Genomic DNA, 55145 nt, shown 5'->3' with positions numbered 1-55145 from the left:
CTGCGCAGCTTCGTGCTCATGGTCGTCCTCGTGGTGATCACGATGGTGATCGGCATGCTCGTCGCCCTGTTGATGATGCGCGTCGGCAAGGCCCTGCGGCTCCTGGTGTCGGTGGGCCTGCTGCTGGCCTGGGCGATGCCGTCGCTGGCCGCGACCACCGTGTGGGGCTGGATCTTCGACACGCAGTACGGCGTGGTGAACAACCTGCTCACGGCGATCACCGGTGACCGGTGGTTCGGCTACTCCTGGCTGCTCAACCCGTTGTCGTTCTTCACGATCCTCACCTGCATCGTCGTGTGGGGCGCGGTGCCGTTCGTCGCGTTCACGCTGTACGCGGGCCTGACGCAGGTCCCGGAGGAGGTCATGGAGGCGGCGCAGCTCGACGGCGCGAGCGCGTTCCAGCGCTTCCGGCTCATCCAGGTGCCCTACGTGCGCAGCATCATCACGGTGCTCGTGGTCCTGTCGATGATCTGGGACCTGAAGCTGTTCACCCAGGTGTTCGTGCTGCAGGACATCGGCGGCGACCGCGAGCTGACCAACACCATCGGCGTCTACATCTACCAGATGGGCATGGCCCAGGGGCACTACGGCCTGGCGAGCGCCATCGGCGTCGTCTTCGTCGCCGTCATGCTGGCCATCGCCTATCCCTACGTGCGGCGCACGCTGCGGGAGGACGAGCAGTGATCAAGATCCGCAAGCGCCTGGCCGACACCGGGTACGGCGTCATCGCCGTGATCGTCTTCGCCCTGTCGGCGTTCCCCGTGTACTGGATGGTCAGTACGTCGTTCCTGCCGAACAACCGGATCCGCGGCGAGAACCTGGCGTTCTTCCCGACGCCGGACGTGTTCACCCTGGACAACTACCGCTCGGCGATGTTCGGCCAGGTGCGGGCCCCCTTCTCGCCGGCCGTGGCGAACTCCGTCGGTGTCACGTTCCTGACCCTCGTCATCACCCTGGTCGTGGGCTTCGTCGCGGCGCTGGCCCTCACCCGGTTCCAGTTCAAGGGCCGCCGGACGTTCATCGTGCTGATCCTCGTCGTCCAGATGATCCCGGGAGAGGCGATGATCATCTCGATGTTCCGGATCATCGACGGCTGGCAGCTCCTGAACACGATCATCGGCCTGACCATCGTCTACGCCGCCGGTGTGCTGCCGTTCACCGTCTGGACGCTGCGCGGATTCGTGAACGGTGTACCCAAGGAGCTGGAGGAGGCTGCGATGATCGACGGGTGCTCCCGGGTGGGCGCGTTCTGGCGGGTCACGTTCCCGCTGCTCGCACCCGGCCTGGTGGCCACCGGCGTGTTCGCCTTCATCCAGGCGTGGAACGAGTTCGTCATGGCGCTGGTGATCATGCAGCGGCCCGACTCGATGACCCTTCCGCTCTGGCTGCGGACGTTCGTGCAGGCCACGCAGGCCACCAACTGGGGTGCGGTGATGGCCGCGTCGGTGCTCATCGCCATCCCCGCGGTGATCTTCTTCCTGATCGTGCAGGGCCGGATGACCGGCGGGCTGGTCTCCGGCGCGGTGAAGGGCTGATGGGCGGTAGGCGGAAGTCCGGAAGCGGCAGTTCCACGAGTAGGTCGAGCAAGCGAAAGGTCGGGATGGGAAAGGTCGGCAAGCGGGAGGGTGGTGCCCGGTCGGTGACCGGGCGCGCGTCCGAGTACACGGTCGGCCTCGACATCGGCGGCACCAAGATCCTCGGTGCGCTCCTCGATCCGGCGGGCGAGGTGGTCGCCACGGTGCGCCGGTCCACGGTGCACGGCGCCGAGGGCCTGGTCGCCGGCGCGGCGCAGGCGGTGCGGGACGTGGTGGAGTCCGGCGGGGTGGAGCTCGCGTCGGTGGTCGGCGTCGGGCTGGGTATCCCCGGCATCGTGGACCACGTGTCCGGCACCGTGAAGCACGCGGTCAACCTGGGGGTGCACGACGACGAGCTGCCGCTCGCCGACCTGCTCTCCCTGGCCCTGGGCGGGGTGCCGGTGGTGGTCGAGAACGACCTCAACGTGGCCGCCGTCGGCGCCGCGCACGTGCTGGAGCGCTCGGAGGGCCAGGACGGCGGGGCGCCGGAGCACGAGGACCTCGCGTTCCTCGCGCTGGGCACAGGACTCGCGTCCGGCCTGGTGCTGGACGGCGAGCTGCGCCGGGGCGCGAGCGGCGCGGCCGGCGAGATCGGGCACATCCCGGTGGACCCGCACGGACCGGAGTGCCCGTGCGGCCAGCGCGGCTGCCTGGAGCGGTTCGCGTCGGGCAAGGCGCTGGAGGCGGCCTGGCCGTCACGGTACGGCAAGCCCGCCCCGGTGGAGCTGTTCGAGGCGGCACGCGCCGGCGACGAGGAGGCGATCGCGGTCAAGGACCGGTTCGCGTCCGCGACGGCGTCCGCCGTGCGTCTGCTGGTCCTGGCCACCGACGTGCGGCACGTCGTGCTCGGCGGCGGCGTGGCGCTGCTCGGCACCGAGCTGCTGGACGCGGTGCAGGACGCGCTGCGCGAGCAGGCCAAGGTGTCGTCGTTCCTCGGGTCGCTCAAGCTCGCGGATCGGGTCAGGCTGGCGCCGACGCACGTTCCGGTCGCGGCGGTGGGCGCCGCGGTGCTGGGGAGGAGGAGCTGATGGAGGTCGTGATCGCGCCGGCGGCGGAGCTGGCGAGGCTGGCGGCGGACGCCGTGGAAGGTCTGCTGCGGGGCAACCCGGAGGCGGTGCTGGGGCTGGCCACGGGGTCGTCGCCGCTGGCGGTGTACGACGAGCTGGCCACCCGGCACAAGGAGGGGCTCTCGTTCGCGCGGGCCCGGGCCTTCATGCTCGACGAGTACGTCGGTCTGAGCGCCGACCACCCCGAGCGGTACCGCAACGTGATCGAGAAGGAGATCGCGTCACGGGTCGACTTCGTCCCTGGTGCGGTGCAGGGTCCCGACGGCCTCGCGGACGACCTGCCCGCGGCGTGCGCCGCCTACGAGCAGGCGATCACGGATGCCGGGGGAGTGGACCTGCAGATCCTGGGGATCGGCACGGACGGGCACATCGCGTTCAACGAGCCGGGTTCCTCGCTCGCCTCCCGCACCCGGATCAAGACCCTGACGAAGCAGACCCGGGAGGACAACGCCCGGTTCTTCGGCGGGTCGGTCGACCTGGTGCCGCGGCACTGCCTGACGCAGGGGCTGGCCACGATCATGGCGGCGCGGCACCTGGTGCTGCTGGCCACGGGGCGGGCCAAGGCCGAGGCGGTGCACCAGCTCGTGGAAGGCCCGGTCTCGGCGATGTGGCCCGCGACGATCATGCAGCTGCACCCGCACGCGACCGTGCTGGTCGACGACGCGGCGGCCTCACGCCTGCAGCTCGGCGACTACTACCGGCAGACCTACGCGGACAAGCCCGACTGGCAGGGCCTGTAGCCACGTGCCGGACGCTCAGGGTGACCTGAGCGCCCGACACGTCAGAGGTAGTTGCCCGCGACCGGCGCGGGCTTCCACCGGCCCGACGTCGCCACGTCGGCGACCCGGCTCGTCGTGAGGCCGTCGGGGCCGTGCTCCAGGATCGAGCGGCGGGCCACCTCGCGCAGGTCGGCGCCCGTGGCCCCGTCCAGGTAGGACGCGACCAGGTCCACGTCGACGGGGGCGTCCGGCGGCAGGAAGAGCCGCAGGATCTCGGTGCGTCCCGCCCGGTCCGGCGGCGGCACCTCGATGATCGTGTCGAACCGCCCCGGGCGCTTCACGGCCGGGTCCAGCGCGTCGGGGTCGTTCGTGGTGGCGAGGGTCAGCACGTCGTCCGAGCTGCGGGTCCCGTCCAGGGCGTCGAGGAACTCGGCGAACGAGGTGTCGCCGCGCGAACCCTTGGAGGCGACCGAGTCGATCTCCTCCAGCACCACGAGGCACGGACCGAGGCCACGGATCTCCTCGTACAGCTCGGTCATCCAGGTGCGCAGCACCTCGGCCGTGACGAGCACGACCGTGAGCGGCCCGGCGAGCTCCGAGGTGATGACCCGCGTGAGCTTCGTCTTGCCGACGCCCGGCCGGCCCGCCAGCAGCAGGCCGCGCGAGGTCGTGTGTCCCAGGGCTCGCAGCGCCTCGCGGCGCGTGGTCACGCTGGAGCAGAACAGGTCCACCTCGCGCCACAGCTCGGCGGGCAGCACCACGTCGTCGCGCACCTGGACGGTGTGCCGGACCGGGGTCAGCTCGACGGTGCCGTTCCCGGACCGCGCCGACAGCACGCCGCCCCGGTACGGGTGGTCCGCCTCCAGCGTGCGGGTCAGGTCCGCGAGCACGCGCTCGGCGAGCGCCAGCCCGCCCGGCGGCGTGAAGGCGGTGATCGTGGGTGTCCCATAGCGGTAGGCCACCTCGACGGCGACGGCCGTGTCGTAGGCGGACCCGGCCGGGAACAGCACCGTGGCGACGGCGGGCACGCTCACCGAGGTGCCGTCGCCGAGGTCGAGCGCCGCACGCTGCGGTGCCCCGCCGGGGCCGAACACGGCGACGTCGTCGGGGTGCCGGTCCACCCACCGCTGGAGCGCGTAGGCGTGCAGCCGCTGCAGGGTGCGCGACATGTCGCGGGAGACGTTGACGAGCGTGCTCTCGTCGACGTCCCACCGGAGGGCCAGCCACTCGCTCGACGAGCGGGGCTCCTTGGGGCGCTCCGGGACGGGGCGGCCGAGCATCGCGGCGACGGCGGCGACGGCGCGACGGGCGGCCTCGTCGTGGTCGCCGAAGTCGGGCCAGACGGGTTCGGGCGCGCCGCGGGGGATCGCGTAGGTCTCGGGCAGGGTGAGGCTCCTCTCAGGGCGGGGATGTGACATGCGGACAGTTATATCCGTCGTCACCGACACGACCGCAAGGAATTCCGCGCACCGGTTGTCCGGAACGGTGGTCGCGGGGGCGTGCCGACGGCGTCGGTGTCGGTGGTCCCGCGTAGACTTGTCGGTATGACCGAACCACTCTCCAACCCGCAGGACGAGCCCGTGACACAGGGCGGTACGAGCGTCCTCGAGCGCGAGGAGACCCGGGAGGAGACGGAGCCGGGAGACCACGAGCGTTTTGCGCACTATGTGCGCAAGGAGAAGATCATGCAGTCCGCCATGAGCGGCAAGCCCGTGATCGCGCTCTGTGGCAAGGTCTGGGTCCCGGGTCGTGATCCGGGCAAGTTCCCGGTGTGTCCCCGGTGCAAGGAGATCTACGACGGTCTCCGCGATCCGCAGGACGGCGGCGAGGGCGACTCCACCAAGTGACGAGCCAGCCGCAGCAGCTGCCCCACACACCGTCGTCTGCGGCCGCTTCGTCGCTCAGCCCTGCCTTTCCACGCCGTGCCCCCTGGGGTACGGCGTCGAGTCTGCGCGCCTGGCAGGCGGAGGCCCTGGAGCAGTACCGCGTGACGAACCCGCGGGACTTCCTGGCCGTCGCCACCCCGGGCGCGGGCAAGACGACGTTCGCGCTCCGTATCGCCACCGAGCTCCTCGAGCAGGGCATCGTCCGGCGGGTCACCGTCGTGGCCCCCACCGAGCACCTGAAGACCCAGTGGGCCGACGCCGCCGCACGCGTCGGCATCCGCATCGACCCGGCCTTCAAGAACTCGCAGGGCCGGCACGGCTCGCACTACGACGGCGTCGCGCTCACCTACGCGCAGGTGGCGGCCAAGCCGGCGCTGCACCGTGCCCGCACGGAGGCGGCGCGCACCCTCGTGATCCTCGACGAGGTGCACCACGGCGGTGACGCCCTCAGCTGGGGTGACGCCGTCCGCGAGGCGTTCGAGGGCGCCGAGCGCCGCCTGGCGCTCACCGGCACCCCGTTCCGCAGCGACACGTCCGCCATCCCGTTCGTCCAGTACGAGGCCGACCGCGAGGGCATCCGCCGCTCCAAGGCCGACTACACCTACGGCTACGGCGAGGCGCTGCGCGACCACGTCGTCCGGCCCGTGCTCTTCCTGTCCTACGCCGGCGACATGCGCTGGCGCACCAAGATGGGCGACGAGGTCAGCGCCCGCCTCGGCGAGGCCATGACCAAGGACATGACCGGGCAGGCGTGGCGCACCGCGCTGGACCCCGAGGGGCAGTGGATCCCGTCGGTGCTCGCGGCGGCGGACAAGCGCCTCACCGAGGTGCGCCGCACGGTGCCCGACGCCGGAGGCCTGGTCATCGCGACCGACCAGGACAACGCGCGCGCGTACGCCACGCACCTGCAGGAGATCACCGGCAAGCGCCCCGTCGTGGTCCTCTCGGACGACGAGGGTGCCTCCGGGCGCATCGAGGAGTACGCGCAGGGCGAGGACCGCTGGATGGTGGCGGTGCGCATGGTGTCGGAGGGCGTGGACGTGCCACGCCTCGCGGTCGGTGTGTACGCCACCAGCGCCTCGACGCCGCTGTTCTTCGCCCAGGCGATCGGCCGGTTCGTGCGCGCCCGCAAGCGCGGCGAGACGGCGTCGATCTTCCTGCCGAGCGTCGCGCCCCTGCTGAACCTGGCGAACTCGATGGAGCAGGAGCGCGACCACGCGCTCGACCGGCCGCGCACGGCCGAGGAGCAGGGCATCGAGTACGACCCGGAGGCCGCGCTGATCGCGGAGGCCAACAAGGAGGAGAAGGCGTCGAGCGAGCTGCTGGGCTCGTTCCAGGCGCTGGAGGCCCAGGCCTCGTTCGACCGCGTCCTGTTCGACGGCGGCGAGTTCGGCACGAGTGCCGACCTCGGCTCCGCGGAGGAGCAGGACTTCCTCGGCCTGCCCGGGCTCCTGGAGCCCGACCAGGTGGCGACGCTGCTGCGGCAGCGCCAGGCCGACCACCTCAAGGCGCGCGGCGGTGCCCCCACCGCGCGCGAGGTGGAGAACGAACGGTCCGAGCAGGAGCACCGTCGCGCGGGCGAGCTGCGCAAGGAGCTGTCCAAGCTCGTCTCCGCGTGGGCCAAGCGCAGCGGGCAGCCGCACGGCGTGGTCCACACCGAGCTGCGCCGCAAGTGCGGCGGGCCCGAGGTACCCCTGGCGACCGCCGACCAGCTCGAGGCACGCGTGGCCCAGGTCCGGCGCTGGTTCGTCGGTCAGAAGTAGGACGGGAGCGAGAAGATCCGCATGGTGAGACAAGAGGCCGTCCTGGCCGTATTCGCCCGGCCCAGGCCAGTTCTCTGGCCTACCGTGAGTGCATGACCGACGAGCTTCGGAGCATCGGCGCTCCGCTCACAGACTCGTGGCCTGCGCTCGACAACGGTGTCGGTGAACCGCGGCCGCTTCCCGCAGCACCCCTTCCGGCGGTCCGCCCGTCGGTCGCCCTGCTGACCGACCGCTACGAGCTCACCATGCTCCAGGCGGCGCTCGCCGACGGCACCGCCCACCGGCACTGCGTGTTCGAGGTGTTCACGCGGCGCCTGCCCGCGGGCCGGCGCTACGGCGTCCTGGCGGGCACCGGTCGTGTCCTGGAAGCGCTGCCACACTTCGTCTTCGAGGACGCCGAGCTGGCCTACCTCGAGCAGAACGGCGTGGTGGACCGCCGGACGCTCGACTACCTCGCGAACTACCGCTTCACCGGGACCATCCAGGGCTACGTCGAGGGCGAGGTGTTCTTCCCCGGCTCGCCCGTGCTGCAGGTCGAGGGGTCGTTCGCCGAGGCCGTGCTGCTGGAGACCCTGATCCTGTCGATCCTGAACTACGACTCGGCGGTGGCTTCGGCGGCCTCCCGCATGACGAGCGCGGCCGGGAGCCGGCCCGTCCTGGAGATGGGTTCCCGCCGGGCGAGCGAGCAGGCCGCCGTGGCGGCGGCCCGGGCCGCCGTCATCGGTGGTTTCGCCGGCACGTCTAACCTCGAGGCCGGGATGAGGTACGGGCTCGACACCATCGGTACGGCGGCGCACGCCTTCACGCTGCTGCACGACAACGAGCGGGAGGCCTTCGCGTCGCAGGTCGCCTCGCTGGGCCCGGGCACCACGCTGCTGGTCGACACCTACGACGTGAAGCAGGGCGTGGCGACCGCCGTCGAGGTGGCGGGGACCGGGCTGGGCGCGGTGCGGCTCGACTCGGGCGACCTCGGGGGACTGGCGGGGGAGGTCCGCCGTCAGCTCGACTCGCTCGGCGCGCGGGACACCAAGATCGTGGTCACCTCCGACCTCGACGAGTACGCGATCGCGTCGCTGGCCGCGGCCCCGGTGGACGTGTACGGCGTCGGCACGTCGCTGGTGACGGGGTCGGGTGCGCCGACCTGCGGCATGGTCTACAAGCTGGTGGCACGCGCCGACGCGTCGGGCGTGCTGCAGCCGGTGGCCAAGGCGTCGGCCAACAAGGCGTCGGTGGGTGGGCGCAAGGCCGCAGCGCGGCGCTACGGCCGCGACGGGTACGCCGTCGAGGAGATCATGGTGACCGGTCCGGACACCGCGGTGGCGGAGTGGACGCCCCAGAGCGACGACCTCCGGCCGCTGCTCGCCCCGCTGGTCGTGGACGGCGCCGTCGACTCGCGCTGGGTGGGTCCGTACGGCGTCGCGAACGCGGCGATCAACCACGGCATGGTGCGCGCCGAGCTGCCGCGCGGCGCCCGCCGGCTGTCCAAGGGCGACCCGGCGATCCCGACCGTGGACCTCCGGCTCGACGACCTTCGCGACTGAGGTCACAGCCCGGCGACAACTTGGTGGGAATCTCTGACAGGGGTGTCCAGTCCAGGGACGAAACAGCCTAGAGTGAGACCTGTGACAACTTCCCCGCTGCCGCTGCTCGTGCCCCTGGGGTCAGCCGGGACGGCCGTCGAGGAGGACACCGAGGAGGCGCTCGCCTCCGGGATCGCCGACCCGTGGGTGACGATCGTCTGGAACGACCCGGTGAACCTGATGTCCTACGTGACGTACGTGTTCGAGAGCTACTTCGGGTACCCACGCGCCAAGGCGGAGCGGCTCATGACGCAGGTGCACAAGAACGGTCGCGCAGTCGTGTCCAGTGGTGGGCGCGAGCGCATGGAGGTGGATGTGCAAGCGATGCACGGGTACGGGTTGTGGGCGACGCTGCAGGAGTCGGGCGCGCGGGGAGCCGCATGACACCGTTCCGCGCCATGCGGCGGGGTTACGAGGCTCGGTTCGAACCGGTGGAGCGCGTCGTCCTCGCCAAGGTGGCCCGTGACGTCTCCGCGATGCTTCGCGAGGAGGCGGGCCTGGACCTGTTCGCCGACGGCGACGACCCGGGGCCGTCGTCCCACCACGCGCCGGGCAAGGGGCAGGCCTGGGCCAACGGCCTCCTCGCGCCGGACGAGCTGACCGACGCCGACCTGGCCCGGCTCACGGGGGTGACCGGCGTGGGGCGCGTGCCCACGGACCCCGCGGCGCAGCGGCTCCTGCCGGACGCGAGCAAGGACGACGCGGACATCGCCGACGAGTTCCGCCGGCTCACGCAGAACGACGTGGCCCAGGCCAAGGTGGACCGGCTCGAGGCGTTCGCCGCGCTGCTCGACCTGCCGTCGGGCGAGGACGCCCCCGAGCCGCTGGGTCGGCACGGCGCGCCGCCGCCGGTGCGCGTGCCCCGCGAGGACGCCGAGCAGTTCGCCGGGGCGCTCACGGACGTGCGGCTGGTGATCGCCGAGCGGCTCGGCCTGAAGACCGACGACCAGGTCATGCAGCTCACCGACGAGATCATGTGGGACCGGCAGGCCGGCCGCGAGATCCCCGTGGCCACCGACGGGCGGGCCGCCCGCCGGTTCTGGTCCGGGGTGTTCGTCGCGGCGGGCTACGCCCAGGAGACCCTCATGGACGTGATGCTCGCGGAGCTGCGCGGACGGCGGCCGCTGGCCTAGCGGCCGCGCGCCCGGTCAGAGCTCGTAGACGGTGCCCGGCTTCGCGATCTCCACCGGGCCCGCGTAGGAGCGGCGGGCCTCGGCCAGGGAGTCCTCCGGGTCGTTCCACACGGGCAGGTGCGTGAGCAGCAGCCGGCGGGCGCCGGCCTCGGTCGCGACCTGCCCGGCGCGGTGCCCCGTGAGATGGATCCCGCGCTCCACGGCGTCGTCGCGCCCCTCCAGGAACGCCGCCTCGCTGAGCAGCAGGTCGGCGTCGCGCGCGAGCTCGACCACGGAGGTGCAGGCGTCGGTGTCGCCCGTGTACGCGAGCGTCGTCGTGCCGCCGGACGCCGACGGGCCGGTGACCCGCACGCCGTACGTCTCGACCGGGTGGTAGACGCGGTACGGCTCGATGGTGAGCGGCCCGACCTCCACCAGCTTGTGCTCGGCCCACGACCGGAAGTCGAAGTCGTTCTCCATGGACTCGCCGTCGCTCAGCCCGTAGGACAGGGCGACGTGTCGCTCCGCGGTCGACGGCCCGTAGACGGGCAGCGGCTTGTCCCGGCGCCCGGCCCGCAGCGACCCGTGCTCGGGGTGGTAGCGCAGGTAGACGTAGAGCCCCGCGAGGTCCGCGCAGTGGTCGGGGTGCAGGTGCGAGATCGACACCGCGTCGAGCGCGTGGGGGTCGACGTGCTGCTGCAGGGCGCCGAACGCGCCGTTGCCGAGGTCGAGCAGGACGTTCCAGTCGCGCGCCTCGTGGCCGGCCGCGGCCGACTCCGCCGCGGTGACCTGCACCAGGTACGACGACGCGGGCGTCGCGGGGCCGGGGAACGAGCCGGAGACCCCCAGGGGGATAAGGCGCATCAGACGGCCTCCACGAGGGACACCTCGGGGCCGAGGAACCGGCTGGCGAGCTGCCCGAAGGGCGCCGGGTCGCCGGTGGTCAGGAACCGGTGCACCGGGGCGCCGGCGTCGGGCGAGCGCTCCAGGTCGTGCGCCACGAGGGTGCGGTACACGTCCTTGGCGGTCTCGTCGGCGCTGGAGACCAGCGTGACATCCTCGCCCATGACGTAGGAGATGGCGCCCGCGAGCAGCGGGTAGTGCGTGCAGCCCAGCACGAGCGTGTCGACGCCGGCCGCCTTGACCGGGTCGAGGTACTCGTGCGCGAACTTCTGCACCTCCGGGCCCGACGTGCGGCCCTCCTCGACGAAGCGCACGAACTCGGGGCAGGCCTGGCTCGTGATCGTCAGTCCGGGGGTCACGTGGAAGGCGTCGTCGTACGCGCGCGACTGCACCGTGGTGCGCGTGCCGATGACGCCGATCCGGCCCGTCCGGGTGGCGGTCACCGCGGCCCGGGCCGCGGGCAGGATGACCTCGACCACGGGGATGCCGTGGCGCTGCTCGTACCGCTCACGCGCGTCGCGCATCATGGCCGACGACGCCGTGTTGCATGCGATGACCAGCATCTTCACGCCGTCCGCCACGAGCCGGTCCATGGCGTCCAGCGCCATGGCGCGCACGGCGGCGATCGGCTTGGGGCCGTACGGGCTGTTGGCCGTGTCGCCGAGGTAGCGGACCTGCTCGTTGGGTAGCTGGTCGAGGATGGCGCGCGCGACCGTGAGGCCGCCGAGGCCGGAGTCGAAGATCCCGATGGGCGCGTCGTTCACGGGGTGAAGCCTAGCGACGACATCGTGTCGGAACCGTTACCGGCGCCACGCCCAGTGCGTGACGCGCGACACGTTCCGGCAGGTCAGCGGGTTGCTTTCCGCACGGCGAAATGATCGCCGCCCGCACCACCTAGGCTGGGCGCATGACCTCCAGCACCGACCAGATCGTGCGCGCCGACGGGCGCGCCACCGACCAGCTCCGCCCCGTGAAGATCACCCGGGGATGGCTCGACGAGGCCGAGGGTTCGGTGCTCGTGGAGTTCGGGCGCACGCGCGTGCTGTGCGTCGCCTCGTTCACCGAGGGTGTGCCGCGCTGGCGCAAGGGCTCGGGCGAGGGCTGGGTCACCGCCGAGTACGCGATGCTGCCGCGCGCCACCAACGAGCGCAGCCAGCGCGAGTCCGTGAAGGGCAAGATCGGCGGGCGCACGCACGAGATCTCGCGCCTGATCGGCCGCTCGCTGCGCGCCGTCGTCGACATGAGCGCGCTGGGGGAGAACTCCATCGTGCTGGACTGCGACGTGCTCCAGGCCGACGGCGGCACCCGCACCGCCGCGATCACCGGCGCGTACGTGGCCCTCGCCGACGCCATCGCGTGGGGCCGCCGGCACGGGCACATCAAGGGCGGCAAGCAGGTTCTCGCAGACTCGGTCGCCGCCGTCTCGGTGGGCATCATCGACGGCACCCCGATGCTCGACCTGCCCTACGTCGAGGACGTGCGCGCCGAGACGGACATGAACGTGGTGGTCACGGGCGGCGGCAAGTTCATCGAGGTGCAGGGCACCGCGGAGCACGCGCCGTTCGACCGCGCCGAGCTGGACGCGCTGCTCGACCTCGCGGTGGGCGGCACGGCCGAGCTCGCCAGGATCCAGCAGGACGCCCTCGCGCGGGAGCTCGCGTGACCGCCCGGATCGTCCTCGCCACGCACAACGCCAAGAAGGCCGTCGAGCTGCGTGCGATCCTCGCCGCGGCCGGCCTCGACCTGCCCGACGGCGAGCTGGTCACCTCGGGCGAGGTCGGCGCGCCGGAACCCGTGGAGGACGGTGTGACGTTCGCCGAGAACGCCCTCATCAAGGCGCGCGCCGTGTGCGCGGCGACCGGCCTGCCCGCCGTCGCCGACGACTCGGGCCTGGCCGTGGACGTGCTGGGCGGGGCGCCCGGCATCTTCTCGGCCCGCTGGGCCGGCAAGCACGGCGACGACCTCGCCAACCTGGAGCTGCTGCTCGGCCAGCTCGGCGACGTGCGCACCGAGCACCGCCAGGCCGGCTTCGTGTGCGCGGCCGCGCTGGTCACGCCCGACGGGCGCGAGGAGGTGCGGCTCGGCGAGATGCGCGGCGTGCTCGCCACGGCGCCGCGGGGGAGCAACGGGTTCGGCTACGACCCGATCCTGGTCGTGGACGAGGTACGGACCGCCGCGGAGCTGTCCGCGGACGAGAAGAACGCGATCTCCCACCGCGGCAAGGCGTTCCGCGCGCTGGCGCCGGTGGTCGTCGAGGTGCTGGGCGCCTAGCTCGCCGCCGCGCGGGCCTGGCCGCGGCGGATCCCCGCCACCAGGCCGCGCCAGCCGAGCATCGTGATCGCCAGGAAGATCGCGGTGACCAGGGCGAACGACCACGCCAGCCCGCCGCCGGCGAGGCCGCGCAGCGCCAGGCCGCCGAGCACGGTGACGGCCCAGATGATCACGCCGGTGGGCCAGACGCGGGCCGGGTCGCGCCAGGCGCGGCTCACGGCCCAGCCGATGGCGGCGGCCAGCGCGAAGGGCCACACCACGCGGCCCAGGGCGGCGACCAGCGACCCGTCGTGCGACGCGATGCCGACGACCGTGAAGACGAGGACGGCGACGGCGTCGGCCACGAGGGCGGGCCAGAACGGCGAGGTGCGGGAGGCGGGGGCAGTGGTGCTCACGGGTCGAGGGTAGTCCGCCGGCGACGCCGCCCGTGTTCGGTACCCCGAACCCTGTCAGCCGGGTGTCCCGGAGAAAATTTACATCCCGGACATACGCGCCTCTTGCGGCCGAATCACCCAGGCCGCAGGATCACACGGCCGCCACCCCGGCGGCGAGCGTGATCAAGGAGGCAGCATGCGTAGCAACCTCTCCCGCACCCTGCTCGGTGGTCTGGCCGCCCTGGCACTCGGCGGCAGCGTGGCCGTCGCGTTCGGTGCACCGTCGCAGGCCAGCGAGGCCACCGGCGACATCGCGGTACACAGTGCGGCGACCACCCGGGCGGCCCAGGACAGGGTGACCGACTACTGGACCCCGCAGCGGATGCGCGACGCCGTGCCCGCGGACGTGCTGGTGGCAGGCAAGGACAAGTCCTCGGCCGGCGACGCCGTGGCGGTGGGCAGCCCGACCGTCGTCCCGCAGGCCGCCGCCAAGCCGGCTCCGTCCGCGGCGTTCGTGGGCGGCTACTACTCGGGTGGCGGTGAGGTGGTCGACACCACCGGCAAGGTGTTCTTCACGCTCGGCGGCGTGAACTACGTCTGCTCGGGCAGCGCCGTGAGCTCCGGGAACAAGGACGTCGTGCTCACCGCCGGCCACTGCGTCAACGAGGGCCCCGGGGCGTTCGCCACGAACTGGGCGTTCGTCCCCGCCTATGACGACGGCGCCCGGCCCTACGGGACGTTCACCGCACGCCAGCTCACCACCACCACGCAGTGGCAGAACAGCGGCGACTTCGACTACGACGTCGCGTTCGCGGTGCTCAACACGCTCAACGGCGCCCATCTGACCGATGTCGTGGGCGGCCAGGCCATCGGCTTCAACCAGGCCCGCGGCCAGTACATGTACTCGTTCGGGTACCCGGCGGCCAACCCGTACGACGGCTCGGACATCGCGTGGTGCCACGGCACCGTCGTGCAGGACACGTTCGGCGGCAGCTCCGACCAGGGTCTGGACTGCAACCTGACCGGTGGCTCGTCCGGCGGCCCCTGGTTCGTCAGCTACTCCGAGTCCACCGGCGTGGGCGTGCTCAACTCGGTGAACTCGTTCAAGTACCGGGGCGGCAGCATGCGCAACTACATGTTCGGCCCGTACCTGGGCGACGTCGCACAGACGCTGTACAGCTCGGCCGCGTCGCTCTGACGCGTCGCGCCCTTCCAGGGCCCGCGGCTCCTCACCCCGGTGCCGCGGGCCCGCTCGACTTCGGGCCCCGGCGGGGTCCCCGTAGGCTGGGCGGATGCACCTCGTCGCCCAGGACCTCGGTTTCGCCTACCCCGGGCGGCCCGTCATGGACGGGGTGTCCTTCTCGGTGTCGCCGGGAACGCGGCTCGGCGTCGTCGGCGAGAACGGCTCGGGCAAGTCCACCCTGCTGCACCTGCTGGCAGGCGACCTGCTGCCCAGGTCGGGCGAGGTACGCCGGCAGGGCAGCGTCGCGCTGGTCGAGCAGGAGCTGCACCCTGCCCCGGGGCAGACCATCGGCGACCTGGTCGCCGGGACGCTCGACGGCCTGCGCACCGCCGCCGCCGAGCTGGAGGCCGCGGCGGCGGCGTTCGACCACGGCTCCGGCGACCTGGCGGTGCTGGAACGCACGCTCTCCCTCGCGGAGCACCTCGCGGTCTGGGACGCCGACCGCCGCGTCGAGGTGGCCCTCACGCGTCTGGGCGCCCCGCGCGACCCCGGCCGCCGGCTCGACCAGCTCAGCGTGGGGGAGCGGTTCCGGGTCCGGCTGGCGTGCCGCCTCGCCGAGCGCGCCGACCTGCTGCTGCTCGACGAACCCACCAACCACCTGGACGACTCCGCCATCGAGTTCCTCACCGGCGAGCTCGTCGCCTGGCGCGGCGGCGTCGTGCTGGTCACCCACGACCGCGAGCTGCTCGACGACGTCGCCACCGCCATCCTCGACCTCGACCCGTCCTGGGACGGCAGGCCCGTGCTCTACGGGCAGCCGGGTTATCTGGCCTACCGGTTCGCCAAGAACCAGGCGCTGCACCGGTGGCGGCAGCGCTACCGGGCCGAGCGCAAGCGGGCGGAGGCCCTGGCCGAGCGGCTCGACGAGTCCTACGAGGGCCTCTCCGACGAGTGGCGCCCCGGCAAGGGCTCCCAGAAGCACCGCCGCGCCACCCGCGCCCGCATCCACGTCAAGGCCGCCGACCGGCTGGTCCAGAAGCTGGAGGCCGAGGCCATCGAGGTGCCGGCCCCGCCCGTCGAGCTGGGCTTCCCCGACCTGCCCGCGATGTCGCCGGGCTGGGATCCCGGCAGCCCGGTCGTGGAGGTCCGCTCCCCGCGCGTCGGGGACGACGACGGCGCCCGGCTCGACCTGCCCGGTACGCGGGTCGCGATCCCGCCGTCGGGCAGGCTGCTCGTGGTGGGGCCCAACGGGACCGGCAAGTCGACGCTGCTCGCGGCGCTCGCCGGCACGCTCGAGCTGGACCGGGGGAGCCGCACGGTCGCGCCGGGCGCCCGCATGGGCGTCGTGGGCCAGGAGAGCCCGCCCATCACCGGGAAGGCGCGCCTGCGGACCGGGTTCGAGACGTACGCCGACGAGGCGCTGCGGCTGCTCGCCTCGAACGAGCTGGACCCCGACCACGTGGTGCCGGTCGCGGGCCTCGGGCTGCTCAGCGAGGAGGACCTGGACCGGCCGCTGGCCGAGCTGTCCGCGGGCCAGCGCCGCCGGTTCGAGCTGGCGCGGGCGCTGCTGCACGCACCGCACCTGCTGCTCCTCGACGAGCCGACGAACCACCTGTCGATCGACCTCGTCGACGAGCTGACCCGGGCCCTCCAGGTCACGCCCTGCGCCGTGGTCGTGGCGACGCACGACCGGCGCATGCGGGCCGACCTGGAGGACTGGCCGGTCCTGGACCTGTCCTAGCCCTACGGCAGCCGGCCCACGTGGGCCATCGCCTGCTTGATCAGCATGCCCTGGCCGTTCATCATCTCGGCCTGGACGTCGTCGGCGCAGGCCTCCTCCGGCGTGAGCCAGGCGAGGTCGAGCGCGTTCTGCTGCGGGCGGCAGTCGCCGGTGACGGGCACCACGTACGCGAGCGAGACGGCGTGCTGGCGCGGGTCGTGGAACGCGGTGATCCCCGGCGTGGGGAAGTACTCGGCGACGGTGAACGGCTGCGGCGACGGCGGCACCTGCGGCAGCGCGACGGGTCCGAGGTCCTTCTCGATGTGCCGCAGGAGGGCGTCCCGGAGGCGCTCGTGGTACATGACGCGCCCGGAGACCAGGGCGCGCGTCATCGCACCTTGCGGGTTCACCCGGAGCAGCAGCCCGACGGCGACCACGTCACCCGAGTCGTCGACCCGGACCGGCACGGCGTCGACGTACACGAGGGGGAGCTGCGCGCGTACGACGGCGAGGTCCTCGTCGGTCATCCAGCCCGACACCGGGGCGGGCTCGCGGTAGAAATCGTCGGCTGGGTAGTCGGCAGTGTCCGTCACGGGTCCGTTCTACCAGTTCGGGCGTTGCGGTGCCTGACCCCGCGCCGCCCGATCGGTGCCGGGATGTGACACGGATCGCCCCGCCGCCGCTCCTGGAATAGCAGAGGGCAGGGCTGTGCTTCACCTGGTAGACGCCCAACGAAAGGAAGCGTGACATGGCAACTGTCGACATCACCGACGCCACGTTCGAGAAGACCGTCAGCGACAACGGGATCGTCCTCGTGGACTTCTGGGCCACCTGGTGCCCGCCGTGCAAGATGTTCGGACCCGTCTTCGAGGCCTCCTCGGACAAGAACGACGACATCGTGCACGCCAAGATCGACACCGACGCGAACCCGGGTATCTCGGCCGCGGCGCAGGTGACGTCCATCCCCACGCTCATGGCGTTCCGTGACGGCGTGCTCGTGTTCCGCCAGGCGGGCGCGCTGCCGGCCAAGGGCCTCGCCGAGGTCGTCGAGGCCGTGCGCGGGCTCGACATGGACGTGGTGCGCAAGGACATCGCCGCGCAGCAGCAGAACTGACGGGGCGGGCGGGCCGGGGCGGCCCGCCCGCGGTGCGGCTACCGGCCGAGCGCCGTCTCGACGGCCCCGACGAGGTCGGCGGGGCTCCGGGTCTCCAGCCTCTCGCCGTCCAGGAAGAACGTCGGGGTGCCGCTGACGCCGAGCGCGCGGCCCTCGTCGAAGTCGTACTGGACGCGTTCCGACGTCGCCGGGTCGGCCACGGCGGCGTCGTACCGGTCCAGGTCGAGGCCGAGGTCCCGGGCGAAGCCCCGGAAGACCTCGGCCTGGGACTGCTGGACCTCGCCCCACTCGGCCTGCGACTCGTACATCCGCTGGTACATGGGCTCCAGCGCGCCCTGCGCGGCGGCGGCCTCGACCGCGACGGCGGCGTTGGCCGAGTTGGCGTGCGCGGGGATCGGGAAGTACCGGAGCACCACGGTCAGCTCCTCGCCGTACTGCTCCTTGAGCTGCTCGACGGTGGGGTAGTAGGCGCGGCACACCTCGCACTCGAAGTCGAGGAACTCGACGAGCACCGCCTGCTCGTCGTCGGCCTGGTGCAGCACGTGGCTGTTCTCGCGCACGACCTGGGCGTCCCCGGCCGGGGCGTCGGGACGGGAGCTCAGGATGAACCCGACCAGCAGCGCGATCAGGCCGAGCACCCCGGCCAGGAGGACGAGCTGCAGCACGAGTCGGGGCGTGAGCCGGCGGGCGGCGGCCGGACGCCTGGCGGTGGGGCTCTGGGTGGCCGGGCTCTTGGAGGTGGGTCGCGGAGACGTCGATCGCTGGGTGCTGGAGCGGTTGGGGGCAGGGCGCTTCGTGGTCACGGGTGGTCCTTCACGGGTAGGCGGGGCGCGGCGGCGGCCGGGTCGGGCCCGGCGGCCGGTGGTGGGCGGACGGCGGCGTCCGCCGGACGCCCGGCCTACGTGCGGCTGATGCCCCAGAGCAGCGGGTCGTGCCCGAGTGCGTGCGCCAGCGTGTGGGCACGTGCCGCGCGGTTCCCCGCGGTGATCGGCGCCGGCGCCGTGACCCGGTAGGACGGCGGGCAGACGGCCGGTTCGGTCCCGGCGCCGAGCGGTGCGCGCAGGCTCAGCAGACCCAGCGCCTCGGCGCCGTGCCGTGACCCGTGGGCCGGGCAGTCGTCCGCGGCCGGGACGACGCGGTCCCGGGCGGCGCCTTCTGATGCGTCGTGGTCCGGGACGTCGACGTGGTGCTGCACCACGGCCGCCGCCGGGGCCGCGCTCGCCGTGGTCACGCCCAGGGTGGTGACGCCCAGCAGCCCGGCCAGCGCGAGCAGCAGCACCACGAGCGCGGACCGCGGGGCGGTCGCGCTCGATCCTGGCCGGGGCGAGAGGGTCATGTCGGGGCGATCGTAGACGAACCGCCCGGCCTTCGGGGGCCGAAGGCGGCAGTGCGCCGAGGGTGCGCGAGGCGGGACTCGAACCCGCACGTCCGAGGACACCAGGACCTAAACCTGGCGCGGCTGCCAATTACGCCACTCGCGCGCGGCGCTCAGTCTACGGCCAGGTGAGCGTGCAGGTCAGCGGAACGCGGCGATCCCCGTGAGGTGTCGCCCCAGCACGAGCGTGTGGACCTCGTCCGTGCCCTCGTAGGTACGCACCGACTCCAGGTTGCTGGCGTGGCGCATCGGGGAGTGGTCGAGCGTGACACCGTTGCCGCCCAGGATCGTGCGGGCGGTGCGGCAGACCTCGATGGCGATGCGGGCGTTGTTCAGCTTGCCCGCCGAGATCATGTGCCCCTCCAGCCGCCCGGAGTCCTTGAGCCGCCCCAGGCGCAGGGCCATGAGCTGTGCCTTGGTGATCTCCAGGGCCATGTCGACGAGCTTGGCCTGCGTGAGCTGGAACCCCGCGATCGGCGTGCCGAACTGCTCCCGGCCCTGCGCGTAGGCCAGCGCCGCCTCGAACGCGTCCCGGGCCGCGCCCACCGCGCCCCAGACGATCCCGTAGCGGGCCTCGTCGAGGCACGCGAACGGCCCGGCCAGGCCGGGGTGCTCGGGCAGCAGGGCGTCCGCGGGCAGCCGCACGCCGTCCAGCGTGACGTCGCACTGCACGGACGCCCGCATCGACAGCTTGGGCTCGATGGGGACGGCGGTGAAGCCGGGGGTCGACGTCGGCACCACGAACCCGCGCACGCGGTCGCGCTCGCTCCCGTCGTCCTGCGGCTCGCGGACCTTGGCCCAGATGATCGCGACGTCCGCGAACGAGGCCATGCCGATCCAGCGCTTGGCGCCGTCCAGGACCCACTCGCCGCAGGCATCGCCGCCCTCCGAACCGGGCTCGAAGCGGGCACGCGTGGTCATGCTCGCCGGGTCGGAGCCGGCTCCCGGCTCGGTGAGCCCGAAGCAGCCCACGACCTCACCCGTCGCCATGCGCGGCAGCCACTGCTGCTTCTGGGCCTCGGACCCGTGCTTGTGGATGGCGGACATCGCCAGCGACCCCTGCACCGAGACGAACGTGCGGATGCCGGAGTCGCCGGCCTCCAGCTCCTGCGCCGCCAGGCCGTACTCGACGGCGGACCGCCCGGCGCAGCCGTAGCCGTCCAGATGCATGCCGAGCACGCCGAGCTCGCCCAGCTCGGGGACCAGCTCGCGCGGGAAGTGGGCGTCGGCGAACCAGCCGGCGATGTTCGGGCGCACCCGGCGGTCCACGAACTCCCGCACGCGGGCGCGCGTCGCGAGCTCGGCGTCGGTCAGCTCGGCCTCGATGTCGAGCAGGTCGGCGGGGGAGCTCATCGGTCAGTCGAGCCCGAGGACCTTGCGGATGCGGGCCACGTGGCCCGTCGCCTTGACGTTGTAGAACGACTCGGCGACCGTCAGGTCCGGGTTCACCACGACGGTGGAGCGGATCACGCCCACATACGTCTTGCCGTAGTTCTGCTTCTCGCCCCAGGCGCCGTACGCCTCCAGCGTCGCGTGGTCCTCGTCGGACGCGAGCGGGAACGTCAGCGTCTCGTCCTGCGCGAACTTGGCCAGCTTGGCGACCTTGTCGGGGGAGATGCCGACGACGGCGTAGCCCGCGCCCAGGAGTGACGCCTCCGAGTCGCGGAAGTCGCACGCCTCCTTGGTGCACCCCGGCGTCGCGGCGGCCGGGTAGAAGTACACGATGACGCCCTTGTCGGTGCTCTGCGCCAGGTCGGCGAGACGGACGGAGGCGCCGTCGGCGGTCGGGAGGGTGAAGTCGGGAGCTTTGTCCCCGGGCTCGAGGCGAGTCGTCATGCCCGTAACGGTAGTCGCCTTCGCGGGTCCTCGTGCCCCGTGCGCCCGGGGCCTGTGGACAACCCGGATCGGCAGTCGCGTAGCGTTGTCCTGTGAGCACCTCCGCCGTGACCGACTCCGTGACGAAGCCCGGAAACCTCCCGATCCGCATGCTGCACGACCGGCTCCTGGTCGAGCCCGAGACGGACTCCGCGGAACGGCAGTCGACGGCCGGCCTGGTGATCCCGGCGACCGCCGTCGGCCCCAAGCGGCTCGCCTGGGCGACGGTCGTGGCCAAGGGCGAGCACGTGCGTCAGGTCGACGTCGGCGACCGGGTGCTGTTCGACCCGGAGGACCGCGCCGAGGTGGACCTGGCCGGCACGGACTACGTGCTCCTGCGCGAGCGGGACGTGCACGGCGTGGCCGAGAGCGACGAGGCGGACGGCTCGACGGGGCTCTACCTGTAGGTCAGGCGGACGCTTCTGCGGTCTGCAGGGCCTCCAGACGCTTGATCATGCGGCGCACGAGCAGCAGCGGGATGGCGCCGAAGACGCCGAACGACATGTCGATGAGGCTCCAGCCCCACGGGATGTCCCGCACCGGTCCGGCGATCAGGGCCAGCGGGATGATCCCTGCGCACGCGATCAACCCGAAGTCGATGACCCAGACGTTGCGTACCGGATCGCGGAACGGGCCCCAGAACGCGACGGCGATGACGAGGTGCGCGAATGCGAGCCAGTCTGTGCCGTACGCGATGAAGGGGTAGTCCCGGGCCGTGGCGTCCAGCCCCTCGCGCACGCGGGCGAACCAGTCGACGAGACCCGGCAGCCAGCTGTCGACACCCCACGCGACGAGAAGCTCGTGGCCCCAGCGGACCTCCGTCGTCAACGGAAACGCCGTGACGCCGCTCAGCACCAGGCCGATGATGAACACGATCAGCCAGGCTCGTACGCTCCGCAGAAGTACTGCCTGTTCGGGCCGCGCCGCGGCCTCTGCCAGGGAACTCGCACCGGTACCAGTGACGGTCATGGTGCCGGAGCGTAGCGGCGGTCGGTCCTGCCCGGCTGTCGTGCAGTTCACAGGGCGGGCCAGCTCGTTCGGTTACCGGTGACGCCCCTGGTCCTGGTAGTGTTTCTCTCCGTTGCGCGCCATTAGCTCAATAGGCAGAGCAGCTGACTCTTAATCAGCGGGTTCGGGGTTCGAGTCCCTGATGGCGCACCAGCACGACGGCTGTACGGCCCTCTCCCGCCCTCCGGCGGAGGGGCGCATCATGGTCGTTCGTGAGGCGGAATCAATCGGTGCGCCGAGGGCCCCAGGTCCTGGTAATCTTCCCGTCGCAGGCGCCATTAGCTCAATTGGCAGAGCAGCTGACTCTTAATCAGCGGGTTCTAGGTTCAAGTCCTAGATGGCGCACAACAGGACGAAGGCCCCCACCACGGTGGGGGCCTTCGTCGTTCGGGGAACCAGGGCGGTCAGAGCAGGTCCACGGGGAACAGCTCCGTGCGCGCCACGACCCGGTCCCGCTCCTCCGTCAGCGCCGTGCGGCGGGGGTCCGCGAGGTACCCGTCGAGCTCCCGCTGCCCGGCGAACCGGTAGAGCTGAACCTCGTGCGGCCGGCCGTCCGCGCCGTCGGACGCCGCGCGCTGCAGCACCGTGCCGCCGTGCTCCGGGACCAGCGCCAGCACCTTGTCCTCGTAGGCCGTGAGGCCCGCCCCCTGGCCGGGACGCGCCCACAGCAGGCAGCAGAGCCGGATCTCGTCGTGGTGGTTCGCCATGACCTGAGCCTAGAACGCCTCCCGGTACCCACTATTTGTCCGCTTGTTGCCTGCTGCACCTGTTCCGTTCACCCGGCCCGTCCAGGTTTGTCCTCCGGGCGTGCTCGGAGCCGTCCATCTCTCACGGACCACAGGGAGGACGGCCATGCGGCCAGTCACCAGGAAACAGCGGGGCCGGCAGCAGGCCGGCCTCGTCGCGGCGGTCACGGCGGCCACGCTCGCCATGACGGGCTGGGCAGCGACGTCGTCGTCCGCCGCCCCCGCGGACACCGCTCGTCCCGACACCGGCACGACGGCGTCGGCCCCGCACCAGCCGGAGGCCTCGGCGACCGGCGCCCCGATCCTCACTCCCGACGACGGCGAGTTCCTCGAGGGCACGGTGCCCGTCGCGGCCGAGCCGGTCGCGCCCGGGGACGACGTCACGCGCCTGACCGTCGACGGCAAGGACGTCCCGGGCGCCACGGAGACCCTCGGCACGTCGGTGCTGGGCTACACGGTCGGCACCAACTCGACCGAGGCGCGCTACAAGAACTACGTGTCGGTCAACGGCTCGGAGCCGATCCACCTGCCCGACGCCGTGAGCGAGCGCGTCGAGCTGGAGGTCCCCGACGAGTACCTCGTGACCGGCGAGAACACGGTCGAGGTGGTCGTGGGCACGATCAGCTCCGACTGCGGCATCAACCACGACGACTTCGTGCTGTCGGACTTCACGCTGGAGCCCCTCGGCGAGCTCGCCGACGGCGAGGAGAACGAGTACACCTACTCGTTCGGCGACGGCACCTGCGGCAGCAACACCAGCCTGCTGCTGCGCGCCGAGCTCTCGTTCTTCGTCCAGGGCGACCCGCAGGGCACCACGGGCCTGAGCGCGGACCTCGACACCACGACGCTGACCAACGGCGCGCACACGATCGAGGCTCGCACCGCCTCGGGCGACTCGACGAAGCACCGGGTCCGCGTGAACAACGCGCCCGCCGGCGCGCCGCGCCTCACGCCGGTCGACGGCACCCTCAGCCGCGGCACCGTCACCGTCACGGGCGCCCGCCCGGCCGACGGCGAGGGCGCCACGGCCCAGCTCACGGTCGACGGCGACGCGGTGGAGACCACCGAGACGCTCGGCGCGGGCGACGCGGCCTTCTCGTTCAACGTGGGCTCGAACGCCGTCGACGGCGGGGCCGCGAACCTGCTGGTCGTCAACGGCATCGAGACGCCGATGGGCGGCTCGTACGCGAGCCAGCGCGCCGACATCGCGATCCCCAACGAGTGGCTGCGCCCCGGCGACAACACGGTCAAGGTGGTCACGGGCACCTTCGCGGGTGACTGCAACCGTGACGACTTCACGATCTCGAACCTGGCGCTGACGCCCGCGGCGGGCACCGCCGCCGGCGTCGGGCTCAAGCCGTCCTACGCGATGGGCGACGGCACCTGCGGCTCCAGCGGGACGGCGCTGCGCGAGGTCACGCTGACCTTCACGGTCGACGCCCCCGCGCGCGGCCTGCGTGCCGACGTCGACACCACCACCCTGCCGGACGGTGAGCACGAGCTCGCGGCGACGTCGACCACGGGGGAGACCGCCATCCGCGCGCTCTTCACCGACAACTCCGGCCCGGCGCTGGTGTCCGCGACCCCCGCGGACGGCGACCGCCTCACCTCCGCGGCGCCGCTCGCGGTCGCCGTCGAGGACGCCTCCGGCGTGGTCGAGGGCCCGGACGTCACGCTCGACGGCGCGGAGATCGCCGTGGGCGACCCGGTGGGCCCCGGCCTGACCGCCGGTGCGCACACGCTCGTCGTGTCCGCGACGGACGGCCTCGGCAACGAGGTCACGCACGAGATCGGCTTCGTGAGCGCCGGGATCCCGGACGTGCCGGCGGACGTCGCGCCGGCGTCGGGCACCGAGGGTGTGGGGCGCAGCGCCACGTTGAGGGCGACGGTGGCCGCGCCCGACGGCGGCGACGTCACCGCGCGCTTCTCCGCCGCGGAGATCCTCACGCCGAACAAGGCCTGGCAGGGCAGCACGGGCGCCGTGCCGACCACGCTGGACGTGCGCGGCCAGAAGAAGCTGAGCACCAAGGCGCTGGAGCCGGGCGACGGCAGGTCGGTCACGTCCCCGGCGTCGGGCGACGTGACCTACCAGCGGTTCGACGTGCCGGTCCGCGGCCGCGTCGAGGCGCCGGTGCTGCGCTGGGAGGGCACCGCCGACCCGGCGCGCCTGGTCAGCCTGCGGGCCTGGAACCCGGACACCGACGCATGGGACGTCGTCGCCTCCGCGCGCGGCGCGGTCGAGGGCGGCACCGTGCTGGAGGGCACCGTGTCCCGCGACTACGTGGACCGCGGCACCGTGCACGCCATGGTCACCGGCGAGGACCCCTTCGCCGACGACATCGATGCCGGCGACAAGGACCGGTTCGACGACCCGGACGACTACGACTTCTCGATGGTCCACTACACGGACACCCAGTACCTGACCGAGGGCGCCGTGGAGCAGGAGACGGCCGAGGAGCGTGCCGTCTGGGCGCAGGGCTACAACGGCGTCATGGACTGGATCGTCGACAACGCCGACGAGCGCAAGATCGCCTACGTGGCGCACACCGGCGACATCGTCGAGAACAACATCCGGGCGTTCCCGCCCGAGATGGAGGACCAGGTCATCGGCGAGTTCGAGTTCGCGTCGCAGGCTCAGGCCCGGATCGACGCCGCGGGCATCCCGAACGGCGTGGTCGCGGGCAACCACGACAACCAGTCCGGCACCGACCCGACGCTGTACGACGAGTACTTCGGCCCGGACCGGTACGAGGCGCTGTCCGAGGACTGGGAGGACGCGTCCTACGGCGGTGTCATGGAGCCCGGCTCGAACGAGAACCACTACGACCTGTTCTCGGCCGGCGGCCTGGACTTCGTGGTGGTGGGCCTGTCCTACGGCGTGACGCGGGACGAGGCCGAGTGGGCCGCCTCGGTCTTCGACCGGTACTCGGACCGCAACGGCATCCTGCTCACGCACGACTACCTGGAGCCGTCCGCGTCGCCCGACGGTCGCGGCGCCAACTTCGGCGGGTCCGACGGGCCGCTGCTGTACAACCTGCTCGTCAAGGACAACCCGAACGTGTTCATGGTGCTCGCCGGGCACCGGCACGGCGTGGGCACCAACGTGCGCCCGCCCGTGGTCGGGGACATCGGCGGCGGCGTGGTCGAGCTGCTCGCGGACTACCAGTTCTACACGGTGTCCGCCGGACAGCTCGGGCTCGCCGAGATCGGCGGCTACGACCCCACCGACCAGCTCCAGTTCGGCGCGTCGTTCTTCCGCATGCTGCAGTTCGACGTCGACCGCGGCGAGGTCTCCATCGACACCTACTCGCCGCTGCTGGGCGAGTTCGGCGCCACGGAGTACGACACCGAGCACCGCTACAACGGGCTCGAGGACAACATGGTGCTGCCGGTCGACCTGACCTCCCGCACCACGTCGTTCAGCACCGACTCGGTGGTGCTCTACGACCCGGTCGACGAGATCGGCCGGGACACGGTGGCCTCCGGCGAGGTCGCCTCCGTCCGGTGGTCGGGCCTCAAGCCGGACCGCACGTACGCCTGGTTCGTCACCGCCCGCACCCCCGGGGGCGGCACGACGACGGCGTCGCCGGCGTACTTCACCACGGCGCGGCGTTGAGGTTCGGTCCTCTCCGCGGACGCTCCGTGGCCCTGGCGGGGCTGCTCGCAGTGCTGAGCAGCCCCGCCGTGGGGCAGGTCGCCTCGGCGCACGACGCCACCAGCGACGTCTACGCCGAGGTGACCACGGCGCCGTCGGCCTCCGGTCCGGAGGGCGGCGGCCCGGACGTCGTTGCGGTGCTCGACCTCGAGTACGACCTGCTCATGAAGTCCGCCTGGCTGCGGGCCGAGGCGTACGAGGCCACCGGCCGGCATGACCAGCTCGCCCAGCTCGACGAGCACGAGGCCGAGGTGGACGGGTACGTCACCGACCGCTTCGCGGTCACCTACGACGGCGAGCCGTGCGCGCCCTCGCTCTCCGCCGCCGACATCGTCGAGCGGGGGGAGCGGGCCTATGCCTCGCTCACGTACTCCTTCGCCTGCGCGGGCGAGCCCGGGGGCGTGCACGAGGTCTCCAGCGCCCTGTTCCCGGACGCCGAGTCCTTCGTGCACTCCACCGAGACGATCATCCGGTACGCGCTCGACGACGAGGACGGCTCGGCGGTGCTCACCACGTCGTCGCCCACCCTGACGACGGGGGAGCACCGCCTGCTGAAGCAGGTCGGGGAGTTCTTCGTGCTGGGCGGCGAGCACCTGCTGTTCGGCATCGACCACGTGCTGTTCCTGCTGGCGCTGCTGATCGGGGCGCGGCGGCTGCGCGACGTCGTCCTGACGGCCACGGCGTTCACCGTGGCGCACTCCGTGACGTTCCTGCTCGCGGCGCTCGGCGTGGTGTCGGTGCCGGCGATCGTGGTGGAGCCGGTGATCGCGGCGTCGATCGCTGTCGTGGCGGTGGTGGACCTGGTGCTGATCCGGCGCGGTGGGGTGACGCTCGGGGGCGGGGCGTCGGCCGGTTCCGGCACGGCGCGGGACGCCCTGCGCTGGCACGCCCCGGCCGGGACCAGGGACGAGCGCGGTGCGTGGGACCGCTGGCGGCTGCCCGTGGTGTTCGTGTTCGGGCTGGTGCACGGCGTCGGGTTCGCCGGAGCCCTCGGCATCGAGGCCGCCTGGTCGTGGACCCTGCTGCTGTCGCTCCTGTCGTTCAACGTGGGCATCGAGGCGGTGCAGCTCGGCATCATCGCGGTGGTGTTCCCGCTGCTGGTGCTGCTGCGGGTGCGCGCCCCGCGCACGGCCCGCCGGGTGCTGCCGGCGGGCTGCGCGGCGATCGCGGCGGTGGCGCTGTGGTGGGTGGTGGAGCGGCTGGCGGGCTGACTAGTCCTGCGCCGACCAGAACGTCTCCAGCTCCGCGTCCAGCGCCGGGGCCACCTGCATGGGCAGGGAGTGCGTGGTGTCCGGCCAGATCTTGACCTGCGCGTCCGGGATCAGCTTGGCCTGCTCGGCCGCCGCCTCGCCCCCGGCCAGCGACGAGTCGCTCGCGATCGCCACGTAGACGGGCATGGCCAGCCCCCTCAGGTCGGCGTCGCTCAGCACGGAGGGGCTGGGCAGCGCTGACGAGCTGTAGCTCTTGGAGCCGACGGCGATCATCCGCGCCAGCGGGTCGTCGGGGTCCACCTCGTCGTCGGACACGCCGCCGATCCGGTTCAGCGCGGACTCGCGCCACGAGTCCGGGAAGAACGGCAGCGAGACCGGGATGGTCGTGAGGATGACGGAGAGCGGCATCATGCCGAGCGTCATGACGGGCTCCAGCAGGGTGAGGCTGGCCAGCCGGTCCGGGTGGCGCACCGCCACGGCCGCGGCCAGCCCGCCGCCTTGGGAGTGCCCCACGAGGTGGACCCGGTCGAGGTCCAGACCGGCCATCGCCTCGTCCACCCAGCGCGCGGAGTCGCCCATGTCGCGCAGCGGGACCGCCTGCTCGGACAGGCCCGTGTCGCCGAGGGTGTCGAAGGCGTAGACGGTCCGGTGCTCGACGAGGTCGGGCAGGTTGTCGCCCCACATCGGGGCCGCGGCGGACCGGCCGGGCAGCAGGACGACGGGGGTGGCGTCGGGGTGCTCGGCGTGCACCCACGCGTAGGCGCGGACCGTGCCGAAGCTCGTCTCGACGTCGTGCGTCGCCGTGGGCTCGGGCAGGCGGCCGAGCGCCTCGGCGTACGCGTCCTCGTAGGCCCGGCGGTCCTCGGGCGTGCGGAAGTGGCCGACGCCGGGACCGCCCGCCGCGACGAGCAGCGCCAGCCCGCCGGTCGAGACGATCGCGACGACGGCCAGCAGGACGGTCGGCCAGCGGCGGCGTTTCGGGCCGGTGGTTGGGGTGCGCATCGGAGGTCCTCTCGGGGCCGGGCGGTTTTACAATACGATCGCATCGTAACAGGTAACGATGCGATCGCATTGCTATCCTGGTCGCATGCCGAGAGTCGTGGACCATGAGGAGCGCCGCTGGGAGATCGTCTTCGCGCTCTGGCTGGTCATCGCCCGGCACGGGATCGAGGGCGTCAGCCTGCGCCACGTCGCCGCGGAGGCCGGCGTCTCGATGGGGCGCATCCAGCACTACTTCGGCACCAAGGACGCCCTCGTCCTGGCCGGCTGCACCGCCCTGGTCGACCGCGCCTACGGCGGGTACCAGGAGACCGCAGACGCCGCTCCGCGGGACCGGCTGCGATACGTCATGAGCCAGCAGATCCCGCGCGACGACGCCGGCCGGATCGGCGTCACCGTCTGGTACGCCTACGTGGCGAAGTCGATCAACGACGCCGCCGTCCGCCAGGTGCTGGCCGAGGCGCGGCGAGGGGCCGAGGACGAGTGTGCGCGGCTGATCCGTGCCGACCGCGACACCAGCGCGGAGGGCGCGCTGACGCAGGCCCGGCGCCTGCTGGCGCTCGCCGACGGGCTCACGCTGCGGGTGCTGGTCCGGGACCTGGAGCCGGGCGAGGCGGTGGCGATGCTGGAGGCCGAGGTCGGCCGCGCCTGACGGCGCCGGCGGGAGCCGGCGGGAGCCGGCCGTCGCGGGCCGCACCGACCGGGCGGGCGACGTCAGTCCGTGCGGTCCGGACTGCCGAACAGGTCGCCGAAGGCCTCGTCGGCCTGCCGCGCGACCTCCACGTCCCGCGCCAGCCGGGCCCCACGGTCCACGGGCCCGTCCCAGGCGCGGGGGTCCCGGGCCGGGCCGTCGAGGAGCCCGCGCCGGATCCAGCCGAGGACGAGCTGCGGCCCGGAGGTACCGCTCCGGGCCGCCATGGTGGTGAGCTGGTCGCCGTCGGCGTCGGACAGGTCGACGACGACCCGCCGTCCGTCGAGCTCGACGCGCGAGCAGGAGCCGCGGGTGGTCATGGGACCCAGCCTGCCGCGCACCGCCGTCGTCGTGCACCGCGAGGCGCGAATCCGTGCGGATACGCAACGCCCGCCCGCGACCTCGTACGCTTTTCCCGTGAGTCAGCCCGCATCCGCCCAGCCCGACACCGCGCGTCAGGACACCGAGACCCCGCTCGACCTCTCGGGGTTCCGGACCAAGCCGGTGTCGTTCGTGCGCCGGTCCGGCCGGCTCACGGACAAGCAGAAGCGCCTGTGGGCCGAGCGCCGCACCGCCTACGTCTTCGACGTGCCCCGGGCGATCGCGCGCACCTCCGTGCACCCGGAGTACGTGCTCGACGCCGCGGCGCTCTTCGGACGCACCGCCCCGCTCGTGGTCGAGATCGGCTCGGGGCTGGGCGACGCCGTCGTCGGGGCGGCCTCGACCGATCCCGGGCGCGACTACCTCGCCGTCGAGGTCTACCAGCCCGGGCTCGTGCACACGATCGCGCGCGCCGAGCGGGCCGGGGCGGCCCTGGGGCGGGACGGGCTGCCGAACCTGCGGCTCGTGCAGGCCAACGCGGCCGAGCTGCTGGAGACCACGGTCGCGGCCGGCTCGGTGGACGAGCTCTGGGTGTTCTTCCCCGACCCGTGGCACAAGGCGCGCCACCACAAGCGCCGCCTGGTCACCGCGGAGTTCGCGGCGCTCGCGGCGCGCGTGCTGCGGCCCGGCGGCACGCTCCGCCTCGCGACCGACTGGGCCGAGTACGCCGAGCAGATGGTCGAGGTGCTGGAGGCCGACGAGAACCTCGTCAACGCGCACGGACCGGGTGCCCTGGCGCCGCGGTTCGAGCGCCGCGTGCTGACCGGGTTCGAGCGCAAGGCGCACGACGCCGGGCGGGACGTCGCCGACCTGGAGTACGTGCGCCGCTGACGTCGCGCTGACCAGGTGCTTCCCCGAGACCGTCGGTGAATACCGTTCGAATGTAACGACTTGGTCAAGTCGGGAAACGCGCCGTCTGAACCGTTTGCCCCCGGCGTGTGAGGTACGGCACATTGGGCCGGGTGCGAGATGCGCACACCGGGCCGCGGCAGAGCGCGCGCCCCCATGAGCCAATGGAGGCGTCATGAGTGACGTACGGGCAGCAGGGCCTGCCGAAACCGATTACCAACGTGTCGAGCGATCGGACGAGTTCCAGAGCCTGCGCAGGGCCTTCCGGAACTTCGTCTTCCCGATGACGGCGCTGTTCCTCGTCTGGTACCTCCTGTACGCCCTCATGAGCACGTACGCGCACGAGTTCATGAGCATCCGCGTGGCCGGCACCATCACGGTCGGGCTGATCTTCGGGCTGCTGCAGTTCGTCTCGACGTTCGTGATCACCACGCTCTACGCGCGGTGGGCCAACAACAAGTTCGACGCCCGGGCGCAGGCCCTGCGTGAGGAGATCGAGGGGGGCGAGCTGTGAACGGGACAGTCATGGCGGCTGAGGCCACGAACGTCGGCAACACCTGGGTCAACATCGGCATCTTCGCGGCGTTCGTGGTGGTCACGCTCATCGTCGTCTTCCGCGTCTCGCGGCAGAACAAGAGCGCCGCGGACTTCTACGCCGGCGGCCGCAACTTCACCGGCACCCAGAACGGCACCGCGATCGCGGGCGACTACCTCTCCGCCGCGAGCTTCCTGGGCATCGCGGGCGCCATCGCCGTCAACGGGTACGACGGCTTCCTGTACTCCATCGGCTTCCTCGTGGCGTGGCTCGTCGCGTTGCTGCTGGTCGCCGAGCTGCTGCGCAACACCGGCAAGTTCACGATGGCGGACGTGCTGTCGTTCCGCCTCAAGCAGCGGCCCATCCGCATGGCGGCGGCGCTGTCCACGCTCGCGGTCGTGTTCTTCTACCTGCTGGCGCAGATGGCGGGCGCGGGCGGCCTCGTCGCCCTCCTGCTCGGCATCACCGACAAGACGGGCCAGGGCCTGGTCATCGCCGTCGTGGGCGCGCTGATGATCCTGTACGTGCTGGTAGGCGGCATGAAGGGCACCACCTGGGTGCAGATCATCAAGGCGACGCTGCTCATCCTGGGCGCCGGCGCCATGACCATCTGGGTGCTCGCGCGGTTCGGCTTCAGCCTCTCGGCCGTCATGCAGGAGGCCGTGAACATGGCCGGCGAGAACGGCGAGGCGATCCTCGAACCGGGCCTGCAGTACGGCGCCACGGCGCTGTCGCAGCTCGACTTCCTGTCGCTCGCGCTGGCGCTGGTGCTCGGCACCGCGGGCCTGCCGCACGTGCTCATGCGGTTCTACACGGTGCCGTCGGCCAAGGAGGCCCGCAAGTCCGTGGTCGTGGCGATCTGGCTGATCGGCATCTTCTACCTGTTCACCCTGGTGCTCGGGTACGGCGCGGGCGCCCTCGTGGGCCCCGAGGTGATCCTCGCGGCACCCGGCGGGCAGAACTCGGCGGCACCGCTGCTCGCGTTCGAGCTCGGCGGCGAGATCCTGCTCGGCATCATCGCGGCGGTCGCGTTCGCGACCATCCTCGCGGTCGTGGCCGGTCTGACGATCACGGCGGCGGCGAGCTTCTCCCACGACATCTACGCCTCCATCATCAAGAAGGGGCAGGTCTCGCCCGACGGCGAGGTCCGCGTGGCCCGCTGGACCGTGGTCGTCATCGGCATCATCGCGATCATCGGCGGCATCTTCGCCAACGGGCAGAACATCGCGTTCCTCGTGGCCCTGGCGTTCTGTGTCGCGGCGTCGGCGAACCTGCCGACCATCATCTACTCGCTGTTCTGGAAGCGGTTCAACACGTCCGGTGCGCTGTGGAGCATCTACGGCGGCCTCATCTCGACCGTCGTGCTGATCATCTTCTCCCCGGTGGTCTCGGGGAAGCCCGCGGACCCGGTGACCGGGCTCAGCAAGTCGATGATCAGCGACCCGGCCATCGACTTCCACTGGTTCCCGCTCGACAACCCGGGCATCGTGACCATCCCGCTCGCGTTCGTGCTCGGCATCGTCGGCACCTACCTGAGCAAGGAGCGGTCGCACCCGGAGAAGTACGCCGAGATGGAGGTCCGCTCCCTCACGGGCGCGGGCGCCGAGAAGGCGGTCGCGCACTGATCCGGCGCACCTGAGGCGGCGTCCGGCACGCTGCCCGACGACGGCCGTGGTCACCTCCCCCGGGAGGTGACCACGGCCGTCGTCGTACCGGGACCAGGTGAACCGGGCGCGTCAGGCGCGGCGGCGGCGCACGACGTCGTCGACCGCTGGGGCGAGGTCGGGCCACCGGAAGGCGAAGCCCGCGGCGGCGAGCCGTTCGGGCAGCACCCAGCGGCTCTTGAGCACCAGCTCCGCCTCGTTGCGCAGCACCCACACCGCGGGCTCCAGCAGCCAGCGCGGCGCCGGGATCCCCAGCGGCATCCGGGTCGCCCGGCGCAGCTCGGCCATGAGCGTGCGGTTGTCGACCGGGTGCGGCGCGGCCAGGTTGACCGGCCCGGAGATCTCCTCGTGCTGCTCCAGGAACCGGACGGCCCGCAGCACGTCGTCGACGTGGATCCACGAGAACTTCTGCCGGCCGGCGCTGTGGTGGACCGGCACGGGGCCGCCCGTCGGCCGGTCGCCGATGCCACGGTAGCGATGGTGCTGGAACCACCAGCCATCGAGCTGCGGGCCCCCCACGCCGAACCGCGCCAGCCGCGCGAGCATGTCCGACGCCGGTCCGCCCAGCACGATCGCCATGCGCAGGGCGACCCGTCGGGTCTCCGGCAGGCGCCCCGCGAAGAGCTCGTGCTCCCAGCTGCGCGCCACGTCGACGGAGAATCCGGCGCCGAGCTCGCCGCCGTCCTCGGTCTGCGGGTGGTCCAGCGCGTAGCGGTAGATCGTGGCGGTGCTCGCGTTGAGCCACAACCGAGGGGGACGGGCGGCGGCTGCGACGGCGTCGTGCAGCTGCCGGGTGGTCTCGACCCGGGACCGCAGGATCTCGTCGCGGTTCCGGTCGGTGTAGCGGCAGCCCACGCTCTTGCCCGCGAGGTTGACCAGCAGGTCGGCGCCGTCGACCACGTCCCTGAGGGCGGTCGGCCCGTCGGACCACCGCACGTCGGGGCCGGCGCGGCCGACCCGGACGACGTGGTAACCGCGCGCCGTGAGGTCGTCGACGAGCGCCCGTCCGATGAACCCGGTCCAGCCCGCCACGACGGCCCGTCTCGCCTCGGTCATGCGCCGCAGCGTATCGCCCACCCTCTCCAAGAGGGGGGTGGGTTGGTGGGTCAGGGGGCGATGACCAGCTCGGTGATGTGGTCGCCGTGCAGGGTGTAGCGGTAGCGGAGGTCGACGACGCCGCCCGGGAAGTCCCCCTCCAGGTGTCGCACGGCGGTCCAGTGCGTGTCGTCGTCCTGCCGGACGGCGGTGAGCTCGCTGGTGTAGGTGTACTCGCTCGCGGCCCGCGACAGCCAGGAGCGGATCTCCGCCAGGCCCCGGTAGGTGCGGCCCTCGTCGGTGACCTCCGCGTCGTCGGCGTAGCAGGCCAGCTCGCGCTCGGCGTCGCGGGCCTCGTGTGCTGCGAGGTGCGCGGTAAGGACGGCGGGCAGTGCCCGGCCCTCGGTGATGGACGCGTTCATGGTTCTTCCTTTCGTTGCTGGGTCTGTCGGAGGCGGTCAGCCGACCGTCGGCACGGTCCCGCCGTCGATCGTGTGCTCGGCGCCGGTGATGGCCGCCGCCCGGTCGCCGACGAGGAACGCGACGAGCTCGGCCACCTCCGCGGGCTCGCTCGGCCGCCCGAGCGGGATGCCGCCGAGCGAGTCCATGAGCTGCTCCAGCGCCGCCTCGCGGCTGACGCCCTGTCCGGCGGACAAGCGCTCGACCAGCGCCTCGGCGCTCGACGTGCGGATGAAGCCGGGGGAGACGACGTTGACCCGGACGCCGTGCGGGGCGGCCTCGACGGCGAGCCCCTTGCTGTAGGTCGTGAGGGCAGCCTTGGCCGCCGCGTAGCCGAGCGTGGCGGTGTGCAGCGGCATCCGGCGCTGGATCGAGGAGACGTGCACCACCGCGCCCTTGCCGGCGGCGATCATGCCGGGCAGCAGGGCGCGGTCCAGGCGCACGGCGGCGAGCAGGTTCAGGTTCAGCTCCTCGGTCCAGTGCACGTCCGTCATGGCCGCGAAGCCGCCCGACGGCGAGTGCGAGCCGCCGAGCGTGTGCACCAGGACGTCGACGCCGCCGAGATGCTCCGCGACGTGCTCGGCGACCTGGGCGGCGCCGTCCGGCGTGGTGAGGTCGGACGCCACGAAGCCCTGCGGGCCGGGGTGCGGGTCCGGCGCGGTACGGGCCACGCCCAGCACCGTCGCGCCCGCCGCGCGCAGCCGGGCGGCGACGGCGGCGCCGGTGCCCTTGCTGGCACCGGTCACCAGGGCGCGCCGGCCGTCGAGGCGGTCGCTGAGGGAACCGTTGTTGTCGGGGGTGTGCATGACCCCAGGCTGGAGTCTCCCGCAGGGAGAGGGTCAACCCCCGCCGCGAACGACCGGGGGAGGGTGCACAGTGGTGCCGTGACCCAAGGCCTGACCATCGGCGACTTCGCCGAGCTCACCCACCTGAGCATCCGGACGCTGCGCCGCTATCACGAGTCCGGTCTGCTGGAGCCGGACCGGGTGGACCCCGTCAGCGGCTACCGGTACTACACGGCCGCGCAGATCCCGCAGGCGCAGGTCATCCACCGGCTGCGCGAGCTGGACGTGCCGCTGGCCGAGGTGCGGCAGATTCTCGCCACGCCCGACGCCGACGCGCGGGCCGGGCTGGTCGCCGGCCACCTGCGCCGGCTGGAGGCCGAGCTGGACCGGACCCGGGCCGCCGTCGCGTCGCTCCGCCGGCTGCTGAGCCCGGCGGCGCCGCCGGAGGTCGTGCTGCGGTCCGAACCGGCCCGGACGGTCGCCGCGGTCACCGGCGTCGTCGGGCACGACGAGGTGCTGACCTGGTACGCCGGCGCGATGGCCGAGCTGGACGGGGCCGTGGCCGGGCATGAGCGGCTCGGACCGCCCGGCGGGCAGTACGACAACGCGCTGTTCCGCGACGGCCGCGGATCGGTCCTGGTGTACCGGCCGGTGGCGGACCCGCCGGAGCGCGGGCGGGTACGGCCCGTCGAGCTGCCCGCGGCCGAGCTCGCCGCCGTCGTCCACCACGGGCCGCATGACGACATCGACGTCACGTACGGGCGGCTCGGGGCCTGGGTGGTCGACCACGCCCTCGCCGTCGACGGCCCGGTGCACGAGACGTACCTGGTCACCCCGGCCGACACCCCCGACCGGGCCGCGTGGCGCACGGAGCTGGCCTGGCCGGTCTTCCGCCTCGCCCCGTAGCCGTTGAGTGCTGGGTATTCGCCCTTCTGGCACACGAAAAAGGGCGAATACCCAGCACTCAGCGAGAGGGTTCGAGGCGGATGACGACCGACTTGGACGCCGGGGTGTTGCTCTGGTCCGCCGTGTGGTCCAGGGGGACCAGCACGTTCGTCTCCGGGAAGTACGCGGCGGCGCAGCCGCGCGCCGTCGGGAACGCGATCGCGCGGAAGCCCTCGGCCCGGCGCTCGCCGGTCCCGCCGTCCGGCCCGGGCCACTCGCTGACCAGGTTCACGGTGTCGCCGTCGGCCAGACCGCCGGACGCCAGGTCGTCCGGGTGGACGAACACGACGCGCCGCCCGTTCTTCACGCCGCGGTACCGGTCGTCGAGGCCGTAGACCGTGGTGTTGAACTGGTCGTGGGAGCGGACGGTCTGCAGCAGCAGCCGGCCCTCCGGCACCTGGACGATCTCGAGCTCGTTGACCGTGAAGTTGGCCTTGCCCGTCGTGGTCGGGAACAGCCGGGCGTCGCGCGGCGGGTGGGGCAGCACGAACCCGCCGGGCTCGGCGACGCGGCGGTCGAAGTCCTCGAAGCCCGGGACCACGCGGGAGATCGAGTCGCGGATACGGGAGTAGTCGGCCGCGAACTCCTCCCACGGCGTGGGGTCCTGCGGTCCGAGCACGCGCCGGGCCAGGTCGCAGAGGATGGCGGTCTCGCTGCGCAGGGCGTCCGAGACCGGGGCCAGCCGCCCGCGCGACGTGTGCACCACGCTCATGGAGTCCTCGACGGTGACGACCTGCTCGCGCCCGCCCGTCAGGTCGCGCTCGGTGCGGCCGAGGCAGGGCAGCACCAGCGACCGCCTGCCGGGCAGCACGTGCGAGCGGTTCAGCTTGGTCGACACGTGCACCGTGAGCGGCACCTCGCGCAGCGCGGCCTCGGTGACCGCGCTGTCCGGCGTGGCCGCGGCGAAGTTGCCGCCCACCGCCATGAAGACCTTGAGCTGTCCGTCGCGCAGGGCCCGGACCGTGTCGACGACGTCGTACCCGTGGGCGCGCGGCGGCTCGAAGCCGAACTCCGTGCCCAGCGCGTCCAGGAAGAGCTCGGTGGGGCGCTCCCAGATGCCCATGGTGCGGTCGCCCTGCACGTTGCTGTGCCCGCGCACCGGGCAGGCGCCCGCGCCCGGGCGGCCGACGTTGCCGCGCAGCAGCAGGAAGCTGACCACCTCGCGGATGGTCGCCACGGCCTGCTTGTGCTGGGTCAGGCCCATCGCCCAGCAGACGATGATGCGGTCGGCGGCCTTCACGTCGTCGACGAACGCCTCGATCTCCGCCCAGTCCAGGCCCGTGGCCCGCTCGACGTCGGCCTGGTCGACGGCGCGCCAGGCGGCCGCGGCCTCCGGGAACCCGGAGGTGTGCTGTGCGATGAACTCGTGGTCCAGCACGGGGGCGTGCCCGGCGGTCCGGGCGTCGTCGTCGGCCTCGACCAGCAGGCGGTTCACCGCCTGGAACAGGGCCAGGTCGCCCGCGAGGCGGATCTGGAGGAACCGGTCGGCGAGCTTGGTGCCCTGCCCCACGACGCCGCGCACCCGCTGCGGGTTCTTGAAGGTCTGCAGCCCGGCCTCGGGCAGGGGGTTGATCGCCACGATCCGGGCGCCCCGGTCCTTGGCCTCCTCCAGCGCGGTGAGCATGCGCGGGTGGTTGGTCCCGGGATTCTGGCCGACGACGACGATCAGGTCGGCGTGGTCGGTGATGTCCTCCAGGGACACGCTGCCCTTGCCGATGCCCAGCGTCTCGACCAGGGCGGTGCCGGACGACTCGTGGCACATGTTCGAGCAGTCGGGCAGGTTGTTCGTGCCGAGCTTGCGCGCCAGGAGCTGGTACAGGAACGCGGCCTCGTTGCTGGTGCGGCCGGACGTGTAGAAGGCCGCCTGGTCCGGGGAGTCCAGGCCGCGCAGCTCGCCGGCGACCAGGTCGAGGGCGTCGTCCCAGGACACCGGCCGGTAGTGGTCGGCGCCCTCCTCGCGCAGCATCGGCTCGGTGATCCGGCCGGACTTGCCCAGCCGGTGGTCGGTCCAGGTCGCCATCTCCGAGATCGCGTGCTCGGCGAAGAACGCCGCGTCCGCGCGCTTGCGGGTGGCCTCCTCGGCCACCGCCTTGGCCCCGTTCTCACAGAACTCGGCCAGGTGCGGCTTGCCCGGCTCCGGCCAGGCGCAGCCGGGGCAGTCGAAGCCCCGCTGCTGGTTGATCAGCGGCAGCGTGCGCAGGCCGCGCGCCACCCCGGCCTCCTCGAAGACATGGGCCAGGCCGTGCACCACCCCGGGCACGCCGGCTGCCGCCGTCTTGGGCGGCCCGATGCGCAGGCTCTTCTCGGGGGCGTCGGTGCGGGCTTCGTCGCTCACGTCGGTCACTCTCCTGACCCTACGCCGGAGCGGTCCGGCTGTGGGGGCTGTGGACAAATCGGTCGGTGGAAGTGGTCGGCGGAGGTGCGAGACTGGGCGGTATGGGAGTCGTCACCGACCGACGGCGCGTGGTGCGCGTCCGCGAGGGCGCCCGCGCGGCGCGCCCCGACACGCTCGCCGTCGAGGAACCGCTGATGGTCCGGCTGGTCGGGCCCGGCGACCTCGTCAGCAGGGCGCGGCCGCTCGGCGCGGTTCCGGTGGGCGGTGTCGTCCCCGTGGGCGGGGCCGCGCTGCCGGACGGCGTCCTGCCGGGTGCGCGACCCGCCGGGAGCACGCTCACCGTCACCATGCGGACCCCGGGCGACGACTTCGACCTGGTCGCCGGCTGGCTGGTCTCGGAGGGCGCCGTCACGGCGCGCGAGGACATCGCGGGGATGCGGCTGTGCCCCGACGAGGACAACACCGTCGAGGTGGCGCTCGCGCCCGGCGTCGAGGCCCCGCGACAGCGGGCGTTCGCGACGACGAGCGCGTGCGGGGTGTGCGGGTCGGACACCGTGGTGGAGGTGCGGGCCGCGCTGCGCTGGCCGGTCGCGCGCGACGCCGTCACGGTCGGGGCCGACGTGATCGCCGCCCTGCCCGACCTGCTGCGCGAACGCCAGCGCGCCTTCGACCGGACCGGCGGCCTGCACGCCGCGGGCCTGTTCACCGCCGACGGCGACCCGCTGTACGTGCGCGAGGACGTGGGCCGGCACAACGCCGTCGACAAGGTGGTCGGCGCGGCCCTGCGCGACGGCGCCCTGCCCGCTGCCGGGACGGTGCTCCAGGTCAGCGGGCGGGCGTCGTTCGAGCTGGTGCAGAAGGCCGCGCGGGCCGGGATCCCGGTGCTGTCCGCGATCTCCGCGCCGTCGACCCTCGCCGTGGACCTGGCCGAGGAGTGCGGCCTGACCCTGCTGGGCTTCGTGCGCGGGGACTCGATGAACGTCTACACGCGGGCGGACCGGCTGCGCTGAGGCGTCGCGGCCGGCGCGACCCGGCGGGCGAGGAAGGCCGCCGCGGTGTCCATGGCGCGGGCCGCCGTCGGCTCGGTGGCGTGGTGGTGCTGGAAGACGTGCGCGCTGCCCGGGTAGACCTCCAGCGTCACCTCGACGTCCGCCTCCGCGGCCCGCGCGGCCAGCAGGGTGCTGTCGTCGAGCAGCACCTCGGCGGAGCCGACCTGGAGCAGGAGCGGCGGCAGGCCGCGCAGGTCGGCGAGCACCGAGCTGGCCAGGGGGTTGCGGGCGTCCGCGGCGGCGGGCAGGTAGGTGGCCGCGTACTCCCGGATGTCGGCGGCGTCGAAGATCGGGTCGACGCTCTCCTTGCCGGTGAGGCTCGCGCCGGACAGCGTCAGGTCGAACCAGCCGGAGAAGGTGACGACGGCGGCCGGCAGCGGGAGCCCGGCGTCGCGGGCGGCCAGCACCGTGGCCAGCGCGAGCCCGCCGCCCGCGGAGTCGCCCGCGATCACGACCCGCGCCGGGTCGGTGTCGGCCAGCAGCGCCCGGTAGGCGGCCAGGCCGTCGTCGACCGCCGCGGGGAACGGGTGCTCGGGGGCGAGGCGGTAGTCGGGCGCCACCGCGCGCAGGCCCGCGCGTGCGGCGAGCGCCGCGGCGAGGGGCACGCCCGTGCGGGCGTCGCCGATCACGTACCCGCCGCCGTGCAGGTAGAGCAGCACGCCGGTGTCGCCGTCGGCCTGCGGCACGGCGATGTCCAGGGCCGGGACGCCGCCGAGCGCCCGTTCGGTCACACGGGTGCCGTCCGGCAGCGGGAGCCGGCCGAACGACGTGTAGAAGGTGCGGAGCTCGGTGAGCGAGTTCTGGTCCATGGTTCTCCTCGGTGCGCGAAGATAGATTCCATGGAAGCCAAACAAGATTCCACGGAATCTATTCCTCGGGACGAGGACGGTCTCGACGGCGCGCGTCTGCTCGACGACCTCGTCCGGGTCGAGGTCCGGCTCTACACGCTGCTCGACGCGCGGCTGCGAGCCGCGCACGGGCACGGGCTCGGTAGGTTCGACCTGCTGCGCGCCGTCGACGCGGTCCCGCGCTGCCGGGTGTCCGACGTGGTCCGGCGCCTCGGGATCACCGTCGGCGCGGCCAGCAAGGGGGTGGACCGGCAGGTCCGGGACGGGCTGGTGCGCCGGCAGGCCAACCCCGAGGACGGCCGGTCCTCGTTCCTGGAGCTCACGCCTGCCGGGCGGCGGGTGCTGGACGAGATGCTCCCGACGCTCGACCGCGCCACGGCCGAGGCGCTGCGGGGCACGGGGGTGCCCGACGGCGACCTCGCGCACCTCGCGCGGGTCCTCGCGGCGGTGCGGGGCGGCCTGGAGGCCGGGAGCGCGAGGTGAGGCGGTCGCCGTCGGGCAGGGGGCCTCAGCCCGTGAACAGCGGGATGACGCTCCGGACCGTCTGGAACAGCCCGTAGGCCAGGGGCACGGTCACCACGAGCCAGGTGGCGACCAGCCGCGGCACCTGGTTGGGCGGCTGCTCCGGGTCGCGTTCCTGCGTCTGCTCGACCATGTCAGACCTTCCCTTCGACGAACTCGTCCGCCTGGTGCGGCCGCTCGTGGAACCGGGCCGCGACGGGCCGGACCAGGGCGTTGGCCAGGAAGCCGACCGCGAGCACGGCCACCATGGTGAACAGCGCGGGCCGGTAGTCGGCGGCCACCAGCTCGCCGGGCGTGCCCCGGGCGTCCAGGAACCCGTTGATGATCAGGGGTCCGGCGATGCCCGCGGCCGACCACGCGGTGAGCAGCCGGCCGTGGATGGCGCCCACCTGGAAGGTGCCGAACAGGTCGCGCAGGTAGGCGGGGACGGTGGCGAAGCCGCCGCCGTAGAACGAGAGGATCACGGCGGCCACCAGCACGAAGATCACCGTGGAGGTGTGGCCGACGGTGGCCAGGAGCACGTACAGGATCATCCCGACGCCGAGGTACATGACGTAGACGGGCTTGCGGCCGATGTAGTCCGACGTGGAGGACCACACGAAGCGGCCGGCCATGTTGAACAGGGACAGGAACGCCACGAACCCGGCCGCCGTCGCCGGCGCGACGGACGAGACGCCGTCCACCCGGAAGAAGTCCTGGATCATCGGCGCCGCCTGCTCCAGGATGCCGATACCCGCCGTCACGTTGCAGAACAGGACGGTCCACAGGAACCAGAACTGCGGGGTCTTGATCGCGTTCGCCGCGGAGACGTTCGCGGTCGAGACCATCGGCTTGGCCGCGACCGCGGCGGCGTCGAACCCGGTGGGCGTCCAGCCGGGCGGCGGGACCTTCACCGTGAACACGCCCAGCATCATCACCAGGAAGTACACGATGCCCAGGGTCACGAAGAGCGAGGTGACCGCGCCGCCCGACGCCACGGAGGTGGGGTCGGAGGGGTCGTAGCCGCTGTCGTAGGCGGCCATGAGCTGGCGGGACAGCGGCGAGGCGATGAGCGCGCCGCCGCCGAACCCCATGATCGCCATGCCCGTGGCCAGGCCCGGCCGGTCGGGGAACCACTTGATCAGCGTGGACACCGGCGAGATGTAGCCGATGCCGAGCCCGATGCCGCCGATGAACCCGTACCCGAGGTAGACGAGCCAGAGCTGCGACGTCGCGATCCCGAGCGCCCCGATGAGAAACCCGGAGGCCCAGAAGCAGGCCGAGGCGAACATGGCGGCGCGCGGTCCGGCGCGCTCCACCCAGGTGCCCAGCACGGCGGCCGAGAGGCCGAGCATGACGATGGCGATGGAGAAGATGATGCCGATCGCGGTGAGGCTGGTCTCGAAGTGGGCGACCAGCGCGCTCTTGTAGACGCTGGTGGCGTAGGCCTGGCCGATGCACAGATGGATGGCGAGCGCGGCCGGCGGGATGAGCCACCTGCTGTAGCCGGGCCTTGCCACCGTGTGCTCCCGGTCGAGGAACGACAGTGCCATCAAGCACCTCCTCGTGCTCAGGGGATCAGGTCGCAGTAAGTGCGGTTTCTCCCGTTTGCGTGGGCACGCTACTGGCGCTGGATGCCCGGGTCAATGGTCCGGCTCAGTGCTGCGGGCTGCGCACGGCGGCCAGGAACAGGGGGAGACGGGTCTCGGTGTGGGCGATCCGCAGGAGGTAGGGCCGGTCCACGGTCATCCGGACCGCGGGCTCGCCCGGCATGGCGCCGGTCGCCTCCATCCCGATCTCGGTGACGGCGGCCGCGACCGTGCCCTCCTCGTCCAGGTGCAGGTAGGCCTGCTGCACCACCTGGCTCACCTGGAGCCGCTCGGTGGTGCTGATGCCCGAGAGGTCCGGGGCGTCGTACAGCCCGCCGAGACCGGCCTCGTCCAGCGCCGGGGCCAGGTCGAGCGCCGGCGGTTCGAGCTCCAGGGTGGGCATGGCGAGCTCGACGGGCCGGGGCGCCACGCCGTCCAGGGCGGTGGTGAGGGCGGTCAGCGTCCCGGGCGCGACGTCCGCCGGGTCGGTGCCCTCCGGCGGCAGCAGCACGTCCGCGTGGAACGCCTCGCCGTAGGGGAGGCGGACGGCGACCCAGCCGTCGTGCTCGGCGTACCCCCAGGACTCCGTGCCGTGCAGCATCTCGACGGGTTCCGTGCCGTCGGGGCCGGTGAAGTCCTCGTCCCGGGTGGCGTGCTCCTGGAACGGCGTGTCCCAGCGGGCCGCGAGCAGGACCGCGTTCTGCAGCACCAGGCGCAGCATCGGGTCGGGCTCGATCGCCGACTTCTCGATCAGGCCGCCCGTGTGGTGGTTCACCCAGGCGTCCAGCACCTTCTTGCCCGCGCCGGTGCCCAGGTCGGTGCGCTGCACGCCGGCGTCGAACGCGGACGCGAGCGCGTCCAGGTAGCCCTGCTCCACGACGAGCTGGTCGTCGAGCACGGCCTGGTTCGCGAGGTGCAGCACCGGGCGGTCGGGGAGCTCGTCGTCCTGCGCGACGCCGGGGTCGCCGTCGTGCCTCGCGAGCTCGGCCGTCAGGGCGTTGTAGGCGGCGGTGCGGTCCTCGCCCGAGGCGCCGAGCGCGGCGTCCAGGGCCGTCGCGGTCTCGCCGCGCGCACCCTCGGCGAGCAGCGCCAGCGCGAAGGTGAGGGACGCGGGGGAGACCAGGGCGTTGTCCTTCGGCTCGGCGGTCGCGCGCAGCGCGAGCAGGCCCAGGTCCTCCGTCGCGGCGACGGCGTCGGCGCTCGCGGGGGTGTCGGCGACGGCGACGACGACGCGTGCGGCGTCGGACCGCTCCAGGCCCTCGTCCGCCGCTGGGGCGCACGCGGTCAGCACGCCGCAGGCGGCAAGGGCGAGGATGCCGGCGGCCGCGGTGACCGCCGCGCCGTAGGGGCGGGCGGTGTGCGGGGCGGGTCGGGCGGTCCTGGCGCGACGGTGCACGGCGTCCTCCGGGTCTGGGGCCCGGGTGAGCGGGCGGGTCCTGCTCCGGATATGTCGTGACCCGCCCCGGCCTTGCACCCCGCCCCGTGTCAGACGTACAGGTCACCCGGGCGACCTGTACGTCTGACACGCGCGGGCGGATGCGACAGATGTCAGTGGCGCCGGGCACAATCTGTCCCGACCATCCCGGTGGGTTCGACCCCCTGAAGTGAGGTAGTGGACGTTGGCAAGCATCAACCAGCGCATCGCCGAGGAGCTGGGCGTTCGTGAAGGGCAGGTGACCGCAGCGGTCGACCTGCTCGACGGCGGCGCGACCGTGCCGTTCATCGCCCGCTACCGCAAGGAGGTGACGGGCACCCTCGACGACGCGCAGCTGCGCACCCTCGAGGAGCGGCTGCGGTACCTGCGCGAGCTCGAGGAGCGGCGCGCGGCGATCCTGGCGTCGGTGCAGGAGCAGGGCAAGCTCACGGACGAGCTGCGGGCCCAGATCCTGGCTGCGGAGACCAAGTCGCGTCTGGAGGACATCTACCTCCCGTACAAGCCCAAGCGGCGCACCAAGGCGCAGATCGCGCGCGAGGCCGGCCTGGAGCCGCTCGCCGAGGCGCTGCTGGGCGACCCCTCGCTCGACCCGACGGAGGCCGCCGGCCCGTACGTCGACGCCGACAAGGGCGTGGCCGACCCGGCCGCGGCGCTCGACGGCGCCCGGGCGATCCTCGTGGAGCGCATGGGCGAGGACGCCGACCTGATCGGCACCCTGCGCGAGCGGCTGTGGAAGCGCGGGCGCATGCTGTCCGCCGTCCGGGACGGGGCGCAGGACAAGGGCGCGAAGTTCTCGGACTACTTCGAGTTCGCCGAGGCGCTGTCCAGCCTGCCCTCGCACCGCGTGCTCGCCCTGTTCCGCGGCGAGAAGGAGGACGTGCTGGACCTGACGATCGAGCCCGAGGAGGGCATCGAGGCCGGCGTGCCGACGTCGTACGAGGGCACGATCGCGCACCAGTTCGGCATCGCCAACCAGGGCCGCCCGGCCGACCGCTGGCTGAACGACACGGTCCGCTGGGCGTGGCGCACCAAGATCCTGGTGCACCTCGGCATCGACGTGCGGCTGCGGCTGCGTTCCGAGGCCGAGGACGAGGCCGTGCGCGTCTTCGCCGCCAACCTGCGCGACCTCCTGCTCGCGGCGCCTGCGGGCACGCGGGCCACGATGGGCCTCGACCCGGGCCTGCGCACGGGCGTCAAGGTCGCCGTCGTGGACGCCACCGGCAAGGTCGTGGAGCACGCGACCATCTACCCGCACCAGCCGGCCAACCGCTGGGACGAGTCGCTCGCCGTGCTGGCCCGGCTGGCCCAGAAGCACGGCGTGGACCTGGTGGCGATCGGCAACGGCACGGCGTCGCGCGAGACCGAGCGGCTCGCCGCCGACCTCATGAAGAAGGTGCCGGAGCTCGGCCTGACCAAGGCGGTCGTGTCCGAGGCCGGCGCGTCCGTGTACTCGGCGTCCGCCTACGCGAGCGCGGAGCTGCCCGACCTCGATGTGTCCATCCGCGGCGCCGTCTCGATCGCGCGCCGCCTGCAGGACCCGCTCGCCGAGCTCGTGAAGATCGACCCCAAGTCGATCGGTGTGGGCCAGTACCAGCACGACATCACCGAGACCAAGCTGTCGCGCTCGCTGGACGCCGTGGTGGAGGACTGCGTGAACGGCGTGGGCGTGGACCTGAACACCGCGTCGGTGCCGCTGCTGTCGCGCGTCTCGGGCATCACCTCGACGCTCGCCGAGAACATCGTGGCCCACCGGGACGCCAACGGCCCGTACGCGTCCCGGGCGGCGCTCAAGAACGTGCCGCGACTGGGCCCCAAGGCGTTCGAGCAGTGCGCGGGCTTCCTCAAGGTCTCGGGCGGCGACGAGCCGCTGGACGCGTCGTCGGTGCACCCCGAGGCGTACCCGCTGGCGCGGCGCATCGTGACGGCGTCGGGCGCGGACGTGCAGGCGCTGATCGGCAACGGCGGCGCCCTGCGCACACTGAAGCCCACCCAGTTCGTGGACGAGACCTTCGGCCTGCCCACGGTGACCGACATCTTCGCCGAGCTGGAGAAGCCCGGCCGCGACCCGCGCCCGGCGTTCACCACGGCCTCGTTCGCGGACGGCGTCGAGACCCTGGGCGACCTGGTGCCCGGCATGGTGCTGGAGGGCCAGGTCACCAACGTCGCCGCGTTCGGCGCGTTCGTGGACATCGGCGTGCACCAGGACGGGCTCGTGCACGTCTCGGCCATGTCCAAGAACTTCGTCAGTGACCCCCGCGAGGTCGTGAAGTCGGGCGACATCGTCAAGGTGAAGGTCATGGACGTCGACCTGCAGCGCAAGCGGGTCTCCCTGACGCTGCGCCTGGACGACGAGGTCGGTGCGGCCCCCGGCGGCCGTACCTCGGGCGGCGCCCGCTCCGGCGGGGCCGGCGGTCAGGGCGACGGCCAGCGCGGTGGCCGTCCGGGCGGCGGCGAGGGCCGGGGCCGGGGCGGTCAGGGCGGACAGGGCCGCGGTCAGGGCGGACAGGGCGGCCGCGGTCGCCCCGCCCCCGCGGACACCGCGATGGCGGATGCCCTCCGCCGCGCAGGCCTGGCCTAACGCCCCGCGCGGGGCCTGAGGAGACGTCGAACGTAGGGTTGGTCGCAGCAAGAAGCGTGATGGGGCGACCAACCCTACGTTCGACTACCAGGTGATGCCTCGTGAGGCCTGGGCGTGGGAGACTGGGTGCCACATCGTCGGCCCCCTTCGGAGACCAAGTACGCCCCGTGAGCAGCAGCGCAGAGAGCACGCCCCGGCGGCGTCGACGGCAGGAGCTGCTGAACCGCTCGATCGCCGTGGCGCGCCGCCTGCTCACCGACGGCGGGCTCGAGAGCGTGACGATGCTGGCCGTCAGCCGGGAGATCGGGATCGCCGGGCCCGGCCTCTACCGGTACTTCCCGAGTCGCGCCGACCTGCTGCGAGCGACGTGCCGGCACGTGCTCGACGAGCTGGTCGCGCACGTCCGCACCGCGGTCGCCCGGCAGCCGGCCGGTGACCGCGCCGCCGAGGTGCAGGCGCTGACGAACGCGATGTTCGCGTGGTGCGTGGCGCACCCCCACGAGTTCGACCTGCTGCTCGGCGCCGGCCTGCGTCTGGTCGAGGAGGGCGCACCGGTCGGCGGGGAGTCCGGCGGCACGTTCTACGAGGTGGCCGCGCTCGCGTTCCCGCCGGTCGTCGCCCAGTGGGCCGACGGCGCCGTCCGGTTCGACGAGCCCGTTCCCCCGCAGCTCGCGGCGGACCTCGGCGCCCGCCGCGACGCGCTGCTCGCGGTGTTCCCGGACGCGCCCCGCGACGTGCCGCTGGGGCTGGTCGCCGCCGTCCGCGTCGCCTGGCAGCGCACCTTCGGCCTGCTGTGCATGACGGCGTACGGGCACGTCACCGAGCCCGACGGGCCGGTCCGGCGCGACTACGTCACCGCCCTGCTCGACGACCTGAACGCCAGGAACCTCGCACTCTTCGGCCTGGGGGTCAGCCCCGCCGCCGTCCTGGAGCCAGTCTTCGAGCCCGCTTCCGAGAGCGGTGCGCCCGAGCCCACCGCGCCCGCCACATCCGGGTCCCGCCCGGCCGACGAGGCCGGCACGGCCACCCCGGGCGCCACGGGTCGTCGGGCACGGCTGCGCCGGGAGCTGGTGGCGGAGGCGCTGCGCTCGGCACGCCGCCTGCTGGACGAGCACGGCCCGGACGGCGTCACGATGCAGGCCGTCGCGAAGGACGTCGGGATCGCGGCGCCCGGGCTGTACCGGTACTTCGACGGCCGCCCGGGCCTGCTGCACGCCACGCACCAGGACGTCGTCGACGAGCTCCTGGCGTACGTGGAGACGGCCCGGGCGCGGCAGCCCGGGGACGACCCGAGCGCGCAGTGCCACGCCGTCGTCGACGCACTGTTCCGCTGGTGCATCGCCCACCGCAACGAGTACGACCTGCTGATGTCGGGACGCCTGCGCATCTCCCTCCCGGGCGAGGACACACCCGGGGAGCCCCGCCACGCGCCGCTGATGGCCCTGGACCGGGTGGGCGCCGTGTTCGCGCCGATCGCCCTGGCGTGGTGGCGGGCGGGCTGCCGCGTGATCCCCGACGACGAGATCCTGCCCGCGCTCGGGCCCCACCTGCGGGCCGCGCGCGAGGCGATGCGCGGGATCCCGGGCTTCCCGCCGGACGTGCCGCTCGGGTTGCTGCACGCGATGAACCTGTGCTCGGCGCGGCTCTGGGGCCTGCTCACGCTGACCGTCTACGGCCACATGGGCGACATCGACGCACCGGCGGCCGCCGCGCACCTGGACGCGCTGGTGCTGGACCTCGTGGTCGACGCCCTCGACGTCTTCGGCCAGAAGCTCTCCGCGGACGTCGTGCTGGTGCGCGACACGCCGGGATCGTCCGACCCCGTCCGATAGACCGGTGGTGCGGGTTCGGTCAGGATGACGACATGAACAACGCACCCGAGACACCTGGCGAGCAAGCGGACGAGACCTACGACGTCATCGTGATCGGTGGCGGTCCCGTGGGCGAGAACGCGGCGGACCGCGCCTCCCGCACCGGCCTGTCCGTCGCCCTGGTCGAGTCCGAGCTCGTGGGCGGTGAGTGCTCGTACTGGGCCTGCATGCCCTCCAAGGTGCTGCTGCGCGCGGGCACCGTGCGCGCCCTGGCGCGCGACACGCCCGGCCTGGCCGACCCGGGGGCGCCCGACGTCGCCGCCGTGCTGGCCCGGCGCAACGAGATCACCTACGACTGGGACGACTCCGGGCAGGTCTCGTGGGTCGAGGGTGCCGGTCTGACGCTCGTGCGCGGGCACGGCCGCCTGGCCGGCGAGCGGCTGGTGGAGGTCACGGTGCCGGCGGCGCCGGCCGGCGCCGGGTCCGGCGACGCGACGGCCGGCGGCTCCGAGGACGACGACGCCGACGTCGGCGGCGGCCTCGCGGAGGCCGAGACGGGTGACGCCCCGGTGACGAGGCTCCTGCGGGCCCGGCACGCGGTGATCGCGGCCACCGGCAGCGTGCCCGTGCTGCCCGACACCCCGGGGCTGGCGGCCGCCTCACCGTGGTCGAGCCGGGAGGCGACGGGCGCCGAGGCGATCCCCGAGTCCCTGGTCGTGATCGGCGGCGGGGTGGTGGGCGTCGAGATGGCGAACGCGTACGCCGACCTCGGCGCGCAGGTGACGCTCCTGGCCCGGGGCGGCCTGCTGTCGAACGCCGAGCCGTTCGCGGGCGAGATGGTCGGCGAGTCGCTGCGTGCGATCGGCGTCGACGTCCGGACCGGCGTGGGGGTCGCCTCGGTCGAGCGGCCGGGCACCGGCAGCGACAACGAGCCCGCGGGCCCGGTGACCGTCACCCTGTCCGACGGCGGGACGATCACCGCCGCGGAGATCCTGGTCGCGACGGGGCGCGTGCCGCGTACGACCGACCTCAACGTGGAGAGCGTGGGCCTGGACACGTCGAGCCTGGGCCGCGGCGGGGCGCTGGTGGTGAACGAGTCGCTCGAGGTGGTCGGCGTGCCCGGCGGCTGGCTGTACGCGTGCGGCGACGTGACGGGGCGGGCGCCGACCACGCACCAGGGCAAGTACCAGGGCCGCGTCGTCGGCGACGTGGTCGCGGCGCGGTACGGCTCGGAGGCCGGCGACCGGTCACCGACCAGCGGCGATCCCGAGCCCGCCGTCGGGCAGGAGGGCAAGCCGTGGTCGCGGTACGCCGCGACCGCCGACCACAGCGCGCGCGTCCAGGTGGTGTTCACCCGGCCGCAGGTGAGCTGGGTCGGGCCGACGGAGCGCGAGGCGCGGGCCGCCGGGATCCCGGTTGAGGCCGTGTCGTACGACCTGTCGTGGGTGTCCGGTGCGAGCGTGGACGGCCCGAACTACACGGGCCGGGCCCAGGTGCTCGTCGACACCCAGCGCCGGGTCCTGGTGGGCGCTACGTTCGTGGGGCCCGACGCCGGCGAGATGCTGCACGCCGCGACGATCGCCGTCGTCGGGGAGGTGCCGCTGGACCGGCTGTGGCACGCGGTGCCCGCGTACCCGACGGTCAGCGAGGTGTGGCTCCGCTTCCTGGAGTCCTACGGCCTCTGAGCCACCTCGGGCTCGGCCCAATCACCTTTGAGGCCCGGATTTCTTCGCTGTGGAGCCGTCCAAAGCGAAGAAACCCGGGCCTCAAAGGTGAGCCGCGGCGGCCCTCGACGGGGCCGGGCAGGTCAGGTCAGGTCAGGACGACGGGGTCAGCGAGCCGTCCGAGCTGAAGACCAGGCCGAGGGTGACCTCGCCCTGCTGCAGCGCCGACTTGGTCAGCGGGCCACCGGCGTCGAGCGAGCGGAACTCCGCGAACTCCAGGCCGTACGTCTCCTCGAGACCCGGCTGGCAGAACGGGCGCTCCGTGCACTCCGGCGGGCCGCCGAGCACGAGGCCGCCGCAGGCTTCGGCGAGCTCGCTGAGCGTGGTGACGCCGTGCTCGTCCGCGAAGGCCTTGGTCACGGCGAACGCGTTCTGGTCCTGCGCGGGGGAGGGCTCGCCGAACACGAGACCCACCTCCTCGCCCAGACCGGTCAGGCCCTCGACGGTCGCGTCGAGGTCGCTGCTCGCGACCGGCTCGGCGTCGGCCCCGTTGACGTCCTTGTTGATGAACTCGGTCAGGGTGCCCACGTACTCGGGGATCACCTGGACCTGCTCGCCGTCCTCCAGTGCGGGGAGGTAGGCCTCACGGTTGCCGATGGTGGTCACCTCGGCGTCGTACCCGGCGGCGTTGAGCACCGTCGCGTAGATGGTGCCGAGCGTGGCGCTCTCGGCGAAGTCGGCGGCGCCGACGACGATCTTGCCGCTGCCGCTCTGCTCGGGGCTGTCGAGGCCGGCGTCGGCCACGAACTCCTCGGCGACCTCCGCGGAGGTGCGGCGGTCGACGTCCACGGCCTTGTTCAGGCCGATGAGCGTGTCGGTGTCGAGCGCTGCCGACACGGAGTCGAGCAGCGGGATCAGCGTGTCGTCGCCCTCCGCCGCCGCCGCGTTGATCGCCGGGATGATGTTGTCGACGGTCTGGAGCTGCTGGTCGTCCTCGAGCACCACCAGCTCGTCGCCCGGGACGGCCTCGCACGCGGCGAGGCTGCTGCCACCGGTCTCGGTACCGCCACCGTCGCCGCCACCGGCGGAGCCTGGTTCGCCACAGGCGGTCAGGAGCGCGAGGGAGACGACGGCGGCCGCGGCGCCGAGCGCGCGGGGCAAGGACACATGCGTACGGGGGAACTTCATCGAATGTCTCCGAACGTGGGTGGCGTACAACTGTTCTACGGCTTCGATCCGTCCCATTCGACCTCGGTCGGCGGTCGATGGCAAGGGATAAACCCCCTCGTGAGAATGTCGTTACATTTGGTCGGGTACCCCGGAGAGTTATTCCCGGAGAGGCCGCCGTGCTACGCGGCGCGGACCCGGAGCGGCGCCGGCGTGGCGAGGCGTTGCCCGACGGCGAGCACGCCGTCGATCGCGAGGCACAGCGCCGCGACCACGATGCCGCCTGCCAGTACCTCGCCGTACCGCTGCGTGCCCATGCCGAGCGCGATGATCTGGCCCAGGCCACCGCCGCCGGCCAGCGCGGCGAGCGGGATCGTGGCGACCACCTGCACGATCGTGACCCGCAGGCCCGCGGAGACCAGCGTCGTGGCCAGCGGCAGCTCGACCTGCAGCAGGATGCGCCCGTTGCTCATGCCCATGCCGCGGGCCGCGTCCTTGGCGTCGGGGTCGGCGCCGCGCACGCCCTCGTAGGTGTTGACCAGCAGCACCGGCACCGCGAAGAAGGCGGCGGCGATGACCGTGGCGGTGTTGCCGAACAGGCCGCCCGCGGCGAGCAGCAGGATGATGCCGAGGGTCGGCAGCGCCCGGGAGGCGTTGGTGAGCCAGACGACGGTGCCCGCGCCCCGGCCGCTGTGGCCCAGCCAGGCACCCGTCGGGATGGCGACGGCGGCGGCGATGGCCACGGCGATCACCGTCATGACCAGGTGCTCGCCCGTGAGCTCGAGGATGCCGCCGGGCTCGGTCCAGGTCAGGGGGTCGTTGAGCCAGACGACGGCCTGCTGGACGACTCCGGTCGGGGCGCTCATGCGGTCCTCCCGCGCAGCCAGGGGGTCAGGGCTCTGCCGACGGCCCACAGGGCGAGGTCGAGCACGAGGGCCAGCAGGATGGTCGCGAGCGTGGCCGTCATGATCTCGGCCCGGTAGAAGTTGTTGCGGAAGCCCTGGAACATGAGCTGGCCGAGCCCGCCGTACCCGACCACGACGCCCACGGTCACCAGCGCGACCGTGGACACCGTGGCCAGCCGGAGGCCGGCGATGATGCTCGGCATCGCGCTGGGCATCGCCACCTGGACCAGCAGGCGCCCCGGCCCGTAGCCCAGGCCGCGCGCGGCGTCGGTGACGGCGGGGTCCACTGTGGCCAGCCCGGCCACGGTGTTGCGCAGGATGATGAGCAGCGCGTAGACCACCAGGCCCACCAGCACGGGCGTGCGGCCGATGCCGAGCAGCGGGGCGAGGATCGCGAACAGCGCCAGGGACGGCACGGTGTACAGGACGGCCGCGGTGCCGAGCACCGGTCCGGACAGCAAGCGGGACCGGGAGATCAGCACGCCGAGCGGGATGGCGATGGCCGCGGAGATCGCGACGGCCTCGATCGTCAGGCCGGCGTGCTCGACGGTGCGCTGCCAGATCACGGGCGCGTTGTCGACCACGTACGACCAGGAGAACCACGGGTTGCCGGGCATGCCGTAAAACCTATCGTGCTCTTCACCCGGTAGGTTCGAGCACATGGCTTCTCGCACCGTCATCGAGCTCGACACCGTCCGCAAGGCGTTCGGGAACGGCACCGTCGCCGTCGAAGGGCTGAGCCTCTCCGTGCACGAGCACGAGGTGCTCGCGCTCGTGGGGCCGTCGGGCTGCGGCAAGTCCACCACGCTGCGCATGGTCAACCGGCTGGTGGAGCCGACGTCGGGCCGCATCCTGCTCGACGGCGAGGACGTCACCACCACCGACCCCGTGGCCCTGCGCCGCCGCATCGGCTACGTGATCCAGAACGTGGGGCTCTTCCCGCACCGCACCGTCGAGGCGAACATCGCCACCGTGCCCGGCCTGCTCGGCTGGGACCGGCGGCGCACCCGGGCGCGCGTGGCCGAGCTCCTGGACCTCGTGGGCCTGCCCGCCGCCACCTATGCGAAGCGCTACCCGCACGAGCTGTCCGGCGGTGAGCGCCAGCGCATCGGCGTGGCCCGGGCGCTCGCGACCGACCCGCCGGTGCTGCTGATGGACGAGCCGTTCGGCGCCGTGGACCCGGAGTTCCGCCGCCACCTGCAGACCGAGTTCCAGCGGATCCAGCGCGAGACCGGCACCACGGTGATCCTCGTGACGCACGACATCGACGAGGCGGCGCGCCTGGGCGACCGGATCGCCGTCCTGTCCCGCGGCGGCAAGCTGGAGCAGGTGGCGAGCCCGCTCGCGGTACTGGCCCACCCGGCCTCGGAGCGGGTGCGCGACTTCATCGGGGACGGTGCGGCCTCGCGCATGCTCTCGCTCGCGGAGGTGCAGCCGGCCGACCTGGAGGGCGCGGACCGGATCGTCGAGCCCGCCCCGGCGCCCGTGCGGCTGGGCGCGCGGCTGACCGACGCGTTCGAGGCGGTGGCGGCGCTGCCGGCGTCGGCCATGGGGCGGGTGCCGGTGGTGGGGGAGTCGGGCGACGTCGTCGGCTCGCTGACCGCGGACGGGATCCTCGGCGCGCTGCGCCGGGCGGCGGACGCGGCGGCGGGGACGCCGTCGGACGCGGCCTGGGGTGAACCGGACGCGGACGTGACCGGCACGACGGCGGACGCCGACGACGCCGCTGTGACCGACGCCGCGTCCTGACCTGCGCCCAGACCGGGACCCCCGGGAACCTGCCCCGATAGTCTCGGGGCGTGACCAACGCACGCGTAGCCCTTGCGACCTGTTCCCAGCTGCCCGACCTCGACAAGGACGACGTGCCGCTGATCGCCGCGCTCGCCGAGCGTGGTGTCACGGCCGAACCCGCCGTGTGGGACAGCCCGGCCGTCGACTGGCAGGCCTACGACCTCGTGCTGGTCCGCTCCACCTGGGACTACTCGCCCCGCCACGACGAGTTCCTCGCGTGGGCGCGCTCGCTGCCCAAGGTGGCCAACGGCGCCGACGTCATCGAGTGGAACACCGACAAGCGGTACCTGCGCGAGCTCGAGGCGGCGGGCGTCCCGGTGATCCCGACGATCTGGCTCGACCCGCAGCGCCACCTGTCCAAGCGCGCCGTGCACACGCGCATGCCTGCGTTCGGCGACTTCGTGGTCAAGCCCGTCGTCAGCGCCGGCGCCCAGAACACGGGCCGCTACCAGCCGGTGTCCGCGCAGTCGCGCGGCAAGGCGATCGCGCACGCCACCCGCCTGCTCGACGACGGCCGCTGGGTCATGATCCAGCCCTACGTCACCTCCGTGGACACCACGGGCGAGACCTGCCTCGTCTTCATCGACGGCGAGCTCACCCACGCCGTCCGGAAGAACGCGCTGCTCACCGGGCCGGCCGAGGACTCGGGCGAGCTGTACGCGCGGGAGGAGATGGCGTCGTTCGAGGCCACGCCCGACCAGATCGAGGTGGCGCGGCGGGCGCTCGACGTGGCGCGGGCGGCCACCGGCGCGGACCTCACCTACGCCCGCGTGGACCTCGTCTCGGGCGACGACGGCGTGCCCATGGTCATCGAGCTGGAGCTCACCGAGCCGTCGCTCTGGATGAGGTACGGCACGGGCGTCGAGGGCAAGCTCGCCGACGCGGTGGTGAAGCTGCTGGGCTGAGCCCGGCGCCGTCGTCGGGCAACGCAAGAGGGCCCCTCGCCTGAGCGAGGGGCCCTCTTGCGCATGGGGTGAGCGACGGGACTTGAACCCGCGGCCCTCGCGACCACAACGCGATGCTCTACCAGCTGAGCTACGCCCACCATGTCCGCCGATCGTGGACCGGCGACCGTCGAAAAGCATACATGGTCAGCGGCCACGAACCGAACTCAAATCTACGGAGCGAGCTGCTTCGTGACGGACGTCTCGGCGACGCTCGCCGCGGCGGCGCGAGCGGTCGCCGTGTCGGGGCCCGGCTGCGCGGGGAACAGGACCTCGCGGTAGTAGCGCAGCTCGTCGATCGACTCCAGGATGTCGGCCAGCGCGCGGTGCCCGCCGTCCTTCTTGGGCGAGGCGAAGTAGACGCGCGGGTACCAGCGGCGCGAGAGCTCCTTGATCGACGACACGTCGATGATCCGGTAGTGCAGGTACTCCACCAGCTCGGGCATGTGCAGGTCGAGGAACGACTTGTCGGTGCCGACGGAGTTGCCGGCCAGCGGAGCCTTGCCCGGCTCGGGCACCCACTCGCGGATGTAGGCCAGGATCTGCTCCTGGGCCTCCTCGAGGGTCAGGCCCTCGTCGAGCTCCTCGAGCAGGCCGGACGTGGTGTGCATGGTGCGGACGAAGTCGTTCATCTGCGCCAGCGCCTCGGCGGGTGGCTTGACGAGGACATCGACACCGGTGCCCAGGACGTTGAGATCGGAGTCGGTGACGATCGCGGCGACCTCGATCAGCGCGTCGGCGCGCAGGTCGAGGCCGGTCATCTCGCAGTCGATCCAGACGATGCGCTCGTTGGGGTTGGGAAGGCTCACCGGCCCAGCCTATTCCGTCCGGCGCGCGGCGGGTGTGCACGGTTGCGGTACGGGGTGGAAGCGGGCGGAGGAGGGTGGTTCGCGGTGGTCCGGGGCCGGCGCTGAGGTCGCGAGGTGGGCTCGCGGCGTCGGCAGTTCGCCTCGCCTGTCGGCAGTTGGCATCGAGATCGGCACAGGCCTGTGCCCGATGAGTCGGACCTCGGGGACACGGATCCGGTCGTTGATGCGAGGCTCGGTGAT

General features: G+C 72.8%; 54 protein-coding genes and 4 tRNA genes (1 of these 58 running past the window's edge). 31 read left to right on the top strand and 27 right to left on the bottom strand.

Annotated elements, in window-relative coordinates; all coding sequences use genetic code 11:
* The 4 genes from AB0I29_RS07660 to nagB form a co-directional block, all read left to right on the top strand.
* Positions 1-684 carry the 3' portion of a sugar ABC transporter permease gene (locus tag AB0I29_RS07660; protein WP_285102900.1) on the top strand. It extends 267 nt beyond the left edge of the window, so 684 of the gene's 951 nt are visible here — the last part of the coding sequence; its start codon lies beyond the left edge, outside the window; its stop codon occupies positions 682-684.
* Entirely contained in the window at positions 681-1535 is an 855-nt protein-coding gene (locus AB0I29_RS07655) for a carbohydrate ABC transporter permease (RefSeq protein ID WP_357479992.1), read from the top strand. The genes AB0I29_RS07660 and AB0I29_RS07655 overlap by 4 nt, the downstream gene beginning before the upstream one ends.
* A 65-nt stretch (positions 1536-1600) precedes the next feature.
* On the top strand, positions 1601-2602 hold the full coding sequence (locus tag AB0I29_RS07650; RefSeq protein ID WP_357479989.1) for an ROK family protein: 1002 nt from the start codon (positions 1601-1603) through the stop codon (positions 2600-2602).
* Entirely contained in the window at positions 2602-3381 is a 780-nt protein-coding gene (nagB, locus tag AB0I29_RS07645) for a glucosamine-6-phosphate deaminase (RefSeq protein WP_357479986.1), read from the top strand. The genes AB0I29_RS07650 and nagB overlap by 1 nt, the downstream gene beginning before the upstream one ends.
* A 41-nt stretch (positions 3382-3422) precedes the next feature.
* Here the strand turns inward: nagB and AB0I29_RS07640 are convergent, their stop codons facing one another.
* Positions 3423-4778, bottom strand: a complete 1356-nt coding sequence (locus AB0I29_RS07640; RefSeq protein WP_357479983.1) for an ATP-binding protein — start codon at positions 4776-4778, stop codon at positions 3423-3425.
* A gap of 126 nt (positions 4779-4904) precedes the next feature.
* Between AB0I29_RS07640 and AB0I29_RS07635 the strand changes: the two genes are divergently transcribed.
* The 5 genes from AB0I29_RS07635 (at position 4905) to AB0I29_RS07615 (ending at position 9722) form a co-directional block, all read left to right on the top strand.
* Positions 4905-5207 carry a DUF3039 domain-containing protein gene (locus AB0I29_RS07635; RefSeq protein WP_285102909.1) on the top strand — a complete coding sequence of 101 codons (303 nt, stop codon included), beginning with the start codon at positions 4905-4907 and terminating at the stop codon, positions 5205-5207.
* Positions 5204-7009 carry a DEAD/DEAH box helicase gene (locus AB0I29_RS07630; protein ID WP_285102911.1) on the top strand — a complete coding sequence of 602 codons (1806 nt, stop codon included), beginning with the start codon at positions 5204-5206 and terminating at the stop codon, positions 7007-7009. Before AB0I29_RS07635 ends, AB0I29_RS07630 begins: the two co-directional genes overlap by 4 nt.
* A 92-nt stretch (positions 7010-7101) precedes the next feature.
* Positions 7102-8550: a nicotinate phosphoribosyltransferase gene (locus AB0I29_RS07625; RefSeq protein ID WP_285102913.1), complete on the top strand. Its 1449-nt coding sequence runs from the start codon at positions 7102-7104 to the stop codon at positions 8548-8550.
* Between the two features lie 171 nt (positions 8551-8721).
* Complete coding sequence (gene clpS, locus AB0I29_RS07620; protein WP_285103167.1) at positions 8722-8973, top strand: ATP-dependent Clp protease adapter ClpS; 252 nt, start codon at positions 8722-8724, stop codon at positions 8971-8973.
* The gene (locus AB0I29_RS07615; protein WP_285102914.1) at positions 8970-9722 is read left to right on the top strand and encodes a DUF2017 family protein; all 753 of its coding nucleotides are present in this window, start codon (positions 8970-8972) and stop codon (positions 9720-9722) included. Before clpS ends, AB0I29_RS07615 begins: the two co-directional genes overlap by 4 nt.
* A 15-nt stretch (positions 9723-9737) precedes the next feature.
* Here the strand turns inward: AB0I29_RS07615 and AB0I29_RS07610 are convergent, their stop codons facing one another.
* Positions 9738-10565 carry an MBL fold metallo-hydrolase gene (locus AB0I29_RS07610; protein ID WP_285102915.1) on the bottom strand — a complete coding sequence of 276 codons (828 nt, stop codon included), beginning with the start codon at positions 10563-10565 and terminating at the stop codon, positions 9738-9740.
* Entirely contained in the window at positions 10565-11368 is an 804-nt protein-coding gene (murI, locus tag AB0I29_RS07605; RefSeq protein WP_285102916.1) for a glutamate racemase, read from the bottom strand. Before murI ends, AB0I29_RS07610 begins: the two co-directional genes overlap by 1 nt.
* 143 nt (positions 11369-11511) lie before the next feature.
* Here murI and rph point away from each other — a divergent pair, with 143 nt between their 5' ends.
* Complete coding sequence (rph, locus tag AB0I29_RS07600; protein WP_357479976.1) at positions 11512-12267, top strand: ribonuclease PH; 756 nt, start codon at positions 11512-11514, stop codon at positions 12265-12267.
* Positions 12264-12875 carry an RdgB/HAM1 family non-canonical purine NTP pyrophosphatase gene (gene rdgB, locus AB0I29_RS07595; protein WP_357479973.1) on the top strand — a complete coding sequence of 204 codons (612 nt, stop codon included), beginning with the start codon at positions 12264-12266 and terminating at the stop codon, positions 12873-12875. The genes rph and rdgB overlap by 4 nt, the downstream gene beginning before the upstream one ends.
* Here the strand turns inward: rdgB and AB0I29_RS07590 are convergent.
* Positions 12872-13270 (bottom strand): DUF3054 domain-containing protein, encoded by a 399-nt coding sequence (locus AB0I29_RS07590; protein ID WP_285102921.1) that lies wholly within the window; start codon positions 13268-13270, stop codon positions 12872-12874. The genes rdgB and AB0I29_RS07590 overlap by 4 nt on opposite strands.
* A gap of 175 nt (positions 13271-13445) precedes the next feature.
* On the opposite strand from AB0I29_RS07590, the gene AB0I29_RS07585 reads away from it, so the two are divergent.
* Together AB0I29_RS07585 and AB0I29_RS07580 are read left to right on the top strand one after the other, a co-directional pair.
* Positions 13446-14447, top strand: coding sequence for a trypsin-like peptidase domain-containing protein (locus tag AB0I29_RS07585; protein WP_357479969.1), 1002 nt, complete (start codon positions 13446-13448; stop codon positions 14445-14447).
* A gap of 94 nt (positions 14448-14541) precedes the next feature.
* Positions 14542-16173, top strand: a complete 1632-nt coding sequence (locus AB0I29_RS07580; RefSeq protein ID WP_357479966.1) for an ATP-binding cassette domain-containing protein — start codon at positions 14542-14544, stop codon at positions 16171-16173.
* A 2-nt stretch (positions 16174-16175) separates the two neighbouring features.
* On the opposite strand, the gene AB0I29_RS07575 is transcribed toward AB0I29_RS07580, so the two are convergent.
* Positions 16176-16745, bottom strand: coding sequence for an NUDIX hydrolase family protein (locus AB0I29_RS07575; protein ID WP_182614170.1), 570 nt, complete (start codon positions 16743-16745; stop codon positions 16176-16178).
* Positions 16746-16900: 155 nt separating this feature from the next.
* On the opposite strand from AB0I29_RS07575, the gene trxA reads away from it, so the two are divergent.
* Positions 16901-17266, top strand: coding sequence for a thioredoxin (gene trxA / locus AB0I29_RS07570; RefSeq protein ID WP_182614171.1), 366 nt, complete (start codon positions 16901-16903; stop codon positions 17264-17266).
* Between the two features lie 38 nt (positions 17267-17304).
* Here trxA and AB0I29_RS07565 read toward each other — a convergent pair whose 3' ends face one another.
* The 5 genes from AB0I29_RS07565 to bcp form a co-directional block, all read right to left on the bottom strand.
* Positions 17305-17892, bottom strand: coding sequence for a thioredoxin domain-containing protein (locus AB0I29_RS07565; RefSeq protein WP_357480686.1), 588 nt, complete (start codon positions 17890-17892; stop codon positions 17305-17307).
* A 272-nt stretch (positions 17893-18164) separates the two neighbouring features.
* A complete protein-coding gene (locus AB0I29_RS07560; RefSeq protein WP_357479962.1) occupies positions 18165-18602 on the bottom strand; it encodes a hypothetical protein in 438 nt (145 codons plus the stop codon).
* A 63-nt stretch (positions 18603-18665) separates the two neighbouring features.
* Positions 18666-18747: transfer RNA gene (locus tag AB0I29_RS07555), tRNA-Leu, on the bottom strand.
* 35 nt (positions 18748-18782) lie between these two features.
* Complete coding sequence (locus tag AB0I29_RS07550) at positions 18783-19994, bottom strand: acyl-CoA dehydrogenase family protein (RefSeq protein ID WP_357479960.1); 1212 nt, start codon at positions 19992-19994, stop codon at positions 18783-18785.
* Positions 19995-19997: 3 nt separating this feature from the next.
* The gene (bcp, locus tag AB0I29_RS07545) at positions 19998-20477 is read right to left on the bottom strand and encodes a thioredoxin-dependent thiol peroxidase (protein WP_285102929.1); all 480 of its coding nucleotides are present in this window, start codon (positions 20475-20477) and stop codon (positions 19998-20000) included.
* Positions 20478-20626: 149 nt separating this feature from the next.
* Between bcp and AB0I29_RS07540 the strand changes: the two genes are divergently transcribed.
* On the top strand, positions 20627-20923 hold the full coding sequence (locus AB0I29_RS07540; RefSeq protein ID WP_020013266.1) for a co-chaperone GroES: 297 nt from the start codon (positions 20627-20629) through the stop codon (positions 20921-20923).
* Position 20924: 1 nt separating this feature from the next.
* Here the strand turns inward: AB0I29_RS07540 and AB0I29_RS07535 are convergent, their stop codons facing one another.
* Positions 20925-21485, bottom strand: coding sequence for a hypothetical protein (locus AB0I29_RS07535; RefSeq protein ID WP_357479957.1), 561 nt, complete (start codon positions 21483-21485; stop codon positions 20925-20927).
* A gap of 116 nt (positions 21486-21601) precedes the next feature.
* Here AB0I29_RS07535 and AB0I29_RS07530 point away from each other — a divergent pair.
* Positions 21602-21677 (top strand) — tRNA-Lys (locus AB0I29_RS07530).
* 119 nt (positions 21678-21796) lie between these two features.
* Positions 21797-21869 (top strand) — tRNA-Lys (locus AB0I29_RS07525).
* A gap of 59 nt (positions 21870-21928) precedes the next feature.
* Here AB0I29_RS07525 and AB0I29_RS07520 read toward each other — a convergent pair.
* Positions 21929-22231, bottom strand: a complete 303-nt coding sequence (locus tag AB0I29_RS07520) for a hypothetical protein (protein WP_357479954.1) — start codon at positions 22229-22231, stop codon at positions 21929-21931.
* Between the two features lie 145 nt (positions 22232-22376).
* Between AB0I29_RS07520 and AB0I29_RS07515 the strand changes: the two genes are divergently transcribed.
* Both AB0I29_RS07515 and AB0I29_RS07510 read left to right on the top strand, forming a co-directional pair.
* Complete coding sequence (locus AB0I29_RS07515) at positions 22377-25886, top strand: metallophosphoesterase (protein ID WP_357479951.1); 3510 nt, start codon at positions 22377-22379, stop codon at positions 25884-25886.
* Positions 25883-27136 (top strand): HupE/UreJ family protein, encoded by a 1254-nt coding sequence (locus AB0I29_RS07510; protein ID WP_357479948.1) that lies wholly within the window; start codon positions 25883-25885, stop codon positions 27134-27136. The genes AB0I29_RS07515 and AB0I29_RS07510 overlap by 4 nt, the downstream gene beginning before the upstream one ends.
* Here AB0I29_RS07510 and AB0I29_RS07505 read toward each other — a convergent pair whose 3' ends face one another.
* Positions 27137-28138, bottom strand: a complete 1002-nt coding sequence (locus AB0I29_RS07505; protein ID WP_357479945.1) for an alpha/beta fold hydrolase — start codon at positions 28136-28138, stop codon at positions 27137-27139.
* A gap of 85 nt (positions 28139-28223) precedes the next feature.
* Between AB0I29_RS07505 and AB0I29_RS07500 the strand changes: the two genes are divergently transcribed.
* On the top strand, positions 28224-28787 hold the full coding sequence (locus tag AB0I29_RS07500; RefSeq protein ID WP_357479943.1) for a TetR family transcriptional regulator C-terminal domain-containing protein: 564 nt from the start codon (positions 28224-28226) through the stop codon (positions 28785-28787).
* 62 nt (positions 28788-28849) lie between these two features.
* Here AB0I29_RS07500 and AB0I29_RS07495 read toward each other — a convergent pair whose 3' ends face one another.
* Positions 28850-29146, bottom strand: coding sequence for a hypothetical protein (locus tag AB0I29_RS07495; RefSeq protein WP_285102942.1), 297 nt, complete (start codon positions 29144-29146; stop codon positions 28850-28852).
* 97 nt (positions 29147-29243) lie between these two features.
* Here AB0I29_RS07495 and trmB point away from each other — a divergent pair, with 97 nt between their 5' ends.
* The 3 genes from trmB to AB0I29_RS07480 all read left to right on the top strand — a co-directional run bounded on the left by trmB (position 29244) and on the right by AB0I29_RS07480 (position 32216).
* Entirely contained in the window at positions 29244-30038 is a 795-nt protein-coding gene (trmB, locus tag AB0I29_RS07490; RefSeq protein ID WP_357479939.1) for a tRNA (guanosine(46)-N7)-methyltransferase TrmB, read from the top strand.
* A 193-nt stretch (positions 30039-30231) separates the two neighbouring features.
* Positions 30232-30570, top strand: a complete 339-nt coding sequence (locus tag AB0I29_RS07485) for a DUF485 domain-containing protein (RefSeq protein ID WP_357479936.1) — start codon at positions 30232-30234, stop codon at positions 30568-30570.
* A gap of 11 nt (positions 30571-30581) precedes the next feature.
* Positions 30582-32216 carry a cation acetate symporter gene (locus AB0I29_RS07480; protein ID WP_285102947.1) on the top strand — a complete coding sequence of 545 codons (1635 nt, stop codon included), beginning with the start codon at positions 30582-30584 and terminating at the stop codon, positions 32214-32216.
* A 111-nt stretch (positions 32217-32327) separates the two neighbouring features.
* Here the strand turns inward: AB0I29_RS07480 and AB0I29_RS07475 are convergent, their stop codons facing one another.
* From AB0I29_RS07475 to AB0I29_RS07465, 3 genes are read right to left on the bottom strand one after another with little or no spacing between them, the layout of a single operon-like run.
* The gene (locus AB0I29_RS07475; protein WP_357479933.1) at positions 32328-33311 is read right to left on the bottom strand and encodes a DUF1731 domain-containing protein; all 984 of its coding nucleotides are present in this window, start codon (positions 33309-33311) and stop codon (positions 32328-32330) included.
* A gap of 50 nt (positions 33312-33361) precedes the next feature.
* The gene (locus AB0I29_RS07470; RefSeq protein ID WP_285102949.1) at positions 33362-33712 is read right to left on the bottom strand and encodes a nuclear transport factor 2 family protein; all 351 of its coding nucleotides are present in this window, start codon (positions 33710-33712) and stop codon (positions 33362-33364) included.
* A 36-nt stretch (positions 33713-33748) separates the two neighbouring features.
* Positions 33749-34555 carry an SDR family oxidoreductase gene (locus AB0I29_RS07465; protein WP_357479929.1) on the bottom strand — a complete coding sequence of 269 codons (807 nt, stop codon included), beginning with the start codon at positions 34553-34555 and terminating at the stop codon, positions 33749-33751.
* 78 nt (positions 34556-34633) lie between these two features.
* On the opposite strand from AB0I29_RS07465, the gene AB0I29_RS07460 reads away from it, so the two are divergent.
* Positions 34634-35440: a MerR family transcriptional regulator gene (locus AB0I29_RS07460; RefSeq protein ID WP_285102952.1), complete on the top strand. Its 807-nt coding sequence runs from the start codon at positions 34634-34636 to the stop codon at positions 35438-35440.
* A 58-nt stretch (positions 35441-35498) separates the two neighbouring features.
* On the opposite strand, the gene AB0I29_RS07455 is transcribed toward AB0I29_RS07460, so the two are convergent.
* A complete protein-coding gene (locus AB0I29_RS07455; protein WP_357479926.1) occupies positions 35499-37814 on the bottom strand; it encodes an FdhF/YdeP family oxidoreductase in 2316 nt (771 codons plus the stop codon).
* A 101-nt stretch (positions 37815-37915) separates the two neighbouring features.
* Between AB0I29_RS07455 and fdhD the strand changes: the two genes are divergently transcribed.
* A complete protein-coding gene (gene fdhD, locus AB0I29_RS07450; RefSeq protein WP_357479923.1) occupies positions 37916-38824 on the top strand; it encodes a formate dehydrogenase accessory sulfurtransferase FdhD in 909 nt (302 codons plus the stop codon).
* On the opposite strand, the gene AB0I29_RS07445 is transcribed toward fdhD, so the two are convergent.
* Positions 38797-39672 carry an alpha/beta hydrolase gene (locus AB0I29_RS07445; RefSeq protein ID WP_357479920.1) on the bottom strand — a complete coding sequence of 292 codons (876 nt, stop codon included), beginning with the start codon at positions 39670-39672 and terminating at the stop codon, positions 38797-38799. The genes fdhD and AB0I29_RS07445 overlap by 28 nt on opposite strands.
* A gap of 30 nt (positions 39673-39702) precedes the next feature.
* On the opposite strand from AB0I29_RS07445, the gene AB0I29_RS07440 reads away from it, so the two are divergent.
* Positions 39703-40194: a MarR family winged helix-turn-helix transcriptional regulator gene (locus AB0I29_RS07440; RefSeq protein WP_357479917.1), complete on the top strand. Its 492-nt coding sequence runs from the start codon at positions 39703-39705 to the stop codon at positions 40192-40194.
* A 25-nt stretch (positions 40195-40219) separates the two neighbouring features.
* Here AB0I29_RS07440 and AB0I29_RS07435 read toward each other — a convergent pair whose 3' ends face one another.
* The 3 genes from AB0I29_RS07435 to AB0I29_RS07425 form a co-directional block, all read right to left on the bottom strand.
* Positions 40220-40366, bottom strand: coding sequence for a hypothetical protein (locus AB0I29_RS07435; protein WP_285102959.1), 147 nt, complete (start codon positions 40364-40366; stop codon positions 40220-40222).
* A gap of 1 nt (position 40367) precedes the next feature.
* The gene (locus AB0I29_RS07430) at positions 40368-41759 is read right to left on the bottom strand and encodes an OFA family MFS transporter (protein ID WP_357480682.1); all 1392 of its coding nucleotides are present in this window, start codon (positions 41757-41759) and stop codon (positions 40368-40370) included.
* Positions 41760-41868: 109 nt separating this feature from the next.
* Positions 41869-43197, bottom strand: coding sequence for a serpin family protein (locus AB0I29_RS07425; RefSeq protein WP_357479914.1), 1329 nt, complete (start codon positions 43195-43197; stop codon positions 41869-41871).
* A 223-nt stretch (positions 43198-43420) separates the two neighbouring features.
* Between AB0I29_RS07425 and AB0I29_RS07420 the strand changes: the two genes are divergently transcribed.
* The 3 genes from AB0I29_RS07420 (at position 43421) to AB0I29_RS07410 (ending at position 49310) form a co-directional block, all read left to right on the top strand.
* Entirely contained in the window at positions 43421-45814 is a 2394-nt protein-coding gene (locus AB0I29_RS07420; RefSeq protein ID WP_357479911.1) for a Tex family protein, read from the top strand.
* A gap of 167 nt (positions 45815-45981) precedes the next feature.
* Complete coding sequence (locus AB0I29_RS07415; protein ID WP_357479908.1) at positions 45982-47646, top strand: TetR/AcrR family transcriptional regulator; 1665 nt, start codon at positions 45982-45984, stop codon at positions 47644-47646.
* 32 nt (positions 47647-47678) lie between these two features.
* Entirely contained in the window at positions 47679-49310 is a 1632-nt protein-coding gene (locus tag AB0I29_RS07410; RefSeq protein WP_357479905.1) for an NAD(P)/FAD-dependent oxidoreductase, read from the top strand.
* Positions 49311-49442: 132 nt separating this feature from the next.
* Here AB0I29_RS07410 and AB0I29_RS07405 read toward each other — a convergent pair whose 3' ends face one another.
* The 3 genes from AB0I29_RS07405 to AB0I29_RS07395 all read right to left on the bottom strand — a co-directional run bounded on the left by AB0I29_RS07405 (position 49443) and on the right by AB0I29_RS07395 (position 51978).
* On the bottom strand, positions 49443-50477 hold the full coding sequence (locus tag AB0I29_RS07405; protein WP_357479902.1) for a glycine betaine ABC transporter substrate-binding protein: 1035 nt from the start codon (positions 50475-50477) through the stop codon (positions 49443-49445).
* A gap of 161 nt (positions 50478-50638) precedes the next feature.
* Entirely contained in the window at positions 50639-51322 is a 684-nt protein-coding gene (locus AB0I29_RS07400; protein WP_285102965.1) for an ABC transporter permease subunit, read from the bottom strand.
* Complete coding sequence (locus tag AB0I29_RS07395) at positions 51319-51978, bottom strand: ABC transporter permease (RefSeq protein WP_357479898.1); 660 nt, start codon at positions 51976-51978, stop codon at positions 51319-51321. The genes AB0I29_RS07400 and AB0I29_RS07395 overlap by 4 nt, the downstream gene beginning before the upstream one ends.
* Before the next feature lie 43 nt (positions 51979-52021).
* Here AB0I29_RS07395 and AB0I29_RS07390 point away from each other — a divergent pair, with 43 nt between their 5' ends.
* Both AB0I29_RS07390 and AB0I29_RS07385 read left to right on the top strand, forming a co-directional pair.
* On the top strand, positions 52022-53110 hold the full coding sequence (locus tag AB0I29_RS07390; RefSeq protein ID WP_285102969.1) for an ABC transporter ATP-binding protein: 1089 nt from the start codon (positions 52022-52024) through the stop codon (positions 53108-53110).
* 50 nt (positions 53111-53160) lie between these two features.
* Positions 53161-54057, top strand: coding sequence for a hypothetical protein (locus tag AB0I29_RS07385; protein WP_285102971.1), 897 nt, complete (start codon positions 53161-53163; stop codon positions 54055-54057).
* Between the two features lie 64 nt (positions 54058-54121).
* Here AB0I29_RS07385 and AB0I29_RS07380 read toward each other — a convergent pair.
* Together AB0I29_RS07380 and orn are read right to left on the bottom strand one after the other, a co-directional pair.
* Positions 54122-54197 (bottom strand) — tRNA-His (locus AB0I29_RS07380).
* A gap of 72 nt (positions 54198-54269) precedes the next feature.
* Positions 54270-54905, bottom strand: coding sequence for an oligoribonuclease (gene orn, locus AB0I29_RS07375; RefSeq protein WP_357479895.1), 636 nt, complete (start codon positions 54903-54905; stop codon positions 54270-54272).
* Positions 54906-55145 lie beyond the last annotated feature (240 nt).

The organism is Promicromonospora sp. NPDC050262 (assembly GCF_040655935.1).
In the GTDB taxonomy this organism is placed as follows: Bacteria; Actinomycetota; Actinomycetes; order Actinomycetales; family Cellulomonadaceae; genus Promicromonospora.
The sequence above is the reverse complement of the archived record's forward strand: the minus strand, read 5'-3'. Positions and strand labels throughout refer to the sequence as shown.

Coding starts and splice junctions, on each gene's coding strand:
- AB0I29_RS07650 (WP_357479989.1), top strand. CDS start 1,601: ATGGGAAAGGTCGGCAAGCGGGAGGGTGGTGCCCGGTCGGTGACCGGG.
- nagB (WP_357479986.1), top strand. CDS start 2,602: ATGGAGGTCGTGATCGCGCCGGCGGCGGAGCTGGCGAGGCTGGCGGCG.
- AB0I29_RS07640 (WP_357479983.1), bottom strand. CDS start 4,778: ATGTCACATCCCCGCCCTGAGAGGAGCCTCACCCTGCCCGAGACCTAC.
- AB0I29_RS07635 (WP_285102909.1), top strand. CDS start 4,905: ATGACCGAACCACTCTCCAACCCGCAGGACGAGCCCGTGACACAGGGC.
- AB0I29_RS07625 (WP_285102913.1), top strand. CDS start 7,102: ATGACCGACGAGCTTCGGAGCATCGGCGCTCCGCTCACAGACTCGTGG.
- AB0I29_RS07615 (WP_285102914.1), top strand. CDS start 8,970: ATGACACCGTTCCGCGCCATGCGGCGGGGTTACGAGGCTCGGTTCGAA.
- AB0I29_RS07610 (WP_285102915.1), bottom strand. CDS start 10,565: ATGCGCCTTATCCCCCTGGGGGTCTCCGGCTCGTTCCCCGGCCCCGCG.
- rph (WP_357479976.1), top strand. CDS start 11,512: ATGACCTCCAGCACCGACCAGATCGTGCGCGCCGACGGGCGCGCCACC.
- AB0I29_RS07585 (WP_357479969.1), top strand. CDS start 13,446: ATGCGTAGCAACCTCTCCCGCACCCTGCTCGGTGGTCTGGCCGCCCTG.
- AB0I29_RS07580 (WP_357479966.1), top strand. CDS start 14,542: ATGCACCTCGTCGCCCAGGACCTCGGTTTCGCCTACCCCGGGCGGCCC.
- trxA (WP_182614171.1), top strand. CDS start 16,901: ATGGCAACTGTCGACATCACCGACGCCACGTTCGAGAAGACCGTCAGC.
- AB0I29_RS07560 (WP_357479962.1), bottom strand. CDS start 18,602: ATGACCCTCTCGCCCCGGCCAGGATCGAGCGCGACCGCCCCGCGGTCC.
- AB0I29_RS07550 (WP_357479960.1), bottom strand. CDS start 19,994: ATGAGCTCCCCCGCCGACCTGCTCGACATCGAGGCCGAGCTGACCGAC.
- bcp (WP_285102929.1), bottom strand. CDS start 20,477: ATGACGACTCGCCTCGAGCCCGGGGACAAAGCTCCCGACTTCACCCTC.
- AB0I29_RS07540 (WP_020013266.1), top strand. CDS start 20,627: ATGCTGCACGACCGGCTCCTGGTCGAGCCCGAGACGGACTCCGCGGAA.
- AB0I29_RS07535 (WP_357479957.1), bottom strand. CDS start 21,485: ATGACCGTCACTGGTACCGGTGCGAGTTCCCTGGCAGAGGCCGCGGCG.
- AB0I29_RS07520 (WP_357479954.1), bottom strand. CDS start 22,231: ATGGCGAACCACCACGACGAGATCCGGCTCTGCTGCCTGCTGTGGGCG.
- AB0I29_RS07515 (WP_357479951.1), top strand. CDS start 22,377: ATGCGGCCAGTCACCAGGAAACAGCGGGGCCGGCAGCAGGCCGGCCTC.
- AB0I29_RS07505 (WP_357479945.1), bottom strand. CDS start 28,138: ATGCGCACCCCAACCACCGGCCCGAAACGCCGCCGCTGGCCGACCGTC.
- AB0I29_RS07500 (WP_357479943.1), top strand. CDS start 28,224: ATGCCGAGAGTCGTGGACCATGAGGAGCGCCGCTGGGAGATCGTCTTC.
- AB0I29_RS07495 (WP_285102942.1), bottom strand. CDS start 29,146: ATGACCACCCGCGGCTCCTGCTCGCGCGTCGAGCTCGACGGACGGCGG.
- AB0I29_RS07485 (WP_357479936.1), top strand. CDS start 30,232: ATGAGTGACGTACGGGCAGCAGGGCCTGCCGAAACCGATTACCAACGT.
- AB0I29_RS07480 (WP_285102947.1), top strand. CDS start 30,582: ATGGCGGCTGAGGCCACGAACGTCGGCAACACCTGGGTCAACATCGGC.
- AB0I29_RS07475 (WP_357479933.1), bottom strand. CDS start 33,311: ATGACCGAGGCGAGACGGGCCGTCGTGGCGGGCTGGACCGGGTTCATC.
- AB0I29_RS07470 (WP_285102949.1), bottom strand. CDS start 33,712: ATGAACGCGTCCATCACCGAGGGCCGGGCACTGCCCGCCGTCCTTACC.
- AB0I29_RS07465 (WP_357479929.1), bottom strand. CDS start 34,555: ATGCACACCCCCGACAACAACGGTTCCCTCAGCGACCGCCTCGACGGC.
- fdhD (WP_357479923.1), top strand. CDS start 37,916: ATGGGAGTCGTCACCGACCGACGGCGCGTGGTGCGCGTCCGCGAGGGC.
- AB0I29_RS07445 (WP_357479920.1), bottom strand. CDS start 39,672: ATGGACCAGAACTCGCTCACCGAGCTCCGCACCTTCTACACGTCGTTC.
- AB0I29_RS07440 (WP_357479917.1), top strand. CDS start 39,703: ATGGAAGCCAAACAAGATTCCACGGAATCTATTCCTCGGGACGAGGAC.
- AB0I29_RS07435 (WP_285102959.1), bottom strand. CDS start 40,366: ATGGTCGAGCAGACGCAGGAACGCGACCCGGAGCAGCCGCCCAACCAG.
- AB0I29_RS07410 (WP_357479905.1), top strand. CDS start 47,679: ATGAACAACGCACCCGAGACACCTGGCGAGCAAGCGGACGAGACCTAC.
- AB0I29_RS07405 (WP_357479902.1), bottom strand. CDS start 50,477: ATGAAGTTCCCCCGTACGCATGTGTCCTTGCCCCGCGCGCTCGGCGCC.
- AB0I29_RS07400 (WP_285102965.1), bottom strand. CDS start 51,322: ATGAGCGCCCCGACCGGAGTCGTCCAGCAGGCCGTCGTCTGGCTCAAC.
- AB0I29_RS07395 (WP_357479898.1), bottom strand. CDS start 51,978: ATGCCCGGCAACCCGTGGTTCTCCTGGTCGTACGTGGTCGACAACGCG.
- AB0I29_RS07390 (WP_285102969.1), top strand. CDS start 52,022: ATGGCTTCTCGCACCGTCATCGAGCTCGACACCGTCCGCAAGGCGTTC.